Annotated in this window: 56 protein-coding genes (2 of these 56 cut by a window edge); 36 read left to right on the top strand and 20 right to left on the bottom strand. The window is 68.9% G+C overall.

The genetic code is table 11. From position 1 onward, the window contains the following. From LEL84_RS07570 to LEL84_RS07555, 4 genes are all read right to left on the bottom strand, one after another. Positions 1-599, bottom strand: the start of a protein-coding gene (locus LEL84_RS07570) for an alpha/beta hydrolase family protein (protein WP_226513708.1). 685 nt of this gene lie to the left of the window's left edge; the window shows 599 of its 1,284 coding nt (coding positions 1-599); its start codon is at positions 597-599; its stop codon lies off the left edge, out of view. 52 nt (positions 600-651) lie between these two features. Continuing rightward, a complete protein-coding gene (locus LEL84_RS07565) occupies positions 652-1,554 on the bottom strand; it encodes a hypothetical protein (RefSeq protein ID WP_065632627.1) in 903 nt (300 codons plus the stop codon). A gap of 234 nt (positions 1,555-1,788) precedes the next feature. Further along, positions 1,789-2,445, bottom strand: coding sequence for a GAP family protein (locus LEL84_RS07560; RefSeq protein WP_226513707.1), 657 nt, complete (start codon positions 2,443-2,445; stop codon positions 1,789-1,791). 243 nt (positions 2,446-2,688) lie between these two features. After that, a complete protein-coding gene (locus LEL84_RS07555) occupies positions 2,689-3,519 on the bottom strand; it encodes a hypothetical protein (RefSeq protein WP_226513706.1) in 831 nt (276 codons plus the stop codon). 299 nt (positions 3,520-3,818) lie between these two features. On the opposite strand from LEL84_RS07555, the gene LEL84_RS07550 reads away from it, so the two are divergent. The 4 genes from LEL84_RS07550 (at position 3,819) to LEL84_RS07535 (ending at position 8,538) form a co-directional block, all read left to right on the top strand. Then, positions 3,819-4,886, top strand: a complete 1,068-nt coding sequence (locus LEL84_RS07550; protein WP_226513705.1) for a thiamine ABC transporter substrate binding subunit — start codon at positions 3,819-3,821, stop codon at positions 4,884-4,886. Positions 4,887-4,893: 7 nt separating this feature from the next. Next, entirely contained in the window at positions 4,894-6,549 is a 1,656-nt protein-coding gene (locus tag LEL84_RS07545) for an ABC transporter permease (RefSeq protein ID WP_226514264.1), read from the top strand. Next, positions 6,546-7,619 (top strand): ABC transporter ATP-binding protein, encoded by a 1,074-nt coding sequence (locus tag LEL84_RS07540; protein ID WP_226513704.1) that lies wholly within the window; start codon positions 6,546-6,548, stop codon positions 7,617-7,619. Before LEL84_RS07545 ends, LEL84_RS07540 begins: the two co-directional genes overlap by 4 nt. Before the next feature lie 70 nt (positions 7,620-7,689). Then, the gene (locus tag LEL84_RS07535) at positions 7,690-8,538 is read left to right on the top strand and encodes an EamA family transporter (RefSeq protein WP_226514263.1); all 849 of its coding nucleotides are present in this window, start codon (positions 7,690-7,692) and stop codon (positions 8,536-8,538) included. 7 nt (positions 8,539-8,545) lie between these two features. Here LEL84_RS07535 and LEL84_RS07530 read toward each other — a convergent pair whose 3' ends face one another. After that, positions 8,546-8,722: a hypothetical protein gene (locus tag LEL84_RS07530; protein WP_091344396.1), complete on the bottom strand. Its 177-nt coding sequence runs from the start codon at positions 8,720-8,722 to the stop codon at positions 8,546-8,548. A 209-nt stretch (positions 8,723-8,931) separates the two neighbouring features. On the opposite strand from LEL84_RS07530, the gene typA reads away from it, so the two are divergent. The 7 genes from typA to cofG all read left to right on the top strand — a co-directional run bounded on the left by typA (position 8,932) and on the right by cofG (position 18,175). Then, positions 8,932-10,842 (top strand): translational GTPase TypA, encoded by a 1,911-nt coding sequence (typA, locus tag LEL84_RS07525; RefSeq protein ID WP_058252521.1) that lies wholly within the window; start codon positions 8,932-8,934, stop codon positions 10,840-10,842. A gap of 69 nt (positions 10,843-10,911) precedes the next feature. Beyond that, positions 10,912-12,885 carry an ABC transporter family substrate-binding protein gene (locus LEL84_RS07520; RefSeq protein WP_226513703.1) on the top strand — a complete coding sequence of 658 codons (1,974 nt, stop codon included), beginning with the start codon at positions 10,912-10,914 and terminating at the stop codon, positions 12,883-12,885. Then, entirely contained in the window at positions 12,882-13,772 is an 891-nt protein-coding gene (gene mshB / locus LEL84_RS07515; RefSeq protein WP_065632631.1) for an N-acetyl-1-D-myo-inositol-2-amino-2-deoxy-alpha-D-glucopyranoside deacetylase, read from the top strand. The genes LEL84_RS07520 and mshB overlap by 4 nt, the downstream gene beginning before the upstream one ends. Before the next feature lie 4 nt (positions 13,773-13,776). Then, the gene (locus LEL84_RS07510) at positions 13,777-14,175 is read left to right on the top strand and encodes a facilitated glucose transporter (protein WP_226513702.1); all 399 of its coding nucleotides are present in this window, start codon (positions 13,777-13,779) and stop codon (positions 14,173-14,175) included. 60 nt (positions 14,176-14,235) lie between these two features. Then, a complete protein-coding gene (locus LEL84_RS07505; RefSeq protein WP_226513701.1) occupies positions 14,236-15,375 on the top strand; it encodes an FO synthase in 1,140 nt (379 codons plus the stop codon). A gap of 53 nt (positions 15,376-15,428) precedes the next feature. Next, on the top strand, positions 15,429-16,931 hold the full coding sequence (locus LEL84_RS07500; protein WP_226514262.1) for a flavin-containing monooxygenase: 1,503 nt from the start codon (positions 15,429-15,431) through the stop codon (positions 16,929-16,931). Beyond that, the gene (gene cofG, locus LEL84_RS07495) at positions 16,928-18,175 is read left to right on the top strand and encodes a 7,8-didemethyl-8-hydroxy-5-deazariboflavin synthase CofG (RefSeq protein WP_226513700.1); all 1,248 of its coding nucleotides are present in this window, start codon (positions 16,928-16,930) and stop codon (positions 18,173-18,175) included. The genes LEL84_RS07500 and cofG overlap by 4 nt, the downstream gene beginning before the upstream one ends. A 30-nt stretch (positions 18,176-18,205) precedes the next feature. Here the strand turns inward: cofG and LEL84_RS07490 are convergent, their stop codons facing one another. Together LEL84_RS07490 and LEL84_RS07485 are read right to left on the bottom strand one after the other, a co-directional pair. Beyond that, on the bottom strand, positions 18,206-18,580 hold the full coding sequence (locus tag LEL84_RS07490; protein ID WP_226513699.1) for a rhodanese-like domain-containing protein: 375 nt from the start codon (positions 18,578-18,580) through the stop codon (positions 18,206-18,208). Continuing rightward, the gene (locus tag LEL84_RS07485) at positions 18,577-19,230 is read right to left on the bottom strand and encodes a cysteine dioxygenase (protein ID WP_226513698.1); all 654 of its coding nucleotides are present in this window, start codon (positions 19,228-19,230) and stop codon (positions 18,577-18,579) included. Before LEL84_RS07485 ends, LEL84_RS07490 begins: the two co-directional genes overlap by 4 nt. 441 nt (positions 19,231-19,671) lie before the next feature. Here LEL84_RS07485 and fdxA point away from each other — a divergent pair, with 441 nt between their 5' ends. Beyond that, complete coding sequence (fdxA, locus tag LEL84_RS07480; protein WP_058252527.1) at positions 19,672-20,001, top strand: ferredoxin; 330 nt, start codon at positions 19,672-19,674, stop codon at positions 19,999-20,001. 10 nt (positions 20,002-20,011) lie between these two features. Then, positions 20,012-21,154 (top strand): succinyldiaminopimelate transaminase, encoded by a 1,143-nt coding sequence (dapC, locus tag LEL84_RS07475; protein WP_226513697.1) that lies wholly within the window; start codon positions 20,012-20,014, stop codon positions 21,152-21,154. 12 nt (positions 21,155-21,166) lie between these two features. On the opposite strand, the gene LEL84_RS07470 is transcribed toward dapC, so the two are convergent. Both LEL84_RS07470 and dapD read right to left on the bottom strand, forming a co-directional pair. Beyond that, entirely contained in the window at positions 21,167-21,409 is a 243-nt protein-coding gene (locus LEL84_RS07470) for a DUF3072 domain-containing protein (protein WP_065632638.1), read from the bottom strand. 48 nt (positions 21,410-21,457) lie between these two features. Next, on the bottom strand, positions 21,458-22,423 hold the full coding sequence (gene dapD, locus LEL84_RS07465) for a 2,3,4,5-tetrahydropyridine-2,6-dicarboxylate N-succinyltransferase (protein ID WP_083207513.1): 966 nt from the start codon (positions 22,421-22,423) through the stop codon (positions 21,458-21,460). 178 nt (positions 22,424-22,601) lie between these two features. Between dapD and LEL84_RS07460 the strand changes: the two genes are divergently transcribed. From LEL84_RS07460 to LEL84_RS07415, 10 genes are all read left to right on the top strand, one after another. Further along, positions 22,602-23,117 carry a DM13 domain-containing protein gene (locus LEL84_RS07460; protein WP_065632640.1) on the top strand — a complete coding sequence of 172 codons (516 nt, stop codon included), beginning with the start codon at positions 22,602-22,604 and terminating at the stop codon, positions 23,115-23,117. A gap of 4 nt (positions 23,118-23,121) precedes the next feature. Further along, complete coding sequence (gene dapE, locus LEL84_RS07455; RefSeq protein WP_226513696.1) at positions 23,122-24,219, top strand: succinyl-diaminopimelate desuccinylase; 1,098 nt, start codon at positions 23,122-23,124, stop codon at positions 24,217-24,219. Positions 24,220-24,265: 46 nt separating this feature from the next. Beyond that, a complete protein-coding gene (locus tag LEL84_RS07450; protein ID WP_065632642.1) occupies positions 24,266-25,045 on the top strand; it encodes a TIGR00730 family Rossman fold protein in 780 nt (259 codons plus the stop codon). A gap of 43 nt (positions 25,046-25,088) precedes the next feature. After that, positions 25,089-25,646: a TIGR00730 family Rossman fold protein gene (locus tag LEL84_RS07445; protein WP_226513695.1), complete on the top strand. Its 558-nt coding sequence runs from the start codon at positions 25,089-25,091 to the stop codon at positions 25,644-25,646. Between the two features lie 55 nt (positions 25,647-25,701). Further along, a complete protein-coding gene (locus LEL84_RS07440; RefSeq protein WP_226513694.1) occupies positions 25,702-27,507 on the top strand; it encodes a long-chain-acyl-CoA synthetase in 1,806 nt (601 codons plus the stop codon). A 71-nt stretch (positions 27,508-27,578) separates the two neighbouring features. After that, entirely contained in the window at positions 27,579-28,403 is an 825-nt protein-coding gene (gene folP / locus LEL84_RS07435; protein ID WP_137809065.1) for a dihydropteroate synthase, read from the top strand. Next, positions 28,400-29,428, top strand: coding sequence for a glucosyl-3-phosphoglycerate synthase (locus LEL84_RS07430; protein ID WP_226513693.1), 1,029 nt, complete (start codon positions 28,400-28,402; stop codon positions 29,426-29,428). The genes folP and LEL84_RS07430 overlap by 4 nt, the downstream gene beginning before the upstream one ends. Positions 29,429-29,566: 138 nt before the next feature. Continuing rightward, the gene (locus LEL84_RS07425) at positions 29,567-29,965 is read left to right on the top strand and encodes a DivIVA domain-containing protein (RefSeq protein WP_226513692.1); all 399 of its coding nucleotides are present in this window, start codon (positions 29,567-29,569) and stop codon (positions 29,963-29,965) included. A 105-nt stretch (positions 29,966-30,070) separates the two neighbouring features. Next, a complete protein-coding gene (locus LEL84_RS07420) occupies positions 30,071-30,238 on the top strand; it encodes a DUF3117 domain-containing protein (protein WP_004019232.1) in 168 nt (55 codons plus the stop codon). Positions 30,239-30,240: 2 nt separating this feature from the next. Continuing rightward, positions 30,241-31,212, top strand: coding sequence for a putative RNA methyltransferase (locus LEL84_RS07415; protein ID WP_226513691.1), 972 nt, complete (start codon positions 30,241-30,243; stop codon positions 31,210-31,212). Here LEL84_RS07415 and glgA read toward each other — a convergent pair. Next, positions 31,191-32,354 carry a glycogen synthase gene (gene glgA, locus LEL84_RS07410; protein ID WP_226513690.1) on the bottom strand — a complete coding sequence of 388 codons (1,164 nt, stop codon included), beginning with the start codon at positions 32,352-32,354 and terminating at the stop codon, positions 31,191-31,193. The genes LEL84_RS07415 and glgA overlap by 22 nt on opposite strands. A 129-nt stretch (positions 32,355-32,483) precedes the next feature. Between glgA and glgC the strand changes: the two genes are divergently transcribed. After that, the gene (gene glgC / locus LEL84_RS07405; RefSeq protein ID WP_078112951.1) at positions 32,484-33,698 is read left to right on the top strand and encodes a glucose-1-phosphate adenylyltransferase; all 1,215 of its coding nucleotides are present in this window, start codon (positions 32,484-32,486) and stop codon (positions 33,696-33,698) included. On the opposite strand, the gene LEL84_RS07400 is transcribed toward glgC, so the two are convergent. Genes LEL84_RS07400 through cofD form a run of 3 tightly spaced genes read right to left on the bottom strand, consistent with a single transcriptional unit; the run spans position 33,695 to position 36,671 of the window. Continuing rightward, entirely contained in the window at positions 33,695-34,291 is a 597-nt protein-coding gene (locus tag LEL84_RS07400) for an NUDIX hydrolase (RefSeq protein WP_058252536.1), read from the bottom strand. The genes glgC and LEL84_RS07400 overlap by 4 nt on opposite strands. Then, positions 34,288-35,637: a coenzyme F420-0:L-glutamate ligase gene (locus tag LEL84_RS07395; protein WP_226513689.1), complete on the bottom strand. Its 1,350-nt coding sequence runs from the start codon at positions 35,635-35,637 to the stop codon at positions 34,288-34,290. The genes LEL84_RS07400 and LEL84_RS07395 overlap by 4 nt, the downstream gene beginning before the upstream one ends. Continuing rightward, a complete protein-coding gene (cofD, locus tag LEL84_RS07390; protein ID WP_226513688.1) occupies positions 35,634-36,671 on the bottom strand; it encodes a 2-phospho-L-lactate transferase in 1,038 nt (345 codons plus the stop codon). Before cofD ends, LEL84_RS07395 begins: the two co-directional genes overlap by 4 nt. Before the next feature lie 689 nt (positions 36,672-37,360). Here cofD and LEL84_RS07385 point away from each other — a divergent pair. Further along, positions 37,361-37,618 (top strand): WhiB family transcriptional regulator, encoded by a 258-nt coding sequence (locus tag LEL84_RS07385; protein WP_171011557.1) that lies wholly within the window; start codon positions 37,361-37,363, stop codon positions 37,616-37,618. Between the two features lie 64 nt (positions 37,619-37,682). On the opposite strand, the gene LEL84_RS07380 is transcribed toward LEL84_RS07385, so the two are convergent. Then, positions 37,683-38,204, bottom strand: a complete 522-nt coding sequence (locus LEL84_RS07380; RefSeq protein WP_058252540.1) for a metallopeptidase family protein — start codon at positions 38,202-38,204, stop codon at positions 37,683-37,685. Positions 38,205-38,346: 142 nt separating this feature from the next. Between LEL84_RS07380 and LEL84_RS07375 the strand changes: the two genes are divergently transcribed. The 3 genes from LEL84_RS07375 to manA all read left to right on the top strand — a co-directional run bounded on the left by LEL84_RS07375 (position 38,347) and on the right by manA (position 41,395). Beyond that, on the top strand, positions 38,347-38,856 hold the full coding sequence (locus LEL84_RS07375; RefSeq protein ID WP_226513687.1) for a DUF3499 domain-containing protein: 510 nt from the start codon (positions 38,347-38,349) through the stop codon (positions 38,854-38,856). Between the two features lie 98 nt (positions 38,857-38,954). Beyond that, positions 38,955-40,112: a hypothetical protein gene (locus tag LEL84_RS07370; protein WP_159371175.1), complete on the top strand. Its 1,158-nt coding sequence runs from the start codon at positions 38,955-38,957 to the stop codon at positions 40,110-40,112. Further along, on the top strand, positions 40,109-41,395 hold the full coding sequence (manA, locus tag LEL84_RS07365) for a mannose-6-phosphate isomerase, class I (protein WP_226513686.1): 1,287 nt from the start codon (positions 40,109-40,111) through the stop codon (positions 41,393-41,395). Before LEL84_RS07370 ends, manA begins: the two co-directional genes overlap by 4 nt. A 10-nt stretch (positions 41,396-41,405) precedes the next feature. On the opposite strand, the gene eccE is transcribed toward manA, so the two are convergent. Then, complete coding sequence (gene eccE / locus LEL84_RS07360; protein WP_226513685.1) at positions 41,406-43,121, bottom strand: type VII secretion protein EccE; 1,716 nt, start codon at positions 43,119-43,121, stop codon at positions 41,406-41,408. Positions 43,122-43,345: 224 nt separating this feature from the next. On the opposite strand from eccE, the gene eccB reads away from it, so the two are divergent. Beyond that, positions 43,346-44,842, top strand: coding sequence for a type VII secretion protein EccB (gene eccB, locus LEL84_RS07355; protein WP_226513684.1), 1,497 nt, complete (start codon positions 43,346-43,348; stop codon positions 44,840-44,842). 23 nt (positions 44,843-44,865) lie between these two features. Here the strand turns inward: eccB and hpxO are convergent, their stop codons facing one another. Together hpxO and LEL84_RS07345 are read right to left on the bottom strand one after the other, a co-directional pair. After that, positions 44,866-46,023 (bottom strand): FAD-dependent urate hydroxylase HpxO, encoded by a 1,158-nt coding sequence (hpxO, locus tag LEL84_RS07350; RefSeq protein ID WP_058252545.1) that lies wholly within the window; start codon positions 46,021-46,023, stop codon positions 44,866-44,868. 109 nt (positions 46,024-46,132) lie between these two features. Then, positions 46,133-46,759: a TetR/AcrR family transcriptional regulator gene (locus LEL84_RS07345; protein ID WP_065632656.1), complete on the bottom strand. Its 627-nt coding sequence runs from the start codon at positions 46,757-46,759 to the stop codon at positions 46,133-46,135. Positions 46,760-46,877: 118 nt separating this feature from the next. On the opposite strand from LEL84_RS07345, the gene LEL84_RS07340 reads away from it, so the two are divergent. The 6 genes from LEL84_RS07340 (at position 46,878) to nrdF (ending at position 52,819) form a co-directional block, all read left to right on the top strand. After that, positions 46,878-47,435 carry an NAD(P)H-dependent oxidoreductase gene (locus LEL84_RS07340; protein WP_226513683.1) on the top strand — a complete coding sequence of 186 codons (558 nt, stop codon included), beginning with the start codon at positions 46,878-46,880 and terminating at the stop codon, positions 47,433-47,435. A 420-nt stretch (positions 47,436-47,855) separates the two neighbouring features. Next, positions 47,856-48,089: a redoxin NrdH gene (locus LEL84_RS07335; protein WP_004019249.1), complete on the top strand. Its 234-nt coding sequence runs from the start codon at positions 47,856-47,858 to the stop codon at positions 48,087-48,089. A 188-nt stretch (positions 48,090-48,277) separates the two neighbouring features. Next, a complete protein-coding gene (gene nrdI, locus LEL84_RS07330) occupies positions 48,278-48,742 on the top strand; it encodes a class Ib ribonucleoside-diphosphate reductase assembly flavoprotein NrdI (RefSeq protein ID WP_055475910.1) in 465 nt (154 codons plus the stop codon). 100 nt (positions 48,743-48,842) lie between these two features. After that, complete coding sequence (gene nrdE, locus LEL84_RS07325; RefSeq protein WP_226513682.1) at positions 48,843-51,035, top strand: class 1b ribonucleoside-diphosphate reductase subunit alpha; 2,193 nt, start codon at positions 48,843-48,845, stop codon at positions 51,033-51,035. Between the two features lie 30 nt (positions 51,036-51,065). Continuing rightward, entirely contained in the window at positions 51,066-51,827 is a 762-nt protein-coding gene (locus LEL84_RS07320) for an NUMOD3 domain-containing DNA-binding protein (RefSeq protein WP_226513681.1), read from the top strand. Positions 51,828-51,844: 17 nt separating this feature from the next. Next, positions 51,845-52,819 (top strand): class 1b ribonucleoside-diphosphate reductase subunit beta, encoded by a 975-nt coding sequence (gene nrdF, locus LEL84_RS07315; RefSeq protein ID WP_065632743.1) that lies wholly within the window; start codon positions 51,845-51,847, stop codon positions 52,817-52,819. A gap of 5 nt (positions 52,820-52,824) precedes the next feature. Here nrdF and LEL84_RS07310 read toward each other — a convergent pair whose 3' ends face one another. Together LEL84_RS07310 and LEL84_RS07305 are read right to left on the bottom strand one after the other, a co-directional pair. Beyond that, on the bottom strand, positions 52,825-53,631 hold the full coding sequence (locus LEL84_RS07310; protein WP_226513680.1) for a hypothetical protein: 807 nt from the start codon (positions 53,629-53,631) through the stop codon (positions 52,825-52,827). Further along, positions 53,628-56,630: a DEAD/DEAH box helicase gene (locus LEL84_RS07305; RefSeq protein ID WP_226513679.1), complete on the bottom strand. Its 3,003-nt coding sequence runs from the start codon at positions 56,628-56,630 to the stop codon at positions 53,628-53,630. Before LEL84_RS07305 ends, LEL84_RS07310 begins: the two co-directional genes overlap by 4 nt. Positions 56,631-56,785: 155 nt before the next feature. On the opposite strand from LEL84_RS07305, the gene LEL84_RS07300 reads away from it, so the two are divergent. Further along, on the top strand, positions 56,786-56,959 hold the full coding sequence (locus tag LEL84_RS07300) for a hypothetical protein (protein ID WP_211539383.1): 174 nt from the start codon (positions 56,786-56,788) through the stop codon (positions 56,957-56,959). A 19-nt stretch (positions 56,960-56,978) separates the two neighbouring features. Here the strand turns inward: LEL84_RS07300 and LEL84_RS07295 are convergent, their stop codons facing one another. After that, positions 56,979-57,201, bottom strand: partial view of a beta-class carbonic anhydrase gene (locus LEL84_RS07295; RefSeq protein WP_211539382.1) — the 3' end only. The gene runs 266 nt beyond the window's last position; the window shows 223 of its 489 coding nt (coding positions 267-489); its start codon lies off the right edge, out of view — the gene reads right to left on this strand; it ends in the stop codon at positions 56,979-56,981.

Raw genomic sequence — 57,201 nt, 5'->3', positions numbered from 1 at the left:
GCCTCGAGATCGTAGTACTGCGGCGTGCCGGGGGTCCCGACGCCCGCGTAATCGGTACTGACGACGGCATATCCGCGGCCGAGCCATCGTTTGAGCTCGTCGGTGTCCTCGGCGGTGGGCCGCGACGACGGTGCGCACCGGTCGGCGATGCCGCGCGAACCGTGGGCCCAGGCGACGATCGGCCAACCACCGGCCGGCGCCCGCCCGCCCGGCACCATCAACACGCCCGAGGACAGATGGGCCTTGCCGTCGGCGCCGGTGCTCCAGTAGGTGAAGTCGTTACCGGACCCGGCGCCCGCGACCGTACGTGCCCGGGGGAGTTCGCGATTGGCGTAGACGGCGCCCGGCGTCTGGCCCGGACCTCGCGTGTCGACGGTGCCCGCGTTGTCGTCGGCGGGCGCGCTGTTGTCCGTCGACGACGGTTCCGCCGACGGCTCGGCTACTCCTGGCGTCGATGTTCCCGGAGTCGGTTCGGCCGCGGCCGTCGCCGTCATGCCGAAGGCGGCCGGGGCCACGACGATCGTGAGGGCGGCTGCGGCCGCGAGGGCGCGTGCGAGATGGGCACTCCGTGGTTTCGAAGTGTTGCCGTGGGGGTTCATGTGTCGTCAGTTCGTTCTGTGAGGCGTGACCGGATGCGAAAGGCGTTGTGCGTCAAGCATTGACGATGCCGACGGCAGGTAGGAACCAGCAGTTCTGGGTACCGTTGCTGGCGTTGCCGAAGACTGCCGACAGGATGGTGCCGCTGCCGGTCTTCACCGGTGCCAGCCGGACCCCGGACAGCAGGGGCAGCGCTGTCAGCGCGGTGCGGTCGGTGATCGGGTCGAGATCGGCGAAGCCGCCCTGGAGCGTGCTGGTGTTGAACCAGGCGACCTGCATTGTGCCGCCGCTACCGGCAGTCGGCGAGGCGGGCACGAAAGCGTATGCGGTCTCGCCCTTCTCGACGAGGTTGAGCTTCTCGGGCAGCTTCACGCCGGGGATCATGTCGAGCAGCGGCTTGAGCTGGGTCAGCGGGTCGGTCTTCATCGGCCACGGACCCGCCACGGCGCCCGCACCGGCGGTGACGAGTCCGAGCGGGTTGTCGGCGGTGGGTGCGGTGCAGAACGGCGACACCGACGGGGTGAGTGTCTGGATGCCGAGCGTGCGCAGCAGGGCGATGGGGTCGGTCGGGGCCGCGACCGGAGTGGCGGCCGACGCGGGCGCGCCCTCGGCGGCCGCGGGGAGCGGGAGAGCTCCCGCACGCCCGGCGATGTCCTCGACCGACAGTTGTCCGGCGCTCCCCATGATCGTCTGGGCGGCCTGCACGGCGATCTGGTCGACACCCGCGGCCTTGAGCAGACGTACCGCCCCGGCCAGCTCGGCGTCGAACGGGATCGACAGCGCGCCGAGCAGGTTGGCGGGGATGAGGGGCTCGGCCGTCGCCGGCGCCGAGGTGGCGGTGAGGGTGGCCGCCGCGATCGCCACACCCATGAGACCGGCGCCGCAGCGCTGGATCGCGCGGCTGCGAGTGACGCGACGCGGAGCGTCGGAACGCGTGAACCGAGACGTGAGGGACATGGCTCTCCTTGGGGCAACCGGCTGTGACGGCCGAGCACCCGCCACGTGTGGCGGGTGTGACAGATGGGACTCGAGTTACAAGAGACCACGAAGACTCGGAACCCGGCAAGTCGCGAGTCCGACCTGTGACATGGGCGCGATCCGCGAGAGACCGAAACCGCGGCGAACTGCGGGTTCAGTGCCCTTGAGCACGGTCTCGGACCGCCGCACAGAGGCCGACCACCGCCGGCACGCTCAGCTCGCGCCGCCGATTCCCTTGCCGATCAACACGACTCCGATGACCAGGATCAGCACCGCCATCACGGTCGCGTTGTTCGCCAGCAGCCACGACTTGAGGCGGTCGAGCGGTTCGCGCAGGCGGGCCGCGGCGAGCTGGTAGCCCACGACCGGGACCACGACCGAGGTCGAGGCCAGGAGTGCGAAGACCGCCACCGCGATCACGTCCTGCGGCATCGACAGCGCGCCCGAGGCGATCGAGACACCCGCCGCCGCGCAGAGAACGAGATTCTTCGGATTGATCGCCGCCAGCCCGAACGCGATACCCATGGCGGTCACCGGACGCATCTCGTCGATGGCCGACATCCATTTCGGCGTCGCTGACTCCGCGTGCCGGGAACGCCACTGACGCAACCCCACGGCGAGCAGGACGACACCGAGCGCGATCTTCACCCAACCGGTGCTCGACGACGATTCGTCGAGGTCGACGGCGCTTCCGAGGGCCACGAAGACGGCCACCGCGACGACGATGCCGACGAGCCAGCCGATCGCGAAACCGATACTCGTCGTGCGCGCATGGCGTCCCAGGAGCATGAGGATCGCCGCGATGATCGGAATCGGCGACACCGCGACACCGACCACAAGGGGTAACAACTCACCGAGCACGGGTCCCATCGAGAACTCCTCACGACATGGTGCCGACAGATGACGTTTGTACGCCATGAGAGTGGCGAATGTCGGACTGTTTGCGTGACGGACGGTCTTGATATGTCTTGCATGCCATTTCGCGTTCTGTTCGGCCGATGTTCACGTGATCTGCCGCGCCTTCCGATAGTGGCGCCCTGAGCGCAGGTCCTCTCACGACGAAGGCACCCCGGCTGCGAGCCGGGGTGCCTTCGTCGTGAGAGGAGAAAGAGATCAGATGATCGCGAGCCCGATCACCGGGACGATGGTGCAGGAGACGACCTGCCCCTTCGTCTTCGTGGTGACGTTGCCGTGGATCGCCGAGATGACGCGGCCCTTGCCGGTTCGCGAGATACCGGTGAAAGTGCCGGGGCCTTCCTTCACGTTGATCTTCGGGTTGCGCTTGAGCGTCGTGGTACCCGTGCGACCGGTGTCGACGTTGAACCAGCTGACCGTGAGCGGCGCGGCCTTGTTGTCGATCGCCGGACCCGTGCCGAGCGAGGTGTAGACGTAACCGGCCTCCCCGCGCTTGGGACCGGGGGCCGGTGCCTCCTGCGGTCCGGCGGTGACCAGGGCGCGACCGAGCGAACCGCCGCCGGGGATGCAGCCGAGGCCGAAGGTCGGGTAGAGGAATTCCTGGATCTTCGGGGCGTTCGGGCCCTGCGGGATCTCGGGATCGCCGGGCTTGCGCTCGGCGGCGAGCTGACGCGCAGCCTGCTTGCGGCCGGGTTCGCCGAGGAAGTCGGCGATAGAGCGCCAGATCTTGCTCACCTCAGCCGGCATACCGGGGGTGTCGGCGAACGACTGGGCCTGGCGGAGCAGGTCGACCGAGACCTTGCCGTCGGGTCCGGGTGTCGCCACGGAGCCGATGATCGCGGGAGCGAACGCGCCGAGCGAGTCCAGCACGCGCTGGTCGACCTTCGGGGGCGGGGCGGCCTGCGCGGCCATCGGCATCGCGAGTGAGGTCGCCGCCGCGAGCGCCGACACGGCGACGAGGAGTCGACGGGTCCGGAGTCGATGCGGGGCATGGCCGGATCGCAACCTCAGTGGCCGGGAGAAACGCACTGGTGTGTCCTAACGGTCGTGGCGCCGACGATCAGTTGATCGGCGCCTCGCGGGTCGTGTCATCCGCCCGGGTGTCGGGTAGCGGACAGCCCATCCTCTCACCCGGGTCGTCGCGGGTCATTCTAAGCCCCCCGCGGGTTCCACTGTCCAGACCGCCGGCCTGTTACGGGTGGGGTTGTTGAGGTAATTGATGCAATTGTTATCGAAGTGACGTCGGAACGGTTGAATCGTACGGACAGGCGGCAACCTGGTTGGATGAGGAGAATCGGGGATCGGGGACGGTCGAACAGGAGTCTGAAGTGACAGAGCTGCGCGCTGACGCGTCGGGTCGCCCACGCGGGAGGTCGCGACTGACGCGACTGGTGGTCGGTGCGGCCGCCGTCATTCTCGCCGCGACGTCGGCGAGTGCGTGTGCCGACGACTCGTCGTCGGGCGCCGAGGTCACGCTGCTCACCCACGATTCCTTCGAACTGCCGGAGTCGGTGATCGACGGGTTCCGCCAAGAGACCGGGCTGACCCTGAAGATCGTGAAGTCCGGGGACGCCGGGCAATTGGCGTCAACGGTGTCACTGACGCCGGGTGCGCCCAAGGGAGACGCGGTCTTCGGCATCGACAACACCTTCGCCTCGCGTCCGATCGACGCCGGCGCCCTGGAGTCCTATGAGTCACCCGCCGCGGCCGACGGTGCCGCCGATTTCGCGGTGCCCGGCGCGGAGGGGCAGCTCACGGCCGTCGACCGCGGGGATGTGTGCCTCAACATCGACGACGGCTGGTTCGAATCCAGGTCTCTGACCCCGCCGGCGAGCTTCCGCGACCTGACCCGCCCGGAATTCGCCTCGCTCACCGCGGTGACCGACCCGGCGACCTCCTCGCCGGGCACGGCGTTCCTGCTCACCACCGTCGGTGCGCTCGGAAACGGCTGGCAGGACTACTGGAAGCAGGTCGTCGGTGGCGGCGCGACCATCGTCTCGGGCTGGGAGGTGGCCTACAACCAGCTCTTCACCGCCGGCGAGGGCCGTGGCGACAAACCCATCGTGCTGTCCTATGCCTCGTCGCCGGCGGCGACGCCCGGGACGAGCGCGCTGCTCGACAGCTGCTTCCCGCAGGTGGAGTACATCGGCATCCTGAAGGGCACCCGGAACTCGACCGGCGCCCGCAGGCTCGTCGATTTCATGCTGAGTCCCACTGTGCAGAAGGAACTCCCGAACTCGATGTACGTCTACCCGGTGCAGCGCGACACCCCGCTGCCCGAGGGATGGCCGGCGCGCGCGGAGGTGCCCGCCTGGATGTCGTCGCTGCCGCCCGCCACGATCGCGGAGAACCGCGAGATGTGGCTCGATCAGTGGCGTGCCGCGGTCGGCCGGTGACGACTCGGTGACCCCGGCCGGGACAGTGGTGACCCGGGTGGCCCGGGCCGCCGGACCGGTTGCGCTGTGGGTCGTCCCGGCGCTGTTCGTCGTGGTGCTGTTCGCCTGGCCGGTGATCGCGCTCGTCCGGCGCGCCGTCACGATCGCCCGTGACTCCGGGGTGGGCCTGATCGAACTGCTCGACCGTACCGACGCCCTCGGGCTTCTGGGCGTCACCCTGGGCCAGGCGGCCGCCTCGACGGTCCTGGCACTCGCCGCCGCCGCACCCATCGCGTGGTTGTTCGCCCGGGTCCGCGGGACCACCGCGCTCGTGCTCGCCGTCGTGGTGACCGTGCCGTTCGTGCTGCCGACGGTCGTCGTCGGTGTCGCTTTCCGCTCCCTGCTGTCCGGCCCATTGGCGTTCCTGCACATCGAATCCGGGCTGCCGGCCGTGCTCGCGGCGCACATGTTCATCAACATCGCCGTCGTCGTCCGCGTCGTCGGCGCGGCCTGGCGCAACCTCGACCCGCGACTGCTCGAGGCAGCACGGTCGCTCGGGGCGGGCCGGGTTCGGGCGACCATGACCGTGGTCGTGCCGCGTCTGGTGCCCGCCACCGCGTCGGCGGCCGCGCTGATCTTCCTGTTTTGTTCCACCAGTTTCGGCGTTGTGATCATTCTCGGCGCCGGGGAGCTGCGGACCCTGGAGACCGAGATCTACACGCAGGCCATCGGATACTTCCGGATTCCCGAGGCGGTCGCGCTGTCGATGCTGCAGATCGTGGTGGTCATTGCGGCGCTGCTCCTGACGCGGGTGTTCGCGGATCCGGCGAGCCGCGGATCGGGTGGCGGCGCCCGGCGGGCCGAACGGAACCGCAGGGTCGCCGGCGGCCGCTGGACGCGGCCGGCGGTCTGGGTGGTGGGGGCGTGGACAGCAGTCCTCCTCGTCGGACCGGTCCTGGTGCTGATGGTGCGGTCGGTCCGGCCGGTCGCCCACGGCGACTGGACCCTCGCCGGCTACCGCGCACTGGCCGAACCCGTCAACGGGGTGACACCCCTGGAGAGCCTGCGCTATTCGCTGGTGACCGCGACCGCGGCGACCGCCATCGCCCTGGTGGTCGGGACGCTCGCCGCCGTCGCGCTGCATCGCGCGCACGGAGTCGTCGGGGCGATCGGCTCGGCCGTCTCGCTCATCCCGCTCGGGATCAGTGCTGTCACACTCGGATTCGGCTACCTCATCGTGCTGGCGTCGTTGCCGTACGAGATCGCCGCATCACCCGCGGTCATCCCACTGGTCCAGGCCCTCATCGCGATTCCGGTGGTCATCCGCATCATGATGCCCGCACTCGAGTCGGTGCCGGTCTGGTTGCGGCATGCCGCGGCGACGTTGGGAGCCACGCCGTTTCGCGTCTTCGCGACCGTCGACCTGCCGATCGTCGGACGGTCGATGGGGGCTGCCGGTGGGTTCGCCTTCGTCATGGCCCTGGGCGAGTTCGGCGCGACGAGCTTCCTCGCCCGCGCGGACACGACCACTCTTCCGGTACTCATCGGGTCCGCCCTGAACCGCCCGGGGGCCGAGAACCTGGCCACCGCCATGGCCGCCTCGGTGGTCCTCGTCATCGCGACGGTCGTCGCAGTCGTCGTGGTCGAGGCGTTCCGGCCCCGCTCGGAGGTGCCGCTGCTGTGACCACGCAGAACGCGAAAGACGTTGCCGGACAGGCTCAATTCGTACTCGAGGTCTGCGACCTCACGGTCGCGTACGGCGGCGAGACCGTCATCGACGGTCTGTCGTGGCGGCTCGGGGGAGAAGGGTCACTGGTAACCGCGATCCTGGGCCCGTCGGGGTGCGGCAAGTCGACCCTGATCCGGACGATCGCCGGACTCGAGTCGCCGGTCGGTGGAACGGTGCGGTTCGGCGGAGTCGACCTCGCCGGCGTCGAGGTCCATCGGCGGGACTTCGGGGTCGTCTTCCAGGACGGGCAACTTTTCGGCGGGCGCAGTGTCGCGTCGAACGTCGCGTACGGGCTGAAGGTGCGGCGCTGGTCGCGCCGCGCCATCGCCGATCGCGTCGCCGAGATGCTCGACGTCGTCGGACTCACCGGCTACGACAAGCGTCTCGTGGAAACCCTGTCGGGCGGCCAGGCCCAACGGGTCGCGCTCGCGCGTGCCATGGCCCCGCGTCCGCGTCTGCTGTTGCTCGACGAGCCGCTCGCCGCGCTCGACCGGCGGTTGAGAGACGAATTGGCCGTGGAGATCTCGGAGATCGTGCGAGCGGCCGGCGTGCCGACGATGGTGGTGACCCACGACCACGCCGAGGCGGCCACCATGGCCGACGAGATCGCGGTCATGCGGGACGGGGTGATGATCCAGACCGACGTTCCGGCGGCGCTGTGGCGACACCCGGTCGACGAGTGGACCGCGCGTTTCCTCGGCGCCACGACCGTCGTCGACGCGCAGGTCCGCTCGGGCGTCGCGCAGACCGTCCTCGGTGAGATGCCGCTGGATCGTCCCGACGGTCCGTGCCGGCTCGGCCTGCGGCCCGAGTCGGTCTCGATCGGCCCGGCGTCGCCGGGGGCGGACGAGGACACGGCAGCGACAGCGACCGTCGTGCTCGTCGCCGAACTCCCGGCCGGCCCGCGGGTGCGCATCGAGACCCCGGTCGGCGAGATCGATGCGGTCACCGACGCCTTCGTCGCGATCGGCGACCGGGTGCGGGTGCGTCTGGTTCCGGAACGCGTCGCGGTGATCGGGTCGTGATGCCGCGTGGGCCGGCGAGGCGGTCGTCGTGCCGGTGACACGACGAGACCTGCTGGTCCCGCCGGGACTGATGGTCGTCGGAGCGACGTCGATGTATCTCGGCGCGGCCGTCGCCGTCGGCCTGTTCGACGTCATCTCCCCGGCCGCCGTCGCGTGGTTGCGGATCGCCGGGGCCGCGCTGGTGTTGCTCCTGTGGGTGCGTCCACCCCGCGGCGCCTGGCGCTGGGAGCGATTGCGCCTTGCCGGATGCTTCGGGCTGATCACCGCCGGGATGAACATCGCCTTCTATGAGGCCCTCGCGCATCTGCCCCTGGGCACGACCGTCGCCCTGGAGTTCCTGGGCCCGATTGTGGTGGCCGCCTTGGGTTCTGCGACGCGTCGCGATGTCGCCGCACTCGTCCTGGCGGCTGTCGGCGTGGTCCTGATCGCCGATGTCCGGTGGTCGGGAACGGCGATCGGCGTCGTCCTGGCGCTGACCGCGGCCGCCTGCTGGGCGGGGTACATCGTCCTGGGCAAACGGGTCGCGGCGCGAGGCACGGGCGTCGAGGATCTGGCGACCGGCTTCGCGGTGGCCGCGTTGCTCACCGCGCCGCTCGCGTGGTGGGTGGCCGACGCGGTACGCGCGGGGGCCGCGCTGCCGGTGGTCCTGGCCCAGGGGTTGCTGCTCGGCATCGCGTCGACCGCGGTGCCCTACGCACTCGACCAGATCGTGCTGCGGCGGGTCGGCCAGGCAAGGTTCGCGATCCTGCTCGCGCTGCTGCCGGTGACGGCGTCGGTGATCGGGTTGCTCGCGCTGGCGCAGGTGCCGCGGCCCCTCGAAGCGGTAGGGATCGCGCTCGTCGCGGTGGCGGTGGCCGTGCGATCGGTCGACGACGAGAGCCGGTCCGACGAGTGCGAGGCGGAGATTCCGCCGGGGTGACCGGGAATCAGGCGGCGCGCGCCTTCTTCAGTGCTTTGTGCAGCTCTTTCTTCGACATGTCGGAGGTGTCGAGCTTGCGCATCCGGTGGATGACCACCGGGCAGCGAACACACCGCGTCGAACTCTTGCAACACTTCTTCTTGGGCTTCAGAGAGCCCACCTTGGTCGGGTCGACCTTGCCCATACGGCGAGGTTAGCAGACCCTAACTACAACTCTTGTGGGTGCTGTGATCGCGGTCTCACCGCCCGAGCCGATAGTCTGTGACGTTGAATCCCTAGGTGATCTGCTCCCCGCGCCGGTCAGAGCCGTTCGGCTGCGAACGTTCCAGACGTTCGGCAGTGACCCGGACGCCGGCCGCCGCTGCCGGTCCCCAACCACACGAAAGAGAGCCAGTGAGCGCTGTCCCCACCTTCCGCAACGTCGCGATCGTCGCGCACGTCGACCACGGAAAGACCACACTCGTCGACGCCATGCTGCGCCAGTCCGGCGTGTTCGGCGAGCGCGCCGAGGTCGTCGACCGGGTGATGGACTCCGGTGATCTCGAACGTGAAAAGGGCATCACCATCCTCGCCAAGAACACCGCGGTCCACCGGCGCCAGCCGGACGGCACCGAGGTCGTCATCAACGTCATCGACACCCCCGGCCACGCCGACTTCGGCGGTGAGGTCGAGCGCGGCCTGTCGATGGTCGACGGCGTGGTCCTGCTCGTCGACGCCTCCGAGGGCCCGCTGCCGCAGACGCGCTTCGTGCTCCGCAAGGCGCTGGCCGCCGAGCTGCCGGTGATCGTCGTCGTGAACAAGACCGACCGTCCCGACGCCCGCATCCAGGAGGTCGTCGACGAGACGCAGGATCTGCTCCTCGACCTCGCCTCCGACCTGGACGAGGAGGCCGCGAAGGCCGCCGAGCTCGTCCTCGAGCTCCCCGTGCTCTACGCCTCGGGCCGCGCCGGTGTCTGCAGCACCGAGCAGCCGGCCGACGGCGAGATCCCGGCGGGGGAGAACCTCGACTCCTTCTTCGACGTCCTGCTCGAACACGTCCCGGCGCCCAAGGGCGACCCGGACGCCCCGCTGCAGGCACACGTCACCAACCTCGACGCCTCGGCCTTCCTCGGCCGTCTGGCGCTCGTCCGCATCCACAACGGAACCCTCCGCAAGGGCCAGCAGGTGTCCTGGTGCCGCGAGGTCGACGGTGAAGCCGTCGTCGAGCGCGCCAAGATCACCGAGCTCCTCGCCACCGTCGGAGTCGACCGGGCGCCCGCCGAGTCCGCATCGGCCGGTGACATCGTGGCCGTCGCCGGTATGCCGGAGATCATGATCGGCGACACCCTCGCCGACCTGGAGAACCCGCAGCCGCTGCCGCGCATCACCGTCGACGAGCCGGCGATCTCGGTCACCATCGGCACCAACTCGTCGCCGCTGGCGGGCCGGGTGTCGGGCCACAAACTGACCGCCCGCATGGTCAAGCAGCGTCTGGACACCGAGCTGATCGGCAACGTGTCGCTGCGCGTGCTCGACATCGGCCGGCCCGACGCCTGGGAGGTGCAGGGACGTGGCGAGCTCGCCCTGGCCATCCTCGTCGAGCAGATGCGTCGTGAGGGCTTCGAGCTGACCGTCGGCAAGCCGCAGGTCGTCACCCGCAAGGTGGACGGCAAGGTCCAGGAGCCGTTCGAGCATCTGACCGTCGACGTGCCCGAGGAGTACCTCGGCGCGGTGACCCAGTTGCTCGCCGCCCGCAAGGGCCGCATGGAGCAGATGAACAACCACGGCACCGGCTGGGTCCGGATGGAGTTCATCGTGCCCTCGCGCGGCCTCATCGGGTTCCGCACCGACTTCCTCACCGAAACCCGGGGCACCGGCATCGCCAACGCGGTGTTCCAGGGCTACGACGCCTGGGCGGGCGAGATCCGGGCCCGCCACACGGGTTCGCTCGTCAGCGACCGGTCGGGAACGGTCACCCCGTTCGCGATGATCCAGCTCGCCGACCGCGGCACCTTCTTCGTCAACCCGGGCGACGACTCGTACGAGGGCCACGTCGTGGGGATCAACCCGCGCCAGGAGGATCTCGACATCAACGTCACCCGCGAGAAGAAGCTGACCAACATGCGTCAGTCCTCGGCCGACGTGATGGAGACCCTCGCCAAGCCGATGCAACTCGACCTCGAGGGCGCCATGGAATTCTGCGCCGCCGACGAGTGTGTCGAGGTCACCCCGGAGGTCGTGCGAGTGCGTAAGGTGCACCTCGACTCGACGACGCGCGCCCGTGAGCGCTCGCGGGCCAAGTCCCGGGATGCCGCCGTCAGCTGAGTGTCGATGGCGCTCCGGCGCCGCATTACGGTGGCGGGCGCGTCCGACGGACCGAGAAGCTTCTTCGTCATGGGGGTATCCGAGGTGAATCGCGCGAGACCACGACCGGGCCGCGAGGCCGCGAACCGGGTCCGTGGGCGGTTGCTCGGCATGCTCTCGTGCAGCGTCGCCCTGCTCGTGGTGCTGACCGCCTGCATGTCGGATCCGCCGCCCCCGGTCCGCGACACCGGGCCACCGCCGACCCCGACCGAGTACCCGGTGGAGAAGACGATCTACATCGCCACCGACTCGGTCGGATCGGGCTTCAACCCGCACATCGCCGCCGACCAGAATCCGGTGACCACGGCGGTCGCGGCGATGACGCTGCCCAGCGCGTTCGCGCCGGTCCAGACCCCGGGCGGGACGGTGTGGGAACTGCAGCGCTCGTTCGTCACCTCCGCTGAGGTGACGTCGCGGGCGCCGTTCACCGTGACCTACCGCATCCACACCGACGCCCAGTGGTCCGACGGCCTGCCGGTGACGGGCGACGACTTCAACTTCCTGTGGCAGCAGATGTCCCGGCAGCCCAACGTCGTGGCACCGGCCGGCTACCGGCTCATCGACTCGGTGCAGTCCCGGGAGGGCGGCAAGGTCGTCGAGGTGCGGTTCGAGTCGCCGTACCCCGCGTGGCGAGAGCTGTTCACCGGATTGCTGCCCAGTCACGTGCTCAAGGGTGCGCCGGCCGGCTTCCAGACCGGGATGGACACCGGCAAGCCGGTTTCGGCCGGGCCCTACGCGATCGTGGGGATCGACAAGACCCGCGACGAGGTCCGCCTCGCCCGCAACGACCGGTATTGGGTCACCCCGCCCCGGTTGGATCAGATCGTCCTCCGCCGCGCCGGCACATCGGCCCAGATGCTCGACTCCGTACGATCCGGCGACTCGGCCATCGTGGCCCTCGGCGCCTCGCCGGCCACCGACGCGGAACTGACCGCGCTGCCCGGTCTCGAGACCGCCCGCAGCCTGACGTCGCGGTCACTCGGTGTCAGCGTGAACGCCCGCACCGACGCGATGAGCTCGGTGGAGGTCCGGCGCGCGATCCTCGGGTTGGTCGATCCGCGACTGACCACCTTCGCCGGTGCCGGCGACTGGGTCGTCGAACCGTTCGCGAACACCGTCTTCGCGCCGTCGGATCCGGGCTATTCACCGGTCGACCGCCCGCGCCTCGGGGCGGCCGAGGTCGACGCCCTGCTCGGCGCTGCCGGTTACCGCCGCGCCGCGCCCGAGCCCGTCGGCTCGGCATCCCCGGTGCCGTCGGCGTCGTCGTCGGAGCCCTCCTCGGTGTCGCCGTCGTCCCCGTCCGGGTCCACGCCCGCGTCCGAGGCGCCGTCCGCCGGCGGGTCGGCGACGCCCGGGGTGAGCGAGACCCCGACCGAGGGTCTGGTCGAGGTACCGGAACTGCCCGAGGGAATCCTGCCGTTCCAGCGCGACGGGCAGGACCTCATCGTCCGTGTCGGTGCGGTCGCCGGCGATCCGCGGACCACGTCGGCCGCGTCGAGCATCGTCGACCAGCTCCGAGGTGCAGGGGTGCGCGCTCAGGTCGTGACGCTGCCCAACAGCGAGCTGTACGGGTCGGCGCTCACCAACCAGCGCGTCGACCTGGTCGTCGGGTGGTCGGGGCTCGGCGTGCCGCCGGCGTCGTCGCTCGCGTCGCAGGTCGACTGCAACCAGCCCAAGCCCGGTACCGAACCGTCGCCCGCGACGCCGCCGACGCCCACCAGCATCGCGCCGAGCGGTGGCGATCCCGGGGACAGCTATGCCAGCAACGTGTCCGGGTTGTGTGACCCGCGGCTCATCGAGCTCGCGCGCACCGCACTCTCCGAGGACGACCCGATCCCGACGCTGAACGAGGCCGAGCCGCTCCTCGCCGCGCAGGCGATCTACCGGCCGCTGTACCAGGACTCGATGGTCGTGGGCACCACGTCCGCGGTGCGCGACGTCCCGCTCACCGGACCCATCCAGGTCTCGATCTTCGGGACCGCGGTCAATTGGGAGCTGACGTGACCGGTGTTCCGGCGGATCGCCGGCTGCTGCTCGTCCACGCTCATCCCGACGACGAGACGATCATGACCGGCGGCACCATCGCCCGGTACCTCGCCGAGGGCGTCGACGTGCGGGTGCTGACCTTCACGCTCGGGGAGGAGGGCGAGGTGATCGGCGACGAGTGGGCCCAGCTGGTCGCCGACGGCGGCGCCGACCAGCTCGGCGGGTTCCGGGTACTCGAACTCACGCGGGCACTGGCCGAGCTCAGTCCCGCCGGCCGTCCCGCGTTGCGGCCGCGATTCCTCGGCGGTGCGGGCCGATGGCGGGACTCCGGGATGGCCGGCGCCCCGTCCGCGAACCACCCGCGCGCACTCGTGCGGGCACCGTTCGACGAGCCCGTCGAGGCGTTGGTCGACGTGCTCACCGACTTCGCACCCCAGGTGGTCGTCAGTTACGACGCCTCGGGTACGTACGGCCATCCCGATCACAAACTGGTGCACGAGGTCACGACGGCCGCGGTCGCCCGCGCCCGGGAAGTCGGTCCGGGCCCGGACAAGATCTACGAATCGGTGACCGAACGCAGCGCACTGGACTCCGGGCTCGCCGGTGTCGCCGCGGTACCCGACGGCTGGCGGATGCCCCGCGACGGTGAGCTGCCGAGCTATCCCGACGCCGACATCACCACCGAGATCGACATCAGCGCGTACCTCCCACGAAAGGTGGCCGCCCTGGCCGCCCACGCCACACAGGTGACCGTCGCGGCGTCCGGAACCGAATACGCGCTGTCGAACAGCATCCTGCAGCCGATCGCCCGCGCCGAGCATTTCATCCTCACCGAACCAGAGCGTCACGAGTCCCTCGGTGCCACGGACACGCGCGAGTCGGACCTGTTCGCCGGGATCGACTGACTCGATGGCCCGCTTTGTTCGGCCCGTATCGGGTTTCGTCGTCGACCGGCTGCTCCTGGGATTCCTCGTCGTCGACGGGTTCGCGATCGGGCTCGTGAGTGTTGCGTTCACCTATCAGCGCTTCGGCGGCGTCGCCGTGCCTGTCGCGGCACTTGCCGCCGGCGTGGTCAATGCGGCCCTGCTCTGGCTCGCGGCCGGCCTCACCGCGACCCCGTGGCGGTACGGGCCACTTGCCGCGTGGGGGCTCGTCGTCGTGATCGCCGGCGGGCTCCCCGGCCCGGGCGGGGACGTCGTGCTCTCGATCAGCAGTGGTTACCTCGTACAGACCTTGTTGCTCGTCGTCCTCGGTGTCGGGCCGTGCGCCGCGCTGGGCTGGACGGGGCGGCTGCCCGAACCCGACTGACCACCGCTCCGCAGGGGCGCTCCGCGTTGTGCCGCGACGGGCGGCGTTAGAGTGAGAGACATGCTTCTGCGCGCGTGGGCCGAAGACATCATGGCCCCGATCGAGCGCGTCACGGCCGCACTGAGCCGTGTCCGTGACGACCCGACTCTCGGGGCCGACGCCCTCGACGATGACGGCTGGGTCGCCCTCCTGGGTGCCTCGGGTGCGCAGCTCGACGAATTGTGCGATCTGGCCGACACCGTGCGTCGGCAGGTGACCGACCCGGAGGTGTTGACCTTCGTGGTCAACCGCAACCTCGACACCGGGATCGTCAGCCGACTCGGACCCGACGACCCGGGTCTCGACGAACTGGTCGCCGAGGCGGTCGCACTCGGCGCGACCGAGATCTGCATGCAGGGGCTCCTGCCCGCCGAACTGCCGGCCGACGACTACGTCCGGCTCGTGGAGGACATCACGGGTGCCGCCGACGGGCTCCACCTGCACGCCTATCGGGCCCCGGAGATCGTCGACGGCGCCGAGCGTGCCGGGATCACGATCGTCGAACACCTCGAGCGGCTGCGGTCGGCGGGCCTGGGGTCGGTGCCGGGGACCGCCGCCCAGATCCTCGACGACACCGTTCGCGCGACACTCTCACCCACCGGCACGGCGCCGCCGGTCGGCAGCTGGGTCGACGTCATCGAGACCGCCCACCGCGTGGGTCTCTTCTCCACCGCGACGATGCTCTACGGGCACGTCGAGACGCCCGCACACCAGATCGCCCATCTTCGACTGCTACTCGAGATCCAGCGTCGCACGGGCGGTTTCAGCGAACTCATCCTGATGCCACTGCTTCCCGAGAACGTGCCGCCCCACCTGGCGGACACCGCCTCGCGGACCGCGTCGGAGCGGGAGACCCGCGCGTTGCACGCCGTCGCCCGCCTCATGACCGCAGGCCTCCTCGACCATCTGCAGGTGGCGTGGACCAAACTGCCCGCGGCCACCGTCGATCTGGTGTTGCGCGGCGGGGCAGATGATCTGGGTGGGCTGTTGCTCGACGGCACCCTGATGCCGGGCGCGGGACCGGAGTCAGGTCGTGTCCTCGACGCCGCGGCTGTCGTCGACATCGCGGCGCGAGCCGGACGCAGGCCGCGCCAGCGCACCACCCGCTACGGGGTGCCGGAGCCCGACAGGCAACTCCCGCTGCCACAGGTGTCCGCGTGAGCCGGAGCATGTCTTCCGGGCGGGCGGCCGGAGCGCAGCAGCGCGCGCTGACGATGGACGACGTGGATGTCGCCATCATCGGCGCGGGCTTCGCCGGGCTCGGGATGGCGACGCAGCTCGCACGCCGCGGGCGGGAGTCCTTCGTCGTGCTCGAACGCGCCGACGGCGTGGGGGGCACGTGGCGGGACAACACCTATCCCGGCATCGCCTGCGACATCCCCGCCCATCTGTACTCGTTCTCGTTCCGGCCGCCGGCCGACTGGTCGGCGCGGTTCCCTCGTGGCGCCGAGATCCGCAGCTATCTCGAACAGATCGTCGTCGACGAACGACTCGCCGACCGCATCGAACTCAATCGCGAACTTTGCGAAGCGGTCTGGGACGAGCAGGGGGCGCACTGGGTGATCACGGCGGCGGCGCCGGACGGCCGGGCCGTCACCTTCCGCGCTCGCTCGCTGGTGCTGGCGGTCGGACGGTTGTCGGAGGCGCGCATCCCCGACATCGACGGACTCGACACCTTCCCGGGACAGGTCGTCCACACGGCCGCCTGGCACGACGACGTCAACGTTACGGGTGCGCGGGTCGGGGTCGTCGGAACCGGCGCGTCGGCGGTGCAGCTCATCCCGCACCTCGCCGACGCCGCGGACGATCTCGTCGTGTTCTGCCGCACGCCACCGTATGTCGTGCCGCGCGCGGACCGGCTCTACACCGACGACGAACGCGCTGCCATGCTCGACCCCGTCGTCGCGGCGGAGGTGCGCGACCGACTGCTCACCGAAGCCGACGGGGCGTTCCGGCAGCGGCTCGGGTTGCATCCGGACATCGACGAGATCCGTTCCCGTGCACGGGATCACCTCCACGGGCAGGTGGCCGATGCCGACCTCCGTGAACAACTGACCCCCGACTACGAGATCGGTTGCAAGAGAATCCTGCTCAGCGACGACTTCTATCCGGCACTGCAGCGGTCCAATGTGGTGTTCGAGTCGAGTGCACTGACGTCGGTCGCCGAGACCAAGGCCACCGCGCACAGTGGTCACACCTACGATCTCGACGTCCTGGTGATGGCAACCGGTTTCGAATCCGCACGCCCGCCCGCGGCATCGCGAATCACCGGTCGTGCCGGTCGGCGGCTGTCCGACCACTGGTCGGCGGGCATGACGTCTTACGCCTCGACCGTGGTCAGCGGATTCCCGAACATGTTCGTCCTCGACGGGCCCAACGCGGCGCTCGGCCACAACTCGGCGATCTACATGATCGAGACACAACTCGACTACGTCCTGGGCGCGCTGGAGTACATGGCCGGCAACGGAATCACGACTCTGGCGGTCTCGCCTGCCGCCGAAGACGAATACACGCGGGAGATCGACGCTCGCAGCGAGTCGACGGTGTGGCTGACCGGTTGTGAGAGTTGGTATGTCGACCCCGACAGCGGTCGCCTGACCCTGTTGTGGCCGGGCACCGCGGCGTCGTTCCGCGAACGCAACGGCACCTTCGACCCCGAACCGTACGAACCCCGTCCCGACGTCGGCACCGGAACACCTGAGGAGGGTGAGGAATGACCGAGAAGTTGACCGTCCGCGCGGCCCTGGACGCCGCGCGCGACCGGGCGCCGATCGGTCTCGACGAGGCCGTGACGCTCCTGTCCTGCGCAGGAGACGACCTGGTCGAACTGCAATCGATCGCCAGGGCGCTCCGAGACGAGGGGCTGGCCGCGGTCGGCCGGTCGCGGCAGGTCACCTACTCCCGCAAGGTGTTCATCCCGCTGACGCGCCTGTGCCGCGACCGGTGTCACTACTGCACCTTCGTCACGGTCCCCGGAAAACTCGCCCGCGCGGGGGAGGGGCTCTATCTGGAACTCGACGAGGTCGTCGACCTCGCGCGCCGCGGTGCCGAACTCGGCTGCAAGGAGGCGCTTTTCACGCTGGGTGACCGCCCCGAGGACAGGTGGCCGCAGGCCGGCGAATGGCTGGCCGAACGGGGTTACTCCTCGACGCTGGACTACGTTCGTGCCGCCGCGGTCGCCGTCTTGTCGGAGACGGGTCTGCTGCCGCACCTCAATCCCGGGGTGATGAGCCTCGAGGAACTGCTCCGCCTGCGCCCGGTCGCACCGTCGATGGGCATGATGCTGGAGACGACGTCGCGTCGCCTGTTCACCGAGAAAGGCCAGGCGCACTACGGAAGTCCCGACAAGGACCCGCTGGTCCGCATGCAGGTGCTGCGCGATGCGGGCACCGCTCGCGTCCCGTTCACCACCGGGATTCTGGTCGGGATCGGCGAATCACTCACCGAGCGGGCCGAATCACTGCTGGCCCTCGCCGATGTGCACGCCCGAGGCGGGCACATCCAGGAGGTGATCGTGCAGAACTTCCGGGCGAAGCCGGACACCGCGATGCGCTCGACCCCCGACGCCGAGATGACCGAGTTCCTCGCCGCCGTCGCGGTCGCCCGGGTTGTCCTCGGCCCACACATGCGGATTCAGGCGCCGCCAAATCTGGTGTCACCCGCGGAATGTGCCGCGCTGATCGCGTCCGGCGTCGACGACTGGGGTGGGGTGTCGCCGCTGACTCCCGATCACGTCAACCCGGAACGCCCGTGGCCTCACCTCGACGCCCTGGCCGCCCGCACCGCGGAGTCGGATTTCGTTCTCACCGAACGCATCACCGCGCAGCCACCCTATGTGCTGAACGGTGCCGACTGGATCGACCCGGCACTGACCCAGCACGTCGCCGCGCTCGCCGACCCGGTGACCGGCCTCGCCGTCGACACCCGCCCGGCCCCGCGTCCCTGGCCGGCGGTTGCCTGAGGGAAGCACCTGTCGTCGGGTGCGTGGCAGTCAGCCGAGAACGGGTGCGAGCGCTTCGTATCCGCCGACGACGTCGGTGGCGCGATGTAATCCGAGATCCTGCAGGGCCGCGGCGGCCAGGCTCGACGTATAACCCTGGGAGCACAGGATGATCCAGCGGACGTCATGGTCGACGGCCTGGTCGATGCGGGCGTCGCTCGCCGGGTCGCATCGCCATTCGAGGACATTCCGTTCGATGACGAGGGCTCCGGGGGCCTCGCCCTCCTCCGCGCGCTGCGCCGCGGGACGGATGTCGACCAGGACCGCCCCGCCGGCGAGCTCGGCGGGGACGTCGGCGGCCTCGACCCGCGCGATCCGCGACCGTGCGTCGGCGAGTACGTCGTCGATGGTGCGGGAAGTGCTCATTCGGGCTGGTCGGTGAGAACGGTCCGGTTGCGGCGCAGGTGGCCGCCCTCGGAGATGTCGTAGTAGGACATCGCGGTCAGCGGCGGTGAGTAGGCGTGCACGCTGAGCGTCGGGGTCACCTGCGGGCTGGTCTCCGCACCGATCTCCGGCGCGGCGACGACCGGGTTCCGCACGACGTCGTGCACCCACCCGAGAGGGAAGGCGGCCTGGTCGCCGGCGTCGAGGATGCGCACCGCCAGATCGTCTCCCGTCCAGTGGTACTCGCGCAAGCTGCCCGACAACACCGTCAGGGCTCCGAGCGAACCGGCGTGGTCGTGCAGTTCGGTGGCCTCGCCCGGCGTCCAGCTGATCAGCCACACGTCGACGTCGTCGTCGGCGTGCAGGCGCGTCGACCAGCGATGCCGTTCGTCCCAGACCTCCGGGAGCAGGTCGTCGTGGCGACCGTCGAGGACGTCTGCGACGCCCTGGTCGGTGATGCGGAGGAGGTCGGCGGGCCGGAGCCGCGTCGGCAGGTGACCAAGGGCGCGCGGGGCCGCGGTACCCGGACGCTCGCGCAGGGGCGAAGACGTCCGAGCACGATTCCGGGCGGAGGAAAGAGACGATAACGCGGACTGAGGCGCCCGTTCGGTGCGGGCGAGGGTGGAGGTCATGGCGAATCCTTGCGAGAGTCGAAGAGGATGTGGTGAGGCCGATCGGTTCAGCAACAGCACATCGACATCGACCGCGCGGTGGGTCGGTGCGGCACCCGGGCACACGCGCCCGCGGGTCGGTGTCCGGTGAGGACGGATTCGTCGACGACGATCATGCGCCCGACTCTGCACGCGGATCGTCGCGGCGTCGAGGTTTGGCGGCACGCTGAACGAAACCCGGAGCGGCGTCTCGCGGTCGGCGATGTGATCCTCGTTACTCAAACCCGGATTCGGGCACCTCTGGACGGGGGTCGATTTCGTCGCAGCGTCTCCCGGGGCGGATACTGTGGGGTGCGGTTCGACCAGCCCTCGGGCCGCACCGGCGCCGACGCCGGAGTGCCGTTCGACGCCGAACTGCGTTTCTCGTCGCGCCGACCCGGATCTTCCCTAGCGAAGGAGTGAGTGGTGACCTACATCATCGCGGAGCCTTGCGTCGACGTGTTGGACAAGGCTTGCGTGGAGGAGTGCCCCGTCGACTGCATCTACGAGGGTGGACGCATGCTCTACATCCAGCCGGATGAGTGCGTCGACTGTGGTGCGTGTGAGCCGGTGTGCCCGGTCGAGGCGATCTTCTACGAGGATGATGTTCCCGACGAATGGGAGCCCTACGTCAGCGCGAACGCCGACTTCTTCGACGACCTCGGCTCCCCGGGCGGCGCCAGCAAGGTCGGCAAGACCGAGGCCGATCCGGCGTTCATCAAGGGTCTCCCGCCGATGAACGAAGAGGACTGACCGCCTCCGCATGAGCAGTCCTGTCTCCCGCACGGCTGCGCCCCTGCGCGTCTCCTCGACCCGCGTCAGCGGGCGTCTGCCCGACTTCCCGTGGGACACGATCGCCGATGCGAAGGCGACGGCTCAGGCCCACGCCGACGGCATCGTCGACCTGTCGGTCGGGACGCCCGTCGACCCGGTGCCCGCACTCATCCGCGACGCACTCGCCGAGGACTCGGCGTTCCCGGGCTACCCGACGACGATCGGGACCCGCGAGTTGCGGGAGGCGGCCGCGGAGTCGCTGATCCGACGCCACGGGGTCACGTCGCTCGACGAGACGGGAATCCTGCCGGTCATCGGTACCAAGGAGGCGATCGCCGGCCTGGCCTCGACCTTCGGGCTCGGACCCGGCGACGACGTGGTCATCCCCGAGGTCGCCTACCCGACCTATGAGGTGAGCGCCCTGCTCGCCGGTGCGCGGGCGGTGCGGGCGGATTCGACCGTCGCGCTGGGACCGATGAACCCGGCGCTGATGTTCATCAACTCGCCGTCGAATCCGACCGGCAAGGTCCTCGGCCTCGATCATCTCCGCAAAGTCGTGGGATGGGCGCGCGAGCGGGGGACCGTCGTCGTGTCCGACGAGTGTTATCTCGGTCTGAGTTGGGAGGGCGAGCCGCTGTCGATCCTCGACCCGAGGGTCTGCGACGGCGACCACACCGGACTGCTCGCGGTCCACTCACTGTCCAAGATCTCGAACCTGGCGTCGTATCGCGCCGGATTCTTCGCCGGCGACCCCGAACTGATCGCCGAATTGCTCGCAGTCCGCAAGCATGCCGGACTCATCGTGCCGTTCCCCGTCCAGGGAGCGATGACCGCCGCACTGGCCGACGACGCACACGTCGATGAGCAGCGCGAGCGCTATGCCGCGCGGCGTCGGCTGCTCAAAGCGGCTGTCGAGGGTGCGGGCTTCCGGGTCGACCACTCCGAGGCGGGCCTGTACCTCTGGGCCACCCGGGACGAACCGTGCCGGGAGACCGTCGCCTGGCTCGCCGACCGCGGAATCCTCTGTGCTCCAGGCGATTTCTACGGTCCGGCGGGTGAGCGCCACGTTCGTATGGCGCTCACCGCCACCGATGAGCGGATCAATGCGGCCGTCGCTCGACTGGCCGCCTGACACCGGCCCTGCTCAGCCGCGGCCGCTCTTCTGTTGCAGACGGTCGATCTCCTCGGACGCCTCGGCCTTCGTGAGGTCGGCCGAGAGGGTCTCGCCGGCCTCCCGTGCGAGGGTGTCGAGATAGCTCCGCTGCGCGCCGGTCATCGGCTCGTCGCCGGTCACCCAGTCGTCCGGGTCCTTCTCGGTGGAGTTTCCGGCGCCCGCGCCGAGGACGTCGTCGGTATCGTTCGTCGAACGATTGTTCGATGTGCTCATGTGCCCACCATACGTCGGGATGGGAGATCCGGCCAGTGAGCCAGGGCGTCAGTCGTTCTTGTGCAGCGCCTCGTTGAGGGCGATGCCGTCGCCCTTCCACGGCACGACCTCGACCGCGCCGGTCAGGCTGTTGCGACGGAAGAGCAGATTGGACTGGCCGGACAGGTCGCGCGCCTTGATCTGCGTGCCGTCGGGTCCGGTGACCTTGGTGCCGGCGGTGACGTAGAGGCCGGCCTCGATGACGCAGTCGTCACCCAGCGGGATGCCGCAGCCGGAGTTCGCGCCGAGGAGGCAGCGTTTGCCCAGCGCGATGATCTTCTTGCCGCCGCCCGACAGGGTGCCCATCGTCGAGGCGCCGCCGCCGATGTCGGAGCCGTCGCCGACGACGACGCCCGCGGAGATGCGACCCTCCACCATCGACGACCCGAGGGTGCCGGCGTTGAAGTTGACGAAGCCCTCGTGCATCACGGTGGTGCCGGCCGCGAGATGCGCGCCGAGGCGGATGCGGTCGGCGTCGCCGATCCGTACGCCGCCGGGCACCACGTAGTCGACCATGCGCGGGAACTTGTCGATCGAGTAGACGGTGACCGGTCCGCGGGCGCGCAGCTTCGCCCGTACCGACTCGAAGTTGTCGACCGCACACGGGCCGTGATTGGTCCACACCACGTTGGTGAGCATCCCGAAGATGCCCTCGAGGTTGGCGCCGTGCGGGGTGATGAGGCGATGCGACAGCAGGTGGAGTCGGAGGTAGACGTCGTAGGCGTCGATGGGTGCGGCGGAGATGTCGGCGATGCCGGTGCGGACCGCGACGGTCTTGACCCCGCGGGCCTCGTCGACGCCCACCAGCTCACGGAGGTGGGCCGGTGTCGACTCGTCGTCGAGGATCACGGTCTCCGCGGTCTCGACCCCGTCGAGTTCGGGTTCGGGGAACCAGACGTCGAGGACGACGCCGGGAGTCGAACCCCCGTCGATCACGGTCGCGATGCCAGTTGCGTGTGCGCCAGTAGATGTCACGACAGGTGAGTCTAGGTGATCGACACCGGCGCCCCCGCCCCGCCACCGGTGCCCCGGCGTCATCCATTCGGCCCAAAGACCTGGTCACGCGCTGTGCGCCGCTCGTAGGGTCGCCAGCATGACCGGTCATCCCCAGCCATCTGTACCGCCCCGGCGCCGCCGACGCCGCTGGCCGTGGGTGGTGGGCGGGGTCGGCGTCGTGATCGTGGCGGCGCTGGCGGTCGGGGCCGTCGTCTTCCAGCCGTGGCTGATCTTCGTCGACACCGAGGTCGACGACGCGATCCCGGTCGCGGTCACCCCCACGACGTCGACGCCGGGGCAGCCGCCGCCCGCCGGGCCGGTGGTCGTCTCGCGCGGCAGCCTGATCAGCCATGAGCACTCGACATCCGGAACGGTCTCGATCATCGAACAGCCCGACGGCTCACGCGTGCTGGCGATCGAGGACCTGGACACGACCACCGGCCCTGATGTCCACGTGTGGCTGTCGCAAGGGGACGTGGTCGAGGGGTTCGCCGGGTGGCGAACGGCCGCGGACGTCCCGCACGTCGACCTCGGCATGATCAAGGGGAACAAGGGCAACCAGGTCTACGAGATCCCCGCCGACGTCGAGCTGGGCGACTATCCGTCGGTGTTCCTCTGGTGCGTGAAGTTCAGCGTCTCCTTCGGCGCCGCGGAGATGGGCTCACTACGGTGAGGGAGTGAGCACCGACCTCGACCTGACCGCCGACCCCGTCGAACTGACCGCCGCGCTCGTCGACATCGAGAGCGAGTCGCGCAACGAGTCGGCCATCGCCGACGCGGTCGAGGCCGCCCTGCGCGCGCAGACGAGCGGATTCGAGATCCTCCGCCATGGCAACCGTGTCCTCGCACGGACCGACCGGGGGCACGCCCAGCGGGTCATCCTCGCCGGGCACCTCGACACCGTGCCGGTCGCCGGCAACCTCCCGCACCGCCGCGAGATGGATTCGGAGGAGGGCGACGTCCTGCACGGATGCGGCACCGTCGACATGAAGTCCGGTGACGCGGTGTTCCTCCACCTCGCGGCGACGCTGCCGGAGCCGGCCTCGGACCTGACGCTGATCTTCTACGACTGCGAGGAGATCGCCGCGGAGTTCAACGGCCTGAACGACATCGAACGCGAACTCCCCGAGTGGCTCGCCGGTGACGTGGCGATCCTCGGCGAGCCGACCGCGGGGCTCATCGAAGCCGGATGCCAGGGGACGCTGCGGGTTCGGTTGTCGACGACGGGAACCCGAGCGCACTCGGCCCGATCGTGGATGGGCGACAACGCCATTCACAAGCTCGGCGGTGTCCTGACCACGCTGGCGGGGTACGAGGCCCGTCGGGTCGACATCGACGGCTGCGAGTACCGCGAGGGCCTGTCGGCGGTCGCGGTCGGCGGCGGGGTGGCCGGCAACGTGATCCCGGACGCCGCGCACGTCGACGTCAACTTCCGCTTCGCACCGGACCGTTCGATCGACCAGGCGCTCGACCACGTCCGCGAGGTGTTCGGCGCCGACCTGGCCGACGGCAGGATCGGGCTGGAGGTCACCGATTCCGCGGCCGGCGCCCTGCCCGGGCTGGGGCACCCGGCGGCCGCGGCGCTCGTGGCGGCCGCGGGCGGACGCTTCCGCGCGAAGTACGGCTGGACCGATGTGTCGCGGTTCTCGGCGCTGGGAATCCCCGCGGTGAACCTGGGCCCCGGCGATCCCAATCTCGCGCATCGCGTCGACGAACGGGTGCCGGTGGAGCAGATCCGCGCGGTGACCGACCTGCTGCGCACCTACCTTTCCTGACCTCGCAGGACCGGCGGAGTCGGACGGCGCTGCTAGCGTGACCGCCATGTCGACCACGCCCGAACCGGAACCCGTCGAAGACGGAACGAACCCCGACACCTGCTACGTCGGCCCGATCCGGATCCGGCGAGACCAGCGCGGCAAGACCACGGACCGCCGCCTGCTGGAATGGGTCGACCCGCGCGACGCCACGCGTCGTTCCGAACGGACCATGCGCGACTCCTGGCGGGTCCTGCGCATCCAGTCCGAGTTCGTCGCCGGGTTCGATGCGATGAGCGAGGTCGCCGAGGCCGTGACCGTCTTCGGCTCGGCGCGACTGCATCCGGAGTCGCCGGAATACGCGCTCGGTGTCCGCGTGGGCCGAGCGCTGGGCGAGGCCGGGTACGCGGTCATCACCGGTGGCGGACCCGGTGCGATGGAAGCCGCCAACCAGGGCGCACATCAGGCCGGGGCGCAGTCCATCGGACTCAACATCGAGCTGCCCTTCGAACAGGGCCTCAACCCGTGGGTCGATCTCGGCATGAACTTCCGCTACTTCTTCGTGCGCAAGACGATGTTCGTGAAGTACGCGCAGGCGTTCGTCTGTCTCCCCGGCGGGATGGGCACCCTCGACGAACTCTTCGAGGCGCTGACCCTCGTACAGACCAAGAAGGTGGTGCGGTTCCCGATCGTGCTGGTGGGCAGCGACTTCTGGGGCGGCCTGCTTGCCTGGATGCGCGACGTCCTGGCCGCGCGCGGGATGATCTCGCCCGAGGATCTGGACCTGCTCACCGTCGTCGACGACCCCGACGACGTGGTCGCCGCGATCGAGGCCGCGACACCCTGAGGGTCGATATGACCTTCCCGGCCGACGATGGCACGATTGCCCGGTGAGTGCTGTCTGCGTCTATTGCGCCTCCGGTCCCGTCGACCAGCCCTACCTCGATCTCGCCGCCGAAGTGGGTCGGACGCTCGCCGAACAGGGGCATGTGGTCGTCTCCGGCGGCGGGAACATCTCCATGATGGGCGCGCTGGTCAACGCCGCTCGCGAGGCCGGTGGCCACACGGTGGGCATCATCCCGCGCGCACTGATGAAGCACGAGGTCGCCGACCTCGGGTCGGGCGAACTCGTGGTCACCGAGACCATGCGCGAACGCAAACGCCTCATGGACGAGCGTGCCGATGGGTTCATCACCCTCCCGGGCGGGATCGGGACGCTCGAGGAGCTCTTCGAGACCTGGACCGGGGGCTACCTCGGGATGCACGACAAACCGGTCGTCCTGCTCGATCCTGTCGATTTCTACGCGCCGTTGCTCGACTGGCTGCGAGAGTTGTCGACAACCGGGTTCGTCGCCCGACGATCGCTCGACCGGCTGCTCATCACGCGGTCGGTCGCCGACGCGGTGGAGTTGGCGACGGCACGGGAAGGTCTTGCTACCGGCCGGTAAGGTAGCGCGTGAGTGCGCGGGGCACTCGAAACGCCAGCGGGAGAGCGGAGGGCAGATGTCCCAAGGGGTCGAGCAGCAGGACAGTCGGCAGCAGAGTGTGAAGAAGACCGTCGGTATCCCCGACATCCTTCGCGGCGTGGTGAAGATGGCGCCACATGCGACCGGGATGATCAAGCACGCGCCGGGACTCATCCGACGCCCACCGGAGGCCAAGCGGACCATCGGTTCGGTCTTCCAGAAGCACGCGGCCGAACACCCCGACCGGCCGTTCGTCCGGTTCGAGGGCCGCACGACCACCTACGGCGAGGCCAACCGCCGCGTGAACCGTTACGCCGCAGCACTTTCCGCCGACGGCGTCGGCAAGGGCGACGTGGTGGCGCTGCTCTCCAAGAACTGCACGACCGACCTGCTGCTGATGCTCGCCACCGTCAAACTCGGCGCGATCGCCGGGATGCTGAACTACAACCAGCGCGGCGAGGTGCTCGAGCACAGCGTCGGCCTCCTCGAGGCCAAGGTCCTCATCCACGATCCCGAGTGCGCGGAAGCCTTCGAGTCGATCCCGGAATCGGTCCTGCCCGAACACGTCTACGATTTCGACGCGTTCGACGCCGCGGCCGAGGGACTCTCGGAAGCCGATCCCGAGGTCACCGAGCAGCTGCCCGCGTCGACCAAGGCGTTCTACATCTTCACCTCCGGCACCACGGGGATGCCGAAGGCCAGCGTGATGAGCCACAACCGGTGGCTGGCGAGCCTGTCCGGCATCGGCGGTCTCGCGGTGCGGTTGCGCCACAGCGACACCATGTACGTGCCGCTGCCGCTCTACCACAACAACGCGCTGTCGGTGTCACTGTCCTCGGTCCTCGCCTCGGGTGCGTGCATCGCCATCGGACGCTCGTTCTCGGCGTCGAAGTTCTGGGACGACGTGATCCTCAACCGTGCGACGGCCTTCTGCTACATCGGCGAGCTCTGCCGCTATCTCCTCGCCCAGCCAGAGAAGCCCACGGATCGTCAGCATTCCGTGCACACCGTGGTCGGCAACGGTATGCGCCCGGACATCTGGGACGAGTTCCGCGAGCGTTTCGGGGTCGACCGCGTCGTCGAGTTCTACGGGGCCAGCGAACTCAACCTCGCATTCGTCAACGCGTTCAGCGTCGACAAGACCGCCGGCTTCTGCCCGCTCCCGTACAAGATCGTGGAATACGACGAGGAGGGAAACCCCAAGCGCGGCGACGACGGCCGGCTCGTGAAGGTCGGCCGGGGCGGCACGGGCCTGCTGCTCGCCCAGATCAGTGACCGGGTGCCCGTCGACGGCTACACCGACTCCGAGGAGACCGAGAAGAAGATCATCCGCGACGCCTTCAAGGACGGCGACTCCTACTTCAACTCCGGTGACCTCGTCCGCGATCAGGGCTTCGCGCACATCGCCTTCGTCGACCGGCTCGGCGACACCTTCCGCTGGAAGGGCGAGAACGTCGCCACCACCCAGGTCGAGGGGGCGGTCGACTCCTATCAGGCCGTCGCGCAGTCGGTGGCGTACGGCGTCGAGGTCCCCGGCACCGACGGTCGCGCCGGGATGATCGCGATCAAGCTGCGCGAGGGCGCCGACCTCGACCCGGGCGCATTCGCCCGCCATCTCTACGACGCGCTGCCGTCGTACGCGGTGCCGCTGTTCGTGCGGATCGTCGACGATTTCGAGCAGACCTCGACCTTCAAGAACCGCAAGGTCGAGCTGCGCAAGGAGGGGTACTCCGACGCCGAGGCCGAACGGCTCTACGTGTTGCTCGGCAAGGAGGAGGGCTACACCGAGTTCTACGACGACTACCCCGACGATGTCGCCGCCGCCAAGGTGCCCAAGGGGTGAGTTCCGGCCCGGAGACGTCGGCATCGGACACGCTGTGCGGGCGGCGGGTGCCGACCGACCGCGCGTTGGTGATGGCGATCGTCAACCGCACCCCTGATTCGTTCTACGACCGAGGAGCGAGCTTCGACGACGCCGCCGCCCAGGCGCACGTCGACCGGGTCGTCGCCGAGGGCGCCGACATCATCGACGTCGGTGGGGTCAAGGCCGGACCCGGACGCGAGGTCGACGCCGCGACCGAGGCCGCCCGGGTCGTCGGCATGATCGCCTGGATCCGCGACCGCCATCCGGACGTGCTGATCAGCGTCGACACCTGGCGCAGCGAGGTCGCCGACCAGGCCTGCGCCGCCGGCGCGGATCTCATCAACGACACCTGGGCGGGATTCGACCCCGACGTCGTCGACGTCGCCGCCGAACGCGGGGCCGGGATCGTCTGCTCGCACACGGGTGGCGCGCGGGTGCGGACCCGGCCGCACCGCGTCGCATACGGGGATTCGGTCGACGCGGTGGTGGCCGACGTGATCCGGGAGGTGACCTCCGCGGCCGACCGGGCGCTCGCTGCCGGGGTGCGTCGAGACTCGATCGTTATCGATCCGACGCACGATTTCGGCAAGAACACTCACCACGGGCTGGCTCTGTTACGTGGTGTGAAAGATCTTGTTAACACGGGCTGGCCGGTCCTGATGGCGCTGAGCAACAAGGATTTCGTAGGGGAGACTCTGGGTACAGACCTAACGCACCGATTGGAAGGGACTCTGGCCGCGACAAGTCTGGCCGCCGCCCAAGGCGCCCGGATCTTCCGCGTCCACGAAGTCGCTGCCACTCGTCGCGTGGTCGACATGGTCGCTGCCATCGCGGGAGCGAAACCACCCGCCCGAACAGTCAGGGGACTCGCATGACCAAGCAGCAGAAGCGACGTAAGCCCAGCACCGTCAGCCGGGACAAGGCCGCCATGTGGCCGACGGTCGCCCAGACCCCGGGGACCGAGCAGCGCTGGTCGGCAACCCACACCTGGGAGCAGCCGGACTGGACGATCGACGACCTCGTCGACGCGAAGAACGGCCGGACCATCTCGGTGGTGCTGCCCGCGCTGAACGAGGAAGAGACCGTCGCCGACGTCATCGCCACGATCATGCCGCTGTACGGCACCGTGGTCGACGAGATCATCGTCCTGGACTCCGGTTCCACCGATGCCACCGCCGAGCGCGCGCTCGCCGCCGGTGCGCAGGTGATCTCCCGCGAGGAGGCGGTACCCGAGCTGGACCCGGTCAAGGGCAAGGGCGAGGTGCTGTGGCGTTCGGTCGCCGTGGCGACCGGCGACATCATCGCATTCGTCGACTCCGATCTCATCGACCCGGACCCGATGTTCGTGCCCAAGATGCTCGGTCCGCTCCTGCTGAACCCCGAGATCCAGCTGGTCAAGGGCTACTACCGGCGCCCGCTGCGCACGGGCGGTACGCACGACGCGAACGGTGGCGGACGCGTGACCGAGCTCGTGGCACGCCCCCTCCTGGCATCCCAGAAGCCGGATCTCACCGCGGTCCTCCAGCCACTCGGCGGCGAGTACGCCGGCACCCGCGAGTTGCTCTCGTCGGTTCCGTTCGCGCCGGGCTACGGGGTCGAGATCGGCCTTCTCATCGACACCTATGACCGGTACGGCCTGGCCGGGATCGGTCAGGTCAACCTCGGGGTCCGAACCCATCGCAACCGCCCGCTGGTGGAATTGGGGGTCATGAGCCGCCAGATCGTCGGAACCCTGATGCGCCGCTGCGGCATCGAGGACTCGGGCGTCGGGCTCACCCAGTTCACCGCCGAACCCGACGGCTCCTTCACGCCGCACACCACCGAGGTCTATCTCGAGGATCGTCCGCCGATGAACACCGTGCGCGCCCTGGCCCCCAAGGCCGAGGAGATGGCCTCCTAGCCGGCTCCGGACCTGATGGGCCAGACCTGATGAACCCGGCCCCGACCCGGCGACGCCGCCCGCCCTGACGCGGGCGGCCGTCGCCGGGTCGGTGCTGTGCCGGGCCGTCGTCCGGGCGCTTCTGCCAGGATGGAACGCATGCAGACGCTGCTGCTGTACCTGCTGATCATGGGACTCGTCGTCGCGATCGTGTTCGCTGTCGTCTGGTTCGTGTTCGGACGCGGAGAAGATCTGCCGCCGGTCGAGCCCGACACCACGCTCACCCGGTTGCCGTCGGTGGGCATCACCGGCGAGGACGTGCGTGCGTTGCGCTTCGCCCAGACCCCGCGTGGTTACAAGCAGGCCGAAGTCGACTGGGCGCTGGCACGTCTCGCGCGTGAGGTCGACGACCTGCGGTCGGTGATCACGCGTCTGCGCGAACGGGAGTCGGTGCCCGGGGCGGAAGCGGGCGCGGCTCCGGACGATCCCGCCGCTGGTATCACCGGGAACGGCGGCGTGGAGGCCGGGCGGTCCGGCCCGCCGAGCACCCCCCAGTAGGGGCCGTACGTCGAGACCGCGCGGCGCGCGTGTCGCGCACTGACAATCGTGTGCGACCCGGGCACGTATCATGTTCGGAGCAGGGACCTTGAAGGGAGCTTGAGAATGGCGGCAATGAAGCCACGTACTGGGGACGGCCCCCTCGAAGCGGCCAAAGAAGGGCGTGGAATCGTTGTCCGGATTCCGATCGAAGGTGGAGGTCGACTGGTCGTCGAGCTGACCGCCGACGAAGCAGCCGCGCTGGGCGAGGAACTCCGCGGGGTAACCGGCTGAACATGCCCCACGAGGGCAGTTCCCATGAGGCCCGGGCGGACCCACCGACTCCGCACCGGGCGCATGGCCTCACTTCGGTACTCGAGATCCTGCGCTGCCCGGTGTGTACCGGGCGCCTATCGGCCGACGGCGCGTCGCTGCGCTGTCCGCAGGCGCATTCCTTCGACCTCGCCCGTCAGGGCTATGTCTCACTGCTCGACGGCCGGTCCGGCGCGCTGCGCGCCGACACCGCAGCCATGGTGGCCGCCCGAGCCCGCGTGCACGACTCCGGTTTCCTGCTCCCCGTGGTCGATTTCGTCGCCGGCCGCGCGGCCGAGGTCACGGGTGGACACGACCGGCCGGTGATCCTCGACGCGGGGGCCGGTGGCGGACACTATCTTCGCGCCGCGGTCGAGGCGAGCGGGGTGCCCGGCGGTGACGGACGGTCCTCGGCCGCCGGAATCGGCCTGGACCTCTCGAAGTACTGCGCGCGGGCCATGGCGCGGGGACCCCGGCCCCTCGCTGCCGTCGTCGCCGACGTCTGGCGCGGACTGCCCGTCGTCGATGACGCTGTCGCGGTGGTGCTCTCGGTGTTCGCGCCGCGCAACGCGAGCGAGTTCGCCCGCGTACTGGCCCCTGATGGCGCACTGATCATCGTGAGTCCGGGACCCGACCACCTCGGCGAACTCATCGAGCCGATGGCGATGCTGCGTGTCGACGAGGCCAAATCCGAGCGCCTCCGTGCCTCGCTCGACGCGGGCTTCGAAGTGGTCGACGAGTCACCTGTCCGGTACTCCGCAGACGTCGACGCGCAGACCGTGGGGGATCTGGTCGCCATGGGCCCGTCGGCATTTCACTCCGACGAGGCCGACATCCGCTCGCGGGCCGCGGCCTTCGCCGGGGACGGTCGGGTGCCGGCCACGGTGTCGGTCGTGGTGACCACGTGTCGGCCCGTCCGCGGACGCTCACCCGCTCAGCGCCGTACGGACTCGTAGACACCCAGCGTCTGTTCGGCGATCGACGCCCAGGAGAACTCGGCCTCGGCGCGTTCGCGGCCGGCCACCCCCATCGCCGACGCCGCCGCATCCGAGGCCACCGCGTTCACCGTGTCGGCGAGATCGTGTTCGAAGGTCGCCGGATCGACGGGGTCGTACCGCACGAGGCGGCCGGTGACGTTGTCGCGCACCACCTCGGGAATGCCGCCGACCGCCGAGGCCACCACCGCGGTACCGCAGGCCATCGCCTCGAGGTTGACGATGCCCAGCGGTTCGTACACCGATGGGCACACGAAGACCGTTGCCGCGGTCAAGATCTCGCGGATCCGGGGGAGTGGGAGCATCTCGCGCACCCAGTGGACGCCGGGACGCGAGGCGGAGAGTTCGCCCACCGCGCTCTCGATCTCGGCGCCGATCTCCGGCGTGTCGGGGGCACCAGCACAGAGGACGAGCTGGATGTCCGGATCGAACCGGTGCGCCGCGGCCACCAGATGTGCGACGCCCTTCTGCCGGGTGATCCGGCCGACGAACGCCACGATCGGGCGGTCCGGGTCGAGCCCGAGTGCGGTCGGCGTCGAGTCGGGTCCGAACGGATCGTCGACCGGGAACCATTGAGATGTGTCGATCCCGTTGCGCACCACATGGACACGCTCAGGGTCCAGACGCGGGTAGGTGTCACAGATCTCGGTGCGCATCCCCGAGCTCACCGCGATCACCGCGTCGGCGTACTCCACCGCGTTGCGTTCCACCCAGCTCGACACCCGGTACCCGCCGCCGAGTTGCTCGGCCTTCCACGGGCGCGACGGTTCGAGCGAGTGGGCGGTCAGCACGTGCGGCACGTCGTAGAGCTGTCCCGCCAGGTGCCCGGCAAGGCCGGTGTACCAGGTGTGGGAGTGCACGACGTCGGCACCGGACGCACCCACCACCATCCGCAGATCGGCCGACAACGTGGTGATCGCCGCATTCGCCCCGGCCAACCCCGGGTCGGGGGTGTACACCGCGGCGGTCTCCCGCTCGGCGCCCATGCAGTGCACGTCGACGGTGATGAGATCGCGCAGATACCGGACCAATTCGGTGACGTGGACCCCGGCGCCGCCGTAGACCTCAGGTGGATATTCCCGTGTCATCATCGCCACCCGCATGATCTCGACGCTAGTGCCAACGCGCGCAGATCGCCATCGGTGCTGCCAAACCCTGGTCGCGACCGACGCCACGCATACTGACCGCCCGGTCATCTGGCCGACGGCTTCGATCGCGGTTAAGTTGGGGGAGTGAGATCTGAGCCGCACGTCCTCGGCATCGTCCTCGCAGGCGGCGAAGGCAAGCGTCTGTACCCGCTGACGATGGACCGCGCCAAACCTGCGGTGCCCTTCGGCGGCGCCTACCGGCTCATCGACTTCGTGCTGTCGAACCTGGTCAACGCCGGTTACGAGCGCATTTGCGTACTGACACAGTACAAGTCGCATTCGCTGGACCGGCACATCTCGCAGACCTGGTGGACGTCGGGATTCCACGGCGAGTACATCACCCCGGTGCCGGCCCAGCAGCGACTCGGACCACGCTGGTACACCGGCAGTGCCGATGCGATCTTCCAGTCGATGAACCTCATCACCGACGAACGACCCGAGTACATCGTCGTCTTCGGAGCCGATCACGTGTACCGGATGGATCCGTCGCAGATGGTGGCCGCGCACATCGAATCCGGCGCCGACGTCACGGTGGCCGGGATCCGCGTGCCCCGAGCAGAGGCGGTGGCCTTCGGCTGCATCGACTCCGACGAGAGCGGGAAGATCACCCGCTTCCTGGAGAAGCCGGCCGATCCGCCCGGCACGCCGGACGATCCCGACGTGACGTTCGCGTCGATGGGCAACTACGTGTTCACCACCGAGGCGCTGGTCGACGCGCTGCGCGCCGACGCCGCCGACTCGGACTCCGACCACGACATGGGCGGTGACATCATCCCGGCCTTCGTGCGCCGGGACACCGCCTTCGTCTACGACTTCAAGGACAACCAGGTACCCGGTGCCACCGAACGCGACACCGGTTACTGGCGCGACGTCGGAACCCTGGATGCGTTCTACGAGGCGCACATGGACCTGGTGTCGGTCCACCCGATCTTCAACCTCTACAACGGCCGCTGGCCCATCCGCGGCGAGACCCACAACCTGCCGCCCGCCAAGTTCGTCCAGGGCGGGGTCGCGGAGGACTCCGTGGTCGGTTCCGGATGCATCATCTCCGCCGGCACGGTGCGCAACTCCGTGCTGTCGTCGAACGTCATCGTCGAGGACGGCGCGGTGGTCGAGGGCAGCGTGCTGATGCCCGGCGTGCGCGTCGGCAAGGGCGCGGTGGTCCGCAAGGCCATCCTCGACAAGAACGTCGTGGTCGGTGACGGCGAGCAGCTCGGTGTCGATCTCGAGGCCGACCGCGAACGGTTCTCGGTGAGCGCCGGCGGTGTGGTCACCGTCGGCAAGAACATCCAGGTTTAGCGCCGCCGCCCGTCGCGTAGGGCCGCGTCGATGAGCGTCGCGATGTCGTCTCCGGCGTCGTCCGGAAGCGCGTCGACCGGCCACCAGCGGAGGTCCACGGACTCGTCACTGCATACGACGCGGGGGAGTTCACCGTCGGGCGTCGGGGCGGCGACCACCCGGTAGCGGACGTCGAGGTGGCGGGTGGGGACTCCCAAGGAGCAGGTGATCGGGTGGGTGTGGAGGTGGACCATCCCGTCACCGGCGAGCGTGGGGTCGGCGGTGTCGAGCACGAGTTCGGGCATGCCCGACTCTTCTCGCGCCTCGCGTAGCGCCGCGCCGGCGAGGGAATCGTCGGAGGGTTCGCAGTGACCGCCGAGCTGTATCCACTTCCCGACGCGGGGGTGCAGGGTCAGCAGAACGTGTCGGCGCGTCGCATCGAAGACGATCGCCGAACCCGTCAGATGTCCTGGTGCGCAGGCCCGAAGACACCCGTCCGGGGAAGCCGCGAGGAACGCGAGATATGCGTGGCGCAGGGAGTCCTGGGCGGGATCGGGTGTCTCCCACCGTGTCAGGGCCTCGACGGCGGAGGCGTGCAGCGACTCGGCGGTCACAGTTCGACGACCCACTCCGCGGTGGGGGCGGGGTCGCGCAACCCGGCCGGTTCGAGCGGATGTCCGATCGCGACGGCCCCCAGCGGTTCCCACTCCGGACCCAGATCGAGGACGCGGCGCACCGTCGGCGCGGCGAAGATGGTCGACCCGACCCAGCAGCTGCCGATGTCGCGAACCGCCAGCGCGGTGAGCAGGGTGGCGACCGCCCCGCCCGCGGCCACGGTGAACATCGTGTGCTCGGCGGCGTTGCGACGATCATCGGGGTAGTCGTGGGCGCCCTCGGGTACGAGGAACGGGATCACCAGTTCCGGGGCGTCGTAGAGGATCTGCCCGCGTCGAAGTCGCTTCTCGATGGATTCGGCTGTCTTGGAGTCCGATTCGAGGTCGGTGCGCCAGTCGCGCGTCATGGCGTCGAGCAGTTCGCGGCGTCGCGGGGCGGAACGCAGCCACACGAAGCGGACCGGATGTGTGTGGTGGGGTGCCGGGGCGGTGAGCGCCTCGGCGAGGGCGTCGCGCAGCTCCGCGGGGTCGACGGGCCGATCGGCGAAGGTGCGCACCGAACGCCGGGTGCGGATGGCCTCTCGGCGGCCCTGTGCGATCGCCTCTTCGGTCCCGAGACGGAACAGGTCCTCGTCGTAGGGACGGATGAGGTCGGCGGCGGTGGTGCCGTCGTCGGCCGGAGCGAACCCGCGGACGACGGCGACGGGGACGGCGGCGAGCTTGCCCTTGACGAGGTCTGCCGCGGCGGCGAGTTCGTCGGCCACCGCTATCTCGGTGACGATCAACGGATTCCCGTAGTCGTCGACGCCGCCCTCGTAGGGATGGGTCACGGCGATGCCGGCCGCGCCGATGGCGACGTCGGTCTGTCCGGTCCGCCAGGCCCGACCCATCGTGTCGGTGATGATCACCGCGACGTCGAGGCCGGCGGCGTCGGCGATGGCACGCCGCAGTGACGCCGCACTGCGGTCGGGGTTCTCCGGCAGGAGTGCCAGTTGGTCGCTGCGCACATTCGAGCCGTCGATCCCGGCCGCTGCCTGCACCAGGCCGAGGCGGTTCTCGGTGATCAGGGTCCGGTTCTTGCGGGCCAGGACGCGCACCGATTCGGCGTCGACGAGGCGACGACGCAGTGCGTCCCGCTCCTCGGGGTCGCTGGGCGCGTCGACCATCCGCCCTTCGGCCTTGGAGATGATCTTGCTGGTGACCACCAGCACGTCGCCGGACTCGAGCCAGGGTGCGGCGCCGAGGATCTCACCCGCGACGTTGGAGTCGGCGGTGAACTCGGGCAGGCCGGTCACCGGCCGGATCTCGAGATGTCCCGGTGCGCGGTGGTCGGGGCGAGCGGTCACCGCACGCCCTTGTTGGTCTCGGGCAGCGGTACGTCGACGAGCGCGCAGGCCGCACGCACCATCTGCGCGGTGGCCGCGGGGTCGGTCATGAGCAGCGGTGCGGCGCCGACGGCGATGCCGTCGACAGCGGCGTGGTCACCCTTGGCGATGAGCCAACCGTCGAGAATCCCGTTGCCGCTGCGGGCGCCGTAGTGTCCGGCGATCCCCTGTGCCGAGGACTCGACCTCGATCACGGACAGGCATTCGTCGGCCATGCCGCGCAGGGGACGGTTGTCGATGACCGGTGAGATCCCGACCACCGGGGCCTTGGTCTGGCGCAGCGCGCTGCGCATCCCCGGAACACTGACGATGGCGCCGATGCTCACGACCGGGTTCGACGGCGCGAGGAGGATGACATCGGCGTCGGCGATCGCGTCGAGGACGCCGGGTGCCGGTGCCGTGTCGTCCGAACCGACCTGCGCGAAGCCGAAGGTGGGGATCTGCGCGCGATGGCGTACCCACCATTCCTGGAAGTGGATCGCGACCCGTTCGCCGTCCTCGCCGTCGGGTTTGGCGACCACGACGTGGGTTTCGTGACGGTCGTCGGTGACGGGCAGGAGCCGCACCCCGGGGACCCAGCGCCGGCACAGGGCGGCCGTGACGTCGGACAGCCGGTACCCGGCGTCGAGCATCTGGGTCCGGATGAGGTGGGTCGCGAGATCGCGATCGCCGAGTCCGAACCAATCCGGGTCGGCCCCGTAGGCGGCGAGTTCCTCTTTCGCGCGCCAGGATTCGTCGCGCCGACCCCACCCGCGTTCGGGATCGATCCCGCCCCCGAGGGTGTACATACAGGTGTCGAGGTCGGGGCAGATGCGGACGCCGTGCATCCAGGCGTCGTCGCCCACGTTCACGATGGCGGTGATCTCGTGCTCGGTCGCCGGGGCGCCGGACGCGTCGTCCTGGGGGGCCGGGAACGCCGTCGGGCCGAACAATTCGCGCAGACCGAGGAGGAATCGTGCCCCTCCGACGCCCCCGACGAGTACGGTCACCTTCACAGCAGGTACTCCTTCACACCGCCACTGTAGTGCGCGGTGTGAGTCGGCGGTCAGGCGCTGTCGGTGCGGTTCGGATGGTTTCGACCCGTGCCGGGTTCGGTGTGACATTCACGTCGGGTTGAGGTCAATGTCGTGTCGAGTCACAGAGTTGTCGGATCCTGGTGGTAAACAGAGAATCTTTGACTTCAACTTGACCGGGACCGCCTTGGGCGTGTGTAATCACATCAGTGTCATTCCGAGTTTGAGATCGAGAACCTTCGGATCGAAAACCGCTGGACTTCAACGGATTCGATCGTATGTTCGAACTCGGGAGAGGGTCGGTTCCGGCACTTCGCGGGCCGTCGCTCGGGCGCTGTGTACGTCTGATGTGGGTGTTTCCACATCCGTAGTACAAGTGGTGTGGCAACAGTGGTGGGTGCGGCACACAGGCCGTGTTCGCAGAGGACGCAGAAACTACCAACATCCCGAGCTAGGAGGCGCCGACGATGGCTTTGGAAAACCCGATCGGCAATCCGCTTGAACCACAGAACCGCCCGCAATTCACCGCCGAATTCAACACCCTTGGCCCCGTTGATGATTCGATGATCGGCGGCACTGCCGCCGCGTCGGCCATCGGCATCGGGACCGACTTCGGGTCGCCGCACGGGCCCGTCGCCGACGACGCCGACCCGGGTCGTCGTCATCTTTCGTTGGTGCCCAACGACTTCGACGATCTCTTCGACGCCGTCGAAGAGCAGTGGCAGGACCGTGCCCTGTGTGCGCAGACCGACCCCGAGGCGTTCTTCCCGGAAAAGGGTGGGTCGACACGTGAGGCCAAGCGGATCTGCCAGGGCTGCGAGGTCAAGTCCGAATGCCTCGAGTACGCACTGCACAACGACGAACGCTTCGGCATCTGGGGCGGCCTGTCGGAGCGTGAGCGCCGGCGTCTCAAGCGCGGCATCATCTGACCGGCGTCACCATCTGACCGGACGGCTCGCGACGGAGTCGTCCCCACCGATCATCGACCGCGGATCACTCTGGTCCGCGGTCGATCGTGTCTTCGTCGACGCCCAGATGCGTCGCCACCTGTTGCACGAGTACCTCGTGGATCAGATCCAGCAACTCGGTGCCCTTCTTGGCCCGGGACTCCAGCGGCCGGCGGAACAGGATGATCTGCGCCCGCGTCGGTGCGCCGTTCACATCCATCCCGGCCGGGATCAGCCGTGCGAGCGGCACCGCACCGTCGGCGGTCACCTCGTCGGGCCACTCGACCGTCTCGGGGTCACGGGGCAGGAGCCGGGGGATCTCGTCGACGGCGATGTCGAGTCCGGCGATCTGGTCATGCCACTGCGCGTCGATCTCGGCGAACGCCTCCAGGGCGACCGCGTCGAATTCATCGGACCGGCTGTTGTGGGCGGGCACGCCCTGTGGCAGCAACGGCGAGCGCAGTCCCCGTCCGCGACGATCGCGGTGACGACCCGTCCGCCGGCGACCGCGGCGCGCCTCCGGCAGGCCGGAGGAGCCACGTGGAGTCGGCTTCGGGTCGATACGCATGGCGAGAGTGTAGGAGGTCGGACGAGTCCGTGTCTCCTCCGGTCACTGCGTGTCTGCTCCGGCGGTCCGGGTCTTCGTCGGCCGCCCGCCCGGTGAGCGTGTCGCCGACGCGGTTGCGAGCGACGAGGGCTAATCTCGTCACGTGAAGCTTCCCCGACTGTGCTGCCGACCCGGCTGCGCCCGATCCGCGGTGGCTACCCTGACCTTCGTCTATGCCGAGTCGACCGCGGTGATCGGTCCGCTCGCGACGTCACAGGAGCCGCACTCGTGGGACCTGTGCGACGATCACGCCCGCCGGATCACCGTCCCGCGCGGCTGGGAGATGCTGCGCAGCGAGCGGGGATTCTCCGCGCCGCCGGCCGAGGATCAAGAGCTGACCGCGCTCGCCGAGGCGGTTCGGGAAGCCGGAGCCGTCGCCGGCGGTGGACGCCCGCGGTACGTCGACCGCAGTCCGATCGACGCCCTCGACGCCTTCGAGGACACCGCGTTCGTCGAGGCCCATCGCGATGCCGTGGACGACCGTCGGACGGGTCGGCACCGCGCCGGCCCGGTCGATGCGCCCGCCCCGACCGCCGGGCCGTCGCGTCACCAGACCCGGCCGCGCCCGGGGCGCCGCGGACACCTGCGGGTACTGCCGGACCCGGTCGACTGACCGGTCACCACCGCGCGGGGGGCGTGGACCCCGAAGGCATCGCCGCAACTGTGCCGAGTACGTGCGCGCCGACTTCGCGACCTGGCTACCCTGGTGACATGCGAACCGGTTCCCCCGACCTCGACGACGCCGAGGAGCTGATCTCGGCCGATGTCGACGGTTTGCTGAGAGCGGTCGCGCTCGCCGGCGCACAGGTGCGCGCCGTCGCCGAAGCGGTACGCGAAGGCGTGCTCGCTCCGCTCGCGGACCTGCGTCCCCGTAGCGTCATCGTGGTCCACGGTTCCAGCGGCGTCTCCCATCGGGCGACCGACTTCGCGGTGGCCACGCTCGGGGCCCGGGTGGACGTCCCGGTGGTCAGTGGTCCGGTGTTGCCCGGGTGGATCGGCCCGCTCGACGTCGTGATCGTCGCCGGCGACGATGCCGGGGACATGGCGCTCGCCGACGCCGCCGCGCGGGCGTTACGCCGGCGGGCCGAGGTCGTGGTGGTCGCACCCGTGGCCGGGCCTCTGCGAGATGCGCTGGGCGGCAACGGGATCAACCTCGCGCCGCGGTTCGACATCGAACCCCGCTTCCGCTTCGTGGGGTTCGCCGCCGCGCTGCTCGCGGTGTTCGGCGCGCTGACCCAGGTCCGGTTCACCGGGAGCGTGCCCGCACTCGACGACCTCGCCGACGCACTCGACGACGAGGCCTCGACCGGACACCCGGCCCGCGACGCCTTCCACAATCGCGCCAAATCGCTGGCGCTGCGCGTCCAGGGCCGCCCCACCGTCTGGACGGCGGACAGCCCAGCCGGCGCGGCCATCGCCCGGCATGCGGTCGCCGGGCTCGTCGGACTCTCCGGGATCGTCAGCGCCGCAGCCGAACTCACGGACGTCTCGCGAATGGTGCAGTTGCTCGGGTCGCGCTCGGATGTCGCACCGAGTGCGGACTCGATCTTCTACGATCCCGACTTCGACGGACCGCCGGCAGCTCCCGCGCCGCGTGTCCAGGTCGTCTCGACCGGGCGGCGGGAATGGTTCACGCGTCAGCGGGTCACCGGCCTCGGCGAGGTCGATCTCCTCGTCGGAATCGATCGTGCGCAAGAGACTTCGGCCGCCGGGGGCGCGGACGGCCGCGAGTGGGAGGACCGGCGTCCGGCGCCGGGTGAGGATCCGGTGGCCGACGGCCCGGGGGATGTACTGGATTTCCTGATCGTGGCACTACGGGTCGAGATGGCGGCGGTGTACCTCCGCCTGGTTGGGAACGCGTTGCAATGAGGATCATCGACGGAGTGGTGCGGCCATACGCCTGGGGGTCGCGGACCGCGATCGCGTCCATGCAGGGTAGGTCCGTGCCGTCCGCGCACCCGGAGGCGGAGCTGTGGTTCGGGTCCCATCCCTCGGGGTCGGCTCGGTGCGTCGATGTCGCCGGGATCGAGCAGGATCTCGTCGACGTGATCGACGCGGATCCGATCGGCACGCTCGGCGCGGCGAGCACGGCGGCCTTCGGCGAGCGTCTGCCGTTCCTCCTGAAGGTGCTCGCCGCCGAGGAACCGCTGTCCCTGCAGGCACATCCGTCCGCCGAACAGGCCCGGGCAGGATTCGAACGCGAGAACGCCCGCGGTGTCGCGCTCGAAGCCCGCGACCGCAACTACCGCGATCCATGGCACAAGCCCGAACTGATCGTCGCGACGACCCCGTTCGACGCCCTGGCCGGCTTCCGTCGACCGGAGGACACCATTCGGTTGCTCCGCGCACTGCAGGTCAGTGAGCTCGACCCCTATCTGGGGATGCTCGCGGGGCAGCCGGACTCGGAGGGGCTGCGGGCGCTCTTCACGACGTGGCTGACGCTGCCCGAGTCGCTGCTCCGTCAGCTGGTCCCGGCGGTACTCGCCGGCGCGGTCACCGTGCTGAGCACAGGTGAGACGGAGTTCGTCGCCGAACTGCGGACGGTGTGTGAACTCGGGGAGGCCTACCCGAACGATCCCGGTGTCCTGGCATCGTTGCTGCTCAACAACATTCACCTCGAACCCGGGCAGGGTCTCTATCTGTCCGCGGGCAACCTGCACGCCTACCTCCGCGGTACGGGCGTGGAGATCATGGCGAACTCCGACAACGTGCTGCGGGGCGGACTGACGCCCAAACACATCGACGTTCCCGAGTTGTTGCGCGTCCTCGACTTCACCCCGGTCGATGTCTCGGACCTGACCCCGCAGATCCGGACCGTCGGCGCCGAGCGCGTCTACCTCACCCCCGCTCCCGAATTCCGGCTGTCGCGTGTCGAACTCGACGGGACGGGCCTCCACCACGCCTCGTCGATCTGCTTCGACATGCCGGGCCCGCAGATCCTCGCCGTGCTCAGCGGCGCGGTGGAGGTCCGACCGGCGGGTGGGAACCCGCTCACCGTGACGGCCGGACGGGCGGTGTGGATCACCGACGACGACCCGGACGTCATCGTCCGCGCGGCGTCGGCTCGTGCGGTCTTCTACCGCGCGCTGGTGCCGGCCGCGGTCTCGGCGCAACCCGACCTGACCTCATCGGTGGCGTCCGCGTCCGAATGATGTCAGTCCGTCAGCGCCGAACCGGAGTCGCCGCGGCGGTGCCCGCGGGTTCGGGGTAGCCGCCGATCAGGTTCCATTCGTCGGGGGTCGCGACCATGGTGACCAGGATCGGTCGCCCACCGGTGTCGAGTGCGATGTCCTGTGGCGTACGCGGATTCTGACGCAGCGCGACGGTGGCGCCGTCGGCGGGTTCGCCGAGGCCCGGTGCGACGACGATCATCCGCGTGGTGTCGGGCTGTGGGGAAGGTGGCGCCACACCGTCGACGATGACCAGGCCGGGGCCGGGGCGCGCCGGGGTGCGGTCGCCCGAGAGTGACAGCGCGCTCGGATCGCCCACGGCGGTGACCACCGGGGTCCACCGGTGCGGGCGGTCGGTGTGCACGCGCACCGCGGCACCGACCGCGACTGCGCGGAGAGCGATCTGGGCCACGACGTGAATGCCCGCGGCGACCGAGACCGTGGAGATACCGGGTCCGACGAGCCGGGTGGCGACCGCGCGGCCGGCGTGATCGGCGCCGATGAGCTGGCCGCAACCGCCTGCCGGGATACGCGCCGAAGCGAGGAACGCCTCCGCCTCCGAACCCGTGAGTGCGGGTACGGCCCGGTCGAGCCGGGTCGGCGTCGAGATGGGGAGACTCGCTGCGAGAGCGTCGAACTGGCGGCCGTCGAGGGGGATCAGACCCGCGGGCCATCCACCGAGTGCGCGCCGCGCGGCGGGGAACTCGTTGACGCGGACGATCCCGGACACCTCGACCGTCGTGCGATCGCCGCGACGCCTGCCCTCGGTGACTCGTGGGCGCAACTTCACGGTGACGGTCGTCGAGACCGCGGAGTTGACCCAGATGCCGCGCAGCACGTCGGTCAGGGCGGCCGGTTCGACGGCGGCGCTGCGCATCCGCAGACCGGCGACGCCGACCGAGTCGCGTTCCTCGGCGAGCGAGTCGAGGCTCGCGCCCTCGATGAGCTGCGCCGTGATGGCGGTGATCTGTGCCGCCGACAGGATGGTCGTCGACAAGCCGTGTTCGGCGAGCCTCTTGGCGACGCGGCGGGTGGTCACCGTCGCGGTGCGCAGTGCACCGGTCGCGCCGCCCCCGCGGCGGGCGACGGCGTCGGCGCAGTCGAGGGGATTGAGCCGGAGGACGACCAACACTGACCGTTGGGCCGTCGCCGACAGCGGGCCCAGGGTGCGGTCGTAGGTGTCCGGCGCGATGCCCGAACCCCACACGCGCACACCGTGACTGATGACCTCGATGGAGCTGAGCCGGATGTCGTAGGGACTGATGCACTCGGCCAGGACGCCGAGGGGCACCACCTGGCCCGATTCGTCGCCGAGTTCGCTGTGGCCCGGGGTCAGGTAGGTGACGGCCGGGCTGCCCGGGTCCACCCGGACGACGGTGACCAGGGTGTCGCCGACCCACCTCGCGCCGATGGTCGTCGGAGCCGATGTCCGCCGTGCGGTGGCGTGGGTGCTGGGGGCGGGCAGCGGGATGTCGAACGGGGCCGGGGCGAGATCGCCGTGGTCGCGGCGCATCCGCGACCACGAGAACGACAGATTCGCCACGATTCGCCCGAACACCGACGGCCGGCCGCCGACCCGCACCAGACCTGCGGAGACGACCGCGGCCACGCCGAGTGCGGTTGCACCCCAGACGCTGCCGGACACCACCCAGACGACGAGTCCGAGTGCCAGCACCGCCTCGATCACGACGAGTGTGGGCAGTGCCATCCCACGTCTGTTCCGCTCCACGGTTGCGACCCCCTCGTTCACCGCTGCCGACTGCCGCGTGCCGTCCACCGAGAGTGTGCACAAGCGGTGGAGCCCCACACGTCAGGGGCATGTTTGTCGGCTAGGCTACTACCGCGCGGCAGGGGGTATGCCGCAGGAGATCACAACCCGCTCGCCGCCGGAGAAGGTCCGACGCCGCGGCCCGGGTGCGGACAGGGGGAGCCGTGGCACGTCAGCTGACGACCAAAGCCCAGGTCAACGGCTACCGTTTCCTGATCAAGAGGCTCGAGCACGCGCTGGTACGACGCGATGTCCGGATGTTGCACGATCCCATGCGTTCACAGTTGCAGGCGCTCGTGGTCGGGACCGTCCTCGGCTTGTTGGTCCTCGGCGGGTGCGGAATCTGGGGCCTGATCCGGCCGCAGGGGTCCGTCGGCGACGCCACGATCATCGTCAGCAAGAACAGCGGCAGCACCTACGTCCTGATCGAGGACACCCTGCATCCCGTCCTCAACCTGGCCTCGGCACGGCTGGTGACGGGTAGCTCGGAGTCGCCGACCTCGGTCGGGGACAACAAGCTCAAGCCGTACCCGCGCGGACCCCTGTTGGGCATCCCGGGTGCGCCGGCGGCACTGCCGAAGTCGTCGCACCCGGACTCCTCCACCTGGACGGTCTGCGATTCGTCGACCGTGTCGGAGGCGCCGGTCGAGTCGATCGAGCAGACCGTCATCGCCGAGACGCCGCGTCTGGGTGACGCGATCGGGACGGCGAACCCCGCCGACGCCGTGCTCGTCGACGGCGGCGACGAGACCTTCCTGGTGTATCAGCTGTTCCGGGACGGTGTCTGGAGTCCGGTCCGTGCCGCTGTCGACACCGAGAGCGCGCCCGTCATGCGGGCTCTCGGCCTCGAGGGGGCCACGCCCCGGCAGATGTCCACCGGCCTGCTCAATACCTTCCCACTCGTCGATCCGCTTGCCGTGCCGGAGATCTCGGGTGCCGGCCAGCCCGGGGCAGTCGACGGCGCGAGTGTCGGCAGTGTCGTCAAGTCGGTCGGTGTCGACGACACGACGTCCTATCATCTGGTGCTGCGCGACGGGGTGCAGGAGATCAGCGCCCCGACCGCCGAACTCTTGCGGCTGGCCGACTCCGACGCAGCTCCGGTGACCACCGTCGCCCCGGGGCAGCTCGCCGCGCTGAGAACCGTGGAGTCGGAACCCGTCTCGGACTTTCCCGAAGTCGCGCCGTCGCTGCTGGACGTGAGCGGCGATCCGACGCTGTGCCGCACCTGGACCCGCGGGACGGGGGAGCCCCGCGCACAGACGACGTTGCTCGCGGGGCGCGAACTGCCGCTCGCGTCGGACGCGGTGCCGGTCCGGCTGACGTCGTCCGATGGTGCCGGACCGAACCTCGACGCGGTCTACATGCCGCCCGGCTCGGGTGAGTATCTGCAGGTGACCGGCAACGAGTCGGACAGCTCGCGCACCGAATCGCTGTTCTACGTCAACGATTCGGGTGTGCGGTTCGGCGTACCGGACTTCGAGACCGGCGGCATCCTCGGGCTCGGGGATTCACCATCCCGCGCGCCGTGGTCGGTGGTGTCGCTGCTCGCGCCCGGGCCGACCCTCTCGCGCGAGCACGCCCTTGTCGCGCACGACGGCCTGGAGACCGCACGACTCGACGCCGGCGCGGAGCACACCGAAGGACCCTCGACCGGCGGATGATCGACGGCGCTCCCGCCGCGGCCCTACGTGAGCGGGCCGCCGACGATGTTGCCGACGATCCCGCGGATGACGTTGGTGCCGTCCTCGGATCGCAGTTCCTCATACCAGGCCGCGGTCGCCTCCGGGTCCTTGCCGTGCGTGACGTCGCAGCGCTTGCGTGCGCGGAGCACGAGGTCGGCGGCCCGTTCGGTGCGTGACGCCTCATAGGTCGTGAGGGCCGCGTGCAGGTCGTCGGGGTGATCACGGAAGGCGAACTGCAGGGCGATCGCATCTTCCATCGCCGAACAACCACCCTGCCCGATGTCGGGGGTGGTGTTGTGTGCGGCGTCGCCGAGTAGTGCTACATGTCCCCGGACCCAGGTGTGGAACGGATCGATGTCGAGGATCTCGACGCGGTTGGTGGTCGCGGGATCCAGTGTCTCGATGAGCTTCTGGACGCCGGGCGCCCATCCGGCGAACTCCTCGGCGAGCACCTCGCGTGCGGTTCCACGTTCGAACGGAACCCCTTCGGGCATGGTCACGTCGAAGAAGAAGTAGAATCGGTTGCCCGCCACCGGCATCACCGATACCCGACGCGAATCGCCCACGTAGGTGGTCCATTCGGTGGCCGGTCCGATCTCCTCGTCGATCGGGACGAGCCCGTTGAAGTTCACGTACCCCGCGTAACGACGCTCGACAGCGTGACCGAGCACATGGTCGCGGGCAAGCGATCTCGCACCGTCGGCGGCGATGACGACATCACCCTGGGCAGTGGTGCCGTCGGCGAATTCGACAGTGGCGCCGTCCGGACCGTCGTGGACGGCGACCATCTTCTTGCCGAACCGGATCTCGTCGTGGCCGAAGGCGTTCATGAGCATGAGCTGGAGTTCGGCGCGTGCGATCGGGTAAGGACGTTGCCCGACCTCGTCGATGAGCGGTGCCATGCTGAAGCGGCACATCGTCTCTCCGGTGAATGCGTCGATGTAGCTCATCGAATCGACGATGCCGCCCAGCGCGGCGGTCTCGGCTTCGAGGCCGAGGTGGTTCAGGCACTTGACCCCGTTGGACCACACCGAGATCGCCGCGCCGACGGGGCGGTTCTCGGTGACCTGCTCGTATATCTCGACCTCGTGCCCGAGCTGTCGCAACGCGATGCCCGCCGAGGTCCCGCCCATACCGGCGCCGATGATCACAGCTTTCACAGGAACCCAGGCTAGGTGTCCGCGAGCCGCGGCGCGCGGCGAGTACGCCGGACACCTCGCCGCCTGACCGCCGCTGCGAGGACGTCGTGACCGGGATGGACCCGACGGGTCAGGACCGGTCGTGTCCGGTGACGAGCGCGGTGACCATGTCCTGCCACTGATGGGTGATCGTCTCGAGGTCGAGTCCGACGTCCACCAACAGGTAGCGGACCGAACTCGCCGAGAGCGGCGCCTGGACAGTGAGGGCCAGGAAATCCAGCGCGCCGTCGAAACCCAACTGGCGCAACAGGATCTGCACATGCTGGGTGGACGTTCGGGCCACCGGGTGACTCATGAAGTCCTCGGCGCCGGCGCCGGCCTCCAGCAGGATGTCGAGGTGGTCGGCGGTGAGCTTGAGGCGAGCGCGACCGTAGGCGAGGAGTCGGTCGAGTGGGGGAGCGCCGGGACCCAGCGGCTCCGGACCGGACAGATACGCCTGCTGGATCTCGGACTCGCTGTGGTCGAGGAGAGCGAGCATGAGCCCGGTCCGGCTGCCGAAGCGACGGAACACTGTGCCCTTGCCCACACCCGCTTCGCGGGCAACCGCCTCCATCGTCACCGCGGCCGCACCGTGGTGATCGATGAGGTTCTTGGCGGCAGCCAGCAACAGACGCCGGTTACGTGCGGCGTCGGCACGTTCGGTCCCCGAAGAATTGAGCGAGATGTGGAGTGGGGAGTGGTCGGGCCCGTTTGGCACGTGATGAGCGTAACCCTTGACCAGATGCGGAATGAATCGGACCCTGGTCCGGTTAGAGCATGTCGTAGACAAGGTCGCGTGGTCTTCCACGGACTCCTGTGCCATCGAGAGGAATCACATGTCGGAACGAGTCGTCGAACTGGTCGCGCTGGTCGGAAGCCTGCGTACGGCCTCGGTCAACCGCCAGCTCGCCCACCTGGCCGCGAACAATGCGCCGTCGGGAGTCTCCATCACGGTCGTCGACAATCTCGGCTCGCTGCCGTTCTACAGCGAGGACATCGACATCGAGGAGCAGCTCGACCCAGCCGTGGCGAACCTGCGCCAGATCGTCGGCGCCGCCGACGGCGTGCTGATCGCGACCCCCGAGTACAACGGCACCATCCCCGCCGCACTCAAGAACGCCATCGACTGGTTGTCGCGGCCCTACGGCACCGGCGCGCTCACGGGCAAGCCCGTCGCGGTGCTGAGCGCGGCCCTCGGCCAGTACGGCGGCGCGTGGACCCGTGAGGACACCCGTAAGTCGGTCGGCATCGCCGGCGGTCGCGCGATCGCGGAAGCCGACCTCGGTCTGCAGCTCGCGGCACTGCCCGAGGCCGGCCTGGATTCTCCGGAGGTCGTCGAGAAGGTCGTCGCGTCCGTCACCCGGCTCGTCGACGAGGTCGCTGTCAGCGCCTGACCCGCACCAACGTCCCGACGCCGCGCCCGGCCCTTGCCCGGCGCGGCGTCGTCGTGTCCGGGGGTGCCGGCGTCGGGCCGCGAGTGCGACCGGGGGCGGATGTGGATGGTCGGTGGACATGTTGTGGACCGCCTCGGGACAGCCTGTGAACGACACGCCGGACACGCGGAGGACACGCGGGGGATTTGTGATCGTGCACCGCTCCGACCTGCATGTCTTCCATCAATGTTATTCACAAGCCCTTGTGGTGACCAGAAATGTCAGCCACTAGGTGTAGTGTTTGAGCTACCAGTCAGGCAGACGACGAGAAGCAGTTCGACTCCTCGGAGAAAGCCACCACGATGGTGATCCAGGTCACCATCTTCACGCTGGGAAACCGCACGTCACTGGCGATTCCTACGACCCGAGGAGTACCTCCGAATGTCTATCACCGTCTACACGAAGCCGGCCTGCGTCCAGTGCAATGCCACCTACAAGGCCCTCGACAAGCAGGGTCTGTCCTATGAGATCGTCGACATCAGCGAAGATGCCGAGGCGCGTGACTACGTGATGGCGCTCGGCTACCTGCAGGCACCCGTCGTGGTCGCCGGCGACGCGCACTGGTCGGGCTTCCGTCCCGACCGCATCAAGGCACTCGCCACCGCCGCTGCCTGATCTGCCGTCACCATCACGGTGACATCGCCCGCCCGACCGGCGGTGCAGAGGCGATCCGACGGGGAAGCCGGATCACATCGCATCGCGAGGTCATCGAGGAAATGGTCACGCCGCTCACGGCGTTGACACCGACAGTGCCGGGCCGGACACGGCCGGCGAGATCACGAGAACTACCGGCTGGAGGAGACATGGCGGCAGAATCGCCGTTGATCGTGTATTTCTCCTCCGTCTCGGAGAACACCCACCGGTTCGTCGAGAAACTGGACATGCGCGCCGTGCGCATCCCGGTCCTCGATCGGACCGGTGTTTTCCGTGTCGACGAGCCGTATGTCCTGGTCTGCCCGACCTACGGCGGGGGCAAGGCGACGGGGCAACCCGGCGGCTACGTTCCCAAGCAGGTCATCCGCTTCCTCAACGACGAACACAATCGGTCATCGATCAGGGGGGTGATCGCGGCGGGTAACACGAACTTCGGCGAGGAGTTCTGTTACGCCGGCGATGTCATCGCACGGAAGTGCCACGTCCCCTACCTCTACCGGTTCGAATTGATGGGCACCTCCGACGATGTCGACCGCGTCCGCGCGGGACTCGCCGAATTCGCCCAGAGTCCGGCGTTCGCGGCGAGCGTGTCGCTCAGCGCCTCGCCCGCCTGACCTGCGGATTCCGCTCGATCAGGCTTTGTCGTACCCCTCCCATACTCTGGCCGCACCGGCCCTCGGTAACAGCCACCACTACCCGCAGGAGTCATCTGTCGTGTCGCCCACCGCCGCCGTCTCGGACACCACTTCAGCCAGCAAGTCGGGTGTGCACCCCGGGCCCTCGGGACACGACCCGGGCGAGCTCGACTACCACGCCCTCAATGCGATGCTCAACCTGTACGACGCCGAGGGCAAGATCCAGTTCGACAAGGATCGCGAAGCCGCGAACCAGTACTTCCTGCAGCACGTCAACCAGAACACGGTCTTCTTCCACGATCTCGACGAGAAGCTCGACTACCTCGTCGAGGAGAACTACTACGAGCCCGAGGTCCTTGCGAAGTACGACCGCGAGTTCGTCAAGAGCCTCTTCGGGCACGCCTACAGCAAGAAGTTCCGTTTCCCGACCTTCCTCGGGGCGTTCAAGTACTACACGAGCTACACGCTCAAGACGTTCGACGGCAAGCGGTACCTGGAGCGTTTCGAGGATCGCGTGTGCATGGTGGCGCTGACCCTGGCCGACGGCGACACGGCCCTCGCGCGCAACCTCACCGACGAGATCATCGACGGCCGGTTCCAGCCGGCGACGCCGACCTTCCTCAACTCCGGCAAGAAGCAGCGCGGCGAACCCGTCTCGTGCTTCCTGCTGCGTATCGAGGACAACATGGAGTCGATCGGCCGGTCGATCAACTCGGCCTTGCAGCTCTCCAAGCGCGGCGGCGGAGTTGCCTTGCTGCTCAGCAACATCCGCGAGCACGGTGCGCCGATCAAGAAGATCGAGAACCAGAGTTCGGGTGTCATCCCGATCATGAAGCTGCTCGAGGATTCCTTCTCCTACGCCAACCAGCTCGGTGCCCGGCAGGGCGCGGGCGCGGTGTACCTGCACGCGCACCACCCCGACATCTACCGCTTCCTCGACACCAAGCGCGAGAACGCGGACGAGAAGATCCGTATCAAGACCCTGTCGCTCGGTGTGGTCATCCCGGACATCACGTTCGAGCTGGCCAAGGCCAACGACGACATGTACCTGTTCAGTCCGTACGACGTCGAACGTGTCTACGGCGTACCGTTCGCCGACGTCAACGTGACGGACAAGTACCACGAGATGGTCGAGGACCGTCGCATCCGCAAGACCAAGATCAAGGCGCGCGAGTTCTTCCAGACCCTCGCCGAGCTGCAGTTCGAGTCGGGATACCCGTACATCATGTTCGAGGACACGGTGAACCGGGCCAACCCGATCGACGGCAAGATCACGCACTCCAACCTGTGCTCGGAGATCCTGCAGGTGTCGACGCCGTCGACCTTCAACGACGACCTGTCGTATGCCGAAGTGGGCAAGGACATCTCGTGCAACCTGGGTTCGCTGAACATCGCCAAGACGATGGATTCGCCCGACATCGGCCAGACCATCGAGACCGCCATCCGCGGCCTCACCGCGGTGAGCGACCAGACCACGATCACGTCGGTGCCCTCGATCGAGCACGGCAACAACCAGTCCCACGCCATCGGCCTGGGGCAGATGAACCTGCACGGATACCTGGCGCGTGAGCGGGTCTTCTACGGCAGCGAAGAAGGCATCGACTTCACGAACATCTACTTCTACACGGTGCTCTATCACGCGCTGCGCGCGTCGAACCGGATCGCCGCCGAGCGCGGCCGGGCGTTCACCGGCTTCGAGAAGTCGAAGTACGCGAGCGGTGAGTTCTTCGACAAGTACACCGAGAAGGTGTGGGAGCCGGCGACCCAGAAGGTGCGAGACCTGTTCGGGCAGGCCGGGATCGCCATCCCGACCCAGGACGACTGGCGTGAGCTGAAGGCCGCCGTCCAGCGTGACGGCATCTACAACCAGAACCTGCAGGCCGTCCCGCCGACCGGTTCGATCAGCTACATCAATCACTCGACCAGTTCGATCCACCCGGTCGCCGCCAAGATCGAGATCCGCAAGGAAGGCAAGATCGGCCGCGTCTACTACCCGGCGCCGTACATGACGAACGACAACCTGGAGTACTACCAGGACGCGTACGAGATCGGGTACGAGAAGATCATCGACACCTACGCCGCGGCCACGCAGCATGTCGACCAGGGCCTCAGCCTGACGCTCTTCTTCAAGGACACCGCCACCACGCGCGACGTCAACAAGGCGCAGATCTACGCATGGCGCAAGGGCATCAAGACGCTCTACTACATCCGCCTGCGCCAGATCGCGCTCGAGGGGACCGAGGTGGAAAATTGCGTCAGCTGCATGTTGTGACCTGTTGAGTGTGAACCGTTGCGTACGAACATGGTTCCGGCCACAGGCGGCGTGATCTACGGGGTTCGGTTGCGGGCCGCGTATGACTATCGCTACATCGGGCTCACCACAAAAACTGGGCAGCAGCGGCTGCGGCAACACTTCAAAGTCGCGGCGGCCGGAAGAAAGACACCGTTCTATGACTGGCTCCGATTGCAAGATCGCGACAACGTTTTGGCGGACGAGTTGCAGTTCGTCGAAGGACTCAACGAGTTGGGGGAGGCCGAGATCGCTTGGATCGCCTACCTCAAGCGCGACGGCCAACCGCTGCTGAACCTGGCAGAGGGCGGATTGGGTCCTACCGGGGTGGTTTGGACCGGGGAGATGCGAGAAGCGGCTCGGGTTCGTTCCACTGGACGGAAGGGGCTGAGCCGGTTTGCGGATGACAATCCGTTCTATGGTCTCAAGCACTCCGACGAACAGCGTGAGAAGTGGTCGGTCCAGCGCAGAGGCTCTATCACCGGAGAAGCAAATCCGAACTTCGGGAAGTTCGGACCTGCTCACCCCAGCTACGGGCGCGTCATGTCGGAGGAAGCTCGCGCTCGACTGTCGGAGCAACGAAAAGGCGAGGGAAATCCGAACTTCGGGCGGCGCGCGAGCGAGGAGACACGCCGCAAGATGTCCGACGCTCAGAGGGGGCGTCCAAAGCCCTCGAGCAAACGGAATGCCCACACCAGGCACCACACGAACAAAGGCGTGTTCAAGAGCACGTGTCAGTACTGCATCGACGATGTAGCCAAACCCGATGAGTGAAGAAAGCGACATCTGCCATGTCTGAGAAGCTCAAGCTGGTCAGCCGGGTCTCGGCGATCAACTGGAACCGCGTGCCCGACGAGAAGGATGCCGAGGTGTGGGATCGCCTCACCGGCAACTTCTGGTTGCCCGAGAAGGTGCCGGTGTCCAACGACATCCCGTCGTGGGGCACGCTCACCGAATACGAGAAGCAGCTCACCATGCGGGTGTTCACCGGTCTCACCCTGCTCGACACCATCCAGGGCACGGTCGGCGCGGTGTCGCTGATCCCGGACGCCACCACTCCGCACGAGGAGGCGGTGCTTACCAACATCGCCTTCATGGAGTCGGTGCACGCCAAGAGCTACAGCTCGATCTTCTCGACACTGTGCTCCACCAAGGAGATCGACGAGGCGTTCCGCTGGTCGGAGGAGAACGAGCAGCTGCAGCGCAAGGCGCAGATCGTCATGGACTACTACCGTGGCGACGACCCGCTGAAGCGCAAGGTCGCCTCGACGCTGCTCGAGTCGTTCCTGTTCTACTCCGGCTTCTACCTGCCGATGTACTGGTCGAGCCGCGCGAAGCTCACCAACACCGCCGACCTGATCCGCCTCATCATCCGCGACGAAGCGGTGCACGGGTACTACATCGGCTACAAGTATCAGCGCGGACTCGAGGTCGAGACCCCGGAGCGTCGTCAGGAGCTCAAGGACTACACCTTCGAGTTGCTGTTCGAGCTCTACGACAACGAGAGTGACTACACCGAGGCTCTGTACGACGAGGTCGGGCTGAGCGAGGACGTCAAGAAGTTCCTGCGCTACAACGCGAACAAGGCCCTGATGAATCTGGGCTACGAGGCCATGTTCCCGCGCGACGAGACCGACGTGAACCCGGCGATCCTGTCGGCGCTGTCGCCCAACGCCGACGAGAACCACGACTTCTTCTCCGGGTCGGGCAGTTCCTACGTCATCGGCAAGGCCGTCAACACCGAGGACGAGGACTGGGACTTCTAGTCTCGCTACGAATCGCCGGCGGTGAGGCGGTCGTAGAGATCGCCGAGCTCGTCGATCGCCTCGGCGATGTCGGCGGGCGCGACGCCGGTGGCTCGCAACGCCGCCCGTAGTTCGCCGCCGTCGAGCGCGGTCAGCGGGTTCATCCGCGACGGCGACGGCAGCGGCGGCAGCGTCGACGCGGTGCCGTAGAAGTCGTCGACCTGCAACGACTCCGACCCGGCGTCGTCCGAGGACCGTGATGCCGGAGGGCGAGAGTCGATCTCGGCCAGCAGCGCTCGCAGGTCGGTGCCCATCACGGTCAGCAGGGTCAACGGGGTGCGGTCGATCTCGGCGGCCACCTCGTAACAGGTGACGAGCGCATGGATGCACCGCGGCGCCTCGTCGGGGCACGTGCAGTCGGTCTCGACGTCGGCGGATTCGGTGGGCACCAGCAGCTCACCCAGCGCCGGCGGCTGTTCGCCGCGGGTGAGCAGCATGAGTTCATCGCCAGCGTTGCGCTCGCGGAGTAGGTTCGCGAGTGTCGGGGTGTCGACGGTGCGGGTGGTCAGGATGACGTCGAACGGCTCGAGCTGGGTGCCCTCCACCGAGGCGGTCACCCGGCCGGCGCCGATCCGTAGGCCGCGCAGATGCCGATCGCGGAAATACCTGCGCGCCTTGGTGATACGCCGGCTGTCCGCGACCGATTCGCCGTCGGCGCCGCGTCCCTCGACGACATCGACGAAGGCGCGTGACCATGAGGTGAGGCCATAGCCGCGGACCGCGATCGTGCCACGCTCACCGCGGCGTTGCGTGCCCTTCTTGCGCACCGTCATTCGCTGACCGCCTCGTCGCGCAGCCGGATGAGTTCGAAGAGTTCGTCGTCGGCGAGGTCGGACACCCAGTTCTCGCCGGCCGCGACCGTCAGCCGGGACAGCTCACGTTTCTTGGCGATCATGTCGTCGATGCGCTCCTCGATGGTGCCGACACAGACGAACCGATGCACTGATACCTTCTGGTCCTGGCCGATCCGGTAGGCGCGGTCGGTGGCCTGGTCCTCGACGGCCGGGTTCCACCACCGATCGACGTGGATGACGTTGTTGGCCGCGGTCAGGTTGAGCCCGGTGCCGCCGGCTTTCAGCGTCGCCAGCAGGACCGGCGGCCCGTCGTCGGACTGGAAGTCGGCGACGAGACGGTCGCGCTCGGTGCGACCCAGACCGCCGTGCAGAAGCGGGATCTCGCTGCCGAACTCCGCGGTCAACCACGACGACAGCATGTCACCGAAGGCGGCGAACTGGGTGAAGACCAATGCGCGGTCGCCCTCCTCGGCGACGGTGGAGACGATGTCGGCCAGCAATTCGACCTTGCCGGAGCGGTGTTCGCCGTCGCGGACGAGGTCGGTGCCATCGGCGAGATAATGCGCGGGGTGATTGCACACCTGCTTGAGGCGGGTCAGTGCAGCCAGCACGTTGCGGCGTCGTAGTGTGCGCTGCTGCTTGTCGCGCAGTGCCGCCATCAGTTCGTCGATCACCGCGCGGTACAGCGCCGCCTGCTCGACGGTGAGGTTGGCCCGGACGGCGAAGTCCGCCTTCTCCGGGAGGTCGGCGGCGATCGCCGGATCGGTCTTCTCGCGGCGCAGGATGAACGGCCGGGTGATCGCCGACAACCGTCGGAGGGCGGCCGGGTCACGATCCCGTTCGATCGGTTCGGCGTAGCGTGCGCGGAACACCGACGCGGACCCGAGCAGGCCCGGGTTGACCAGGTCGATGACGGCGCGGAGATCCTCCAGGCGGTTCTCGACCGGGGTGCCGGTGAGGGCGAGTCGGTGGTCGGCGGGGACCGTCCGAACCGCCTTGGCCGCGATGGTGTTCACGTTCTTGAGGTGCTGGGCCTCGTCGACCACGATCCGATGCCAGGGTCGTGAGGACAGCAACTCGTGGTCGCGCGCCGCGATCGCGAAGGTGGTGACCACGATGTCGACGGACTCGCGGATGCCAGCGAACGCCGCCCCGGACTCGCGGGACGGCCCGTGGTGGATCGCCACACGGAGCGCGGGCGCGAACCGGGCGAACTCCCGCGCCCAGTTGCCCACCAGAGACATTGGGCAGACGACGAGCGTCGGCTTCCGACGATCATCGGCAGGCGACGCGGACGGACCGCTGCGTTCGTGGCATTCCAGAGCGATGACCTGCAGGGTCTTGCCCAGGCCCATGTCGTCGGCCAGCACGCCGCCCACACCGAGAGTCGCCAGATGGGCGAGCCAGTCCAGGCCGCGCTGCTGGTAGGGACGCAGGGTGGCGGTCAACCCCGTCGGTGGCGCGACGGATTCGGGACGAAGGACGCCGGTGTCGGCGACGTCGTCGAGCCAGGAGAGGCCTTCGACTCGTGACACCGGTACGGGTAGACGGTCCGACTCGCCGGTGACGAGATTGAACAGCTCGCCGAAGTCGCTCGGCGGTTCGGCCGCGGCCAGCGCGCGTTGGGTGGCGACGAACGTGGCTGCCCGGGTCAGCGCGGCGCCCTCGGCGCGCATCCACACCCCGCGCACGCGGACCAGATCGCCTTTCTGGCCGGACAATTCGTCGAGGTCGGCGTCGGTGAGCGTGATCGCGTCGGGGGTGTCGCCGAGGGCGAGACGCCACTCGAACTCCCGGATCTCCCGCAGGCCGACCATCGCCGCCGGTGCCCCGCCGCCGGGCGGGGCGAGCGCGCGCAGGGTCAGACTCGGACGGACCTCGGCGATCGTCCTCGGCAGCAGAACCGGGATGCCGACGGCGCCGAGCGCCGCCGCGCCCGTGGCGAAGAGTTCTTCCGCGATCGCGGTCGGCAGCAGGAAGTCGAGGGAGCCCCGATCGGGGTCGGCGCGGCCCAGTTCGGGGAATTCGCGGACTGCCGCAGCCAACTCGGTCGTCAGTTCGTCGAGTTCGTGGGCGTCGAGGCGGTGCGGCGCGACGGGTTCGACCTGTCCGTCGATGCTCCGACGACAGACCTGCAGTCGCCACCGCGAGGTCTCGGCCACCTCGGAGCGGCTCGGCGGGTCGACGGTGTCGTCGTCCCATTCGTCGGCCCACGGAGTGTCGGCGAGGTCGTCGTACTCGGGTTCGTGCAGCCGGAAGATGAGTGAACGATCGTCGCGCGGAGCGCCGGCGTTCCACCGCGACCAGCCACCCGCGGCGGCGGCGAGACGTTCCGGCGAGCTGGGCGGGCGGGGATCGGCGTCGGGGAGCAGTGCCCGCACGATGGGTGACGCGGGCCGTGGTTCACCGAGGCGGACGGTGGAACGAGCGATGGCAGAACGGCATTCGTGGTCGACGAGTTCGGCGAGGAAGTCGTCCAGCGCGGGTGCGGACCCGTTGTGCAACAGCGCATCCGGAGCGCTTCCCACGAAGACGGCATGCCAGCTGCGCCACGTCGGCGTCGCGACGACGACCCAGCGCACCATCCACTCGCCGGCCACCTGCTGGACCGACGGCGCCACGGTGCCCGACCGCACGAAGGCCCGCACACCGTCGAGGAGATATCGATACCAGCGGACATCGCCGGTCACCGCGATGGATCGCGACGCGTCGAGAAGCGTGATCGCCGACGTCATGCCCAACGTCGCGGCGCGGACGAAACGTCGGTGGCCGTCGGCGTCGACGACGGGGATCTCGCTGCGGAAGCGACGGCCGTCGAGTAGGTCGCGAAGGGGCGCGGCGAGATCGGACGGGTCCCCGTCGACCCACACCGCCAGGCCGACGCCCGGTCGCCACAGGGCGTGCAGGGGCTCGGCGGGGCTGGGCTTCGGGGCAGAGTCGGTGGCAGGCTGCCCGCTGGACGGCGCATCATGTGGCATGGAGGATCGTCGGCCAGTTTAGCGACGGGCTACGACACCAGTCGTCGACGGCGGACGGTGCGCGAGACCACCCGACAGTGGTTTGCCCGTTCGGGGAGCCGGGTATCGACGATCGTCGCCCGGCAGACCGGCCGGAACGATCGTAGGAGGTACCGATGGGACAGTCCGAGAGCTCCGCGACCTCGGGGGACAGGGATACCGGCAAGGGTCCGGACAAAGAAGTCGAGAAGGATCCGCCCGGCCCGCAGGACCACGGACGCGAGGGCGGGATGGCCACGCGCGAGAACGCCCCCGAAGCGGTCCAGCGCTCCGAGGGCGGCGACTCGTAGGAAGGTCGGGTAACCCGGGTCAGGACACCTCGCGCAGGAGTCCGGTCGCGACGTCGAAGACGAACCCGCGCAACGACGTGGTCTTGGTGACGAACGGGCTGTTCTGGATCCGGGTGATCGATTGGCGGACGTCCTCGTCGAGATCGGCGAACGCCTCCGCCGACCACGCGGGCTTCTGCCCGATCTCGTCCTGGATCTGGCGCTTGAAGTCGTCGTCGGTGAACGTCAGCATGCCGCAGTCG

It is taken from the genome of Gordonia sp. WA4-43 (assembly GCF_020520305.1).
Taxonomy (GTDB): Bacteria; Actinomycetota; Actinomycetes; order Mycobacteriales; family Mycobacteriaceae; genus Gordonia; species Gordonia hongkongensis.
Note: the sequence above shows the minus strand (reverse complement) of the source record. Positions and strands in the feature narration are given on the sequence as shown.

Coding starts and splice junctions, on each gene's coding strand:
- folP (WP_137809065.1), top strand. CDS start 27,579: ATGGCGATCGTCAACCGCACCCCTGATTCGTTCTACGACCGAGGAGCG.
- LEL84_RS07500 (WP_226514262.1), top strand. CDS start 15,429: ATGGACGACGTGGATGTCGCCATCATCGGCGCGGGCTTCGCCGGGCTC.
- LEL84_RS07510 (WP_226513702.1), top strand. CDS start 13,777: ATGGCCCGCTTTGTTCGGCCCGTATCGGGTTTCGTCGTCGACCGGCTG.
- LEL84_RS07300 (WP_211539383.1), top strand. CDS start 56,786: ATGGGACAGTCCGAGAGCTCCGCGACCTCGGGGGACAGGGATACCGGC.
- LEL84_RS07310 (WP_226513680.1), bottom strand. CDS start 53,631: ATGACGGTGCGCAAGAAGGGCACGCAACGCCGCGGTGAGCGTGGCACG.
- LEL84_RS07340 (WP_226513683.1), top strand. CDS start 46,878: ATGTCGGAACGAGTCGTCGAACTGGTCGCGCTGGTCGGAAGCCTGCGT.
- LEL84_RS07560 (WP_226513707.1), bottom strand. CDS start 2,445: ATGGGACCCGTGCTCGGTGAGTTGTTACCCCTTGTGGTCGGTGTCGCG.
- cofG (WP_226513700.1), top strand. CDS start 16,928: ATGACCGAGAAGTTGACCGTCCGCGCGGCCCTGGACGCCGCGCGCGAC.
- LEL84_RS07485 (WP_226513698.1), bottom strand. CDS start 19,230: ATGACCTCCACCCTCGCCCGCACCGAACGGGCGCCTCAGTCCGCGTTA.
- LEL84_RS07335 (WP_004019249.1), top strand. CDS start 47,856: ATGTCTATCACCGTCTACACGAAGCCGGCCTGCGTCCAGTGCAATGCC.
- glgA (WP_226513690.1), bottom strand. CDS start 32,354: ATGCGGGTGGCGATGATGACACGGGAATATCCACCTGAGGTCTACGGC.
- LEL84_RS07370 (WP_159371175.1), top strand. CDS start 38,955: ATGCGAACCGGTTCCCCCGACCTCGACGACGCCGAGGAGCTGATCTCG.
- LEL84_RS07380 (WP_058252540.1), bottom strand. CDS start 38,204: ATGCGTATCGACCCGAAGCCGACTCCACGTGGCTCCTCCGGCCTGCCG.
- LEL84_RS07565 (WP_065632627.1), bottom strand. CDS start 1,554: ATGTCCCTCACGTCTCGGTTCACGCGTTCCGACGCTCCGCGTCGCGTC.
- LEL84_RS07530 (WP_091344396.1), bottom strand. CDS start 8,722: ATGGGCAAGGTCGACCCGACCAAGGTGGGCTCTCTGAAGCCCAAGAAG.
- LEL84_RS07535 (WP_226514263.1), top strand. CDS start 7,690: ATGGTCGTCGGAGCGACGTCGATGTATCTCGGCGCGGCCGTCGCCGTC.
- LEL84_RS07320 (WP_226513681.1), top strand. CDS start 51,066: ATGGTTCCGGCCACAGGCGGCGTGATCTACGGGGTTCGGTTGCGGGCC.
- LEL84_RS07425 (WP_226513692.1), top strand. CDS start 29,567: ATGCAGACGCTGCTGCTGTACCTGCTGATCATGGGACTCGTCGTCGCG.
- dapC (WP_226513697.1), top strand. CDS start 20,012: ATGAGCAGTCCTGTCTCCCGCACGGCTGCGCCCCTGCGCGTCTCCTCG.
- LEL84_RS07470 (WP_065632638.1), bottom strand. CDS start 21,409: ATGAGCACATCGAACAATCGTTCGACGAACGATACCGACGACGTCCTC.
- LEL84_RS07415 (WP_226513691.1), top strand. CDS start 30,241: ATGCCCCACGAGGGCAGTTCCCATGAGGCCCGGGCGGACCCACCGACT.
- LEL84_RS07505 (WP_226513701.1), top strand. CDS start 14,236: ATGCTTCTGCGCGCGTGGGCCGAAGACATCATGGCCCCGATCGAGCGC.
- LEL84_RS07520 (WP_226513703.1), top strand. CDS start 10,912: ATGGGGGTATCCGAGGTGAATCGCGCGAGACCACGACCGGGCCGCGAG.
- eccE (WP_226513685.1), bottom strand. CDS start 43,121: ATGGCACTGCCCACACTCGTCGTGATCGAGGCGGTGCTGGCACTCGGA.
- LEL84_RS07450 (WP_065632642.1), top strand. CDS start 24,266: ATGTCGACCACGCCCGAACCGGAACCCGTCGAAGACGGAACGAACCCC.
- LEL84_RS07440 (WP_226513694.1), top strand. CDS start 25,702: ATGTCCCAAGGGGTCGAGCAGCAGGACAGTCGGCAGCAGAGTGTGAAG.
- LEL84_RS07305 (WP_226513679.1), bottom strand. CDS start 56,630: ATGCCACATGATGCGCCGTCCAGCGGGCAGCCTGCCACCGACTCTGCC.
- LEL84_RS07490 (WP_226513699.1), bottom strand. CDS start 18,580: ATGAGCACTTCCCGCACCATCGACGACGTACTCGCCGACGCACGGTCG.
- LEL84_RS07420 (WP_004019232.1), top strand. CDS start 30,071: ATGGCGGCAATGAAGCCACGTACTGGGGACGGCCCCCTCGAAGCGGCC.
- nrdF (WP_065632743.1), top strand. CDS start 51,845: ATGTCTGAGAAGCTCAAGCTGGTCAGCCGGGTCTCGGCGATCAACTGG.
- nrdI (WP_055475910.1), top strand. CDS start 48,278: ATGGCGGCAGAATCGCCGTTGATCGTGTATTTCTCCTCCGTCTCGGAG.
- manA (WP_226513686.1), top strand. CDS start 40,109: ATGAGGATCATCGACGGAGTGGTGCGGCCATACGCCTGGGGGTCGCGG.
- LEL84_RS07430 (WP_226513693.1), top strand. CDS start 28,400: ATGACCAAGCAGCAGAAGCGACGTAAGCCCAGCACCGTCAGCCGGGAC.